Source organism: Bacillus velezensis (assembly GCF_001461825.1).
Taxonomy (GTDB): Bacteria; Bacillota; Bacilli; order Bacillales; family Bacillaceae; genus Bacillus; species Bacillus velezensis.
On record NZ_LLZC01000008.1, the window covers coordinates 1 to 57,671 of the forward strand.

Consider the following 57,671-nt stretch of genomic DNA (forward strand, 5'->3'; position numbering starts at 1 on the left):
ACAGGAGCAACAGGAGCAACGGGAGTAACAGGAGCAACAGGAGTAACCGGATCAACAGGAGTAACCGGCGCCACTGGAGATCCCGGCGCGACTGGAGCAACCGGCGCCACGGGAGTAACGGGAGCAACCGGAATAACCGGAGAAACCGGGGAAACCGGAGTAACGGGAGTAACCGGGAATACTGGAGCGACGGGAGTAACAGGCTCGACCGGAGTAACAGGCGCAACTGGGATAACGGGAGCCACGGGAGAAATCGGAGCCACCGGGATAACGGGAGCCACTGGAGTAACCGGAGCGACCGGAGTAACCGGAGCAACCGGGGATACTGGAGCGACCGGAGTAACAGGTGCTACCGGTGTAACCGGGGATACTGGAGTAACGGGAGCCACCGGGCTCACCGGCCCAACCGGAGTAACGGGAGCCACCGGAGCTACTGGACTAACCGGAGCAACCGGCGCCACGGGAGTAACGGGAGCCACTGGACTAATCGGAGAAACCGGAGTAACGGGAGTAACCGGGGATACTGGAGCGACCGGAGTAACAGGCGCAACCGGAGTAACAGGCTCGACCGGAGTAACGGGAGTAACCGGAGATACTGGAGCAACCGGGATAACGGGAGCCACGGGAGTAACCGGAGTAACCGGAGCGACCGGAATAACGGGATCAACTGGAGCAACCGGGGTAACGGGATCAACTGGAGCAACCGGGGTAACGGGAGTAACCGGAGATACTGGAGCGACTGGGGCAACGGGAGCCACTGGAGTAACCGGAGTAACAGGTGCTACCGGTGTAACCGGGGATACTGGAGTAACAGGAGCCACCGGAGTAACGGGATCAACTGGAGTAACCGGGGTAACCGGAGTAACAGGGGCCACCGGAGTAACAGGGATAACGGGAGCCACTGGAGTAACCGGAGCGACCGGAGTAACCGGAGCAACCGGAGCCACGGGGATAACCGGAGCAACTGGATTAACCGGCGTCACCGGGGTAATGGGGGCAACTGGGGCAACAGGAGCAACCGGAGTAACGGGCTCGACCGGTGTAACCGGAGCAACCGGGGTAACGGGAGTAACCGGAGATACTGGAGCCCCCGGAGTAACAGGCGCCACCGGAGTAACCGGAGCGACCGGAGTAACAGGTGCTACCGGAGTAACCGGAGTAACCGGCGCCACGGGGATAACCGGAGCAACCGGAGCAGGCGCGATCATTCCTTATGCTTCAGGTCTTCCCACTGCCGTGACGACCATTGCCGGCGGATTAATCGGAACGGTGAGCCTTGTCGGGTTCGGCAATTCTGTGACGGGCGTCAATGTCGGAGGGGGAGGTGCAATTGATCTTACCGGGGCCGGAGGGACTCTGCTGAACTTTGCTTTTTCTGCTCCGAGAAGCGGAACCATTACATCAATTGCCGCCTATTTCAGTACAACCGCAGCATTGTCGCTTGTCGGCTCGACTGTTACGATAACCGCACAATTATACAGTTCCACAGTGCCGAACAATACGTTCACGCCGATCCCCGGAGCATCCGTCACTTTAGCTCCTCCCCTCACCGGCATATTGTCAATCGGCAGCATCAGCAACGGAATCACGACAGGGCTGAACATTGCGGTAACTCCTCAAACCCGGCTGTTAATGGTATTCTCCGCCACTGCGACCGGCCTTTCGCTTATTAATACAGTGGCGGGATATGCAAGCGCGGGAGTTACGATTTCTTAAGTGAAAACGGCCAGACTGGTGCGGATCATCTAAGCTTGGAGAAGATATCACTTTTTCTTCAAGCTTTTTTGTTTTTACTTTTTGGGTAAATAAAGGCTGACGGGAATTTCCCGACAGCCGGCAGAAGTATTTACAAGCCTTCTGAAGTTAATCAGTATCTTAATGAAGACGTTTTTAGTGAGTTCGAATCATCCGTTGTGCCGGGAGTGTGGATCATCATCGAAACAGCGGTGCCCTCATCCGGGGTGCTGGTGATCGTCAATTCACTTCCGCAAAAATGCTTCAGCCGCCGATTGATATTTTTCAAGCCGACACGGCGATTAACATCAGAAGACAAAATATCTTCCTGTATGTCCGGCATGATGCCGGTTCCATTATCCTCCACTTTGATTAAATACGTGTTTTCGCCTTGTTTTTTCGCTGTCAGCTTTATCCGTCCGCCGCCTCTTTTCTTACTGATCCCGTGATGAACGGCGTTTTCCACCAATGGCTGTATCATTAAAGGCGGAAGGGGGAAGTCAATGTCCTGTTCAATATCAAAAGAGATATCAAGCCGTTTGCCGAAGCGTGTTTTTTCTATAGAAAGATATGACGTAATGATAGAAAGTTCGTTTCTGAATGAGCTGATGTCCGAAGTGTTTTGAAAATCAAAACTCATCCTTAAATAGTTTGTAAATGCAGCAGTCGTTTCCCGGGCTTTTTCAATATCCAAATGGCTGAGCGCGATGATCGTATTTAATACATTGTAAAGAAAATGAGGCTTAATTTGCGACTGAAGAAAAGCCATTTCCAAATTTGTGGCTTGGTGAGCCGTATGCTTCATCAAAATTAAATTTTTAATACGCGCGGTGAATTCAGAGTAATGATAAGGCTTTTGTAAAATGTCGTTTGCTCCGGCATGAAACGCCTTGTATTTGTCATGGCTGATAATGGCTGCCGTAACGATAAGAACCGGCAGATCGACCATGCTGAATCTTTCGCGGATGATTGTGCAGACTTCAAAACCCGTCATGTCGGGCATCATCAAGTCTAATATGACCAAGTCAAGCTTCGAGGAAGAGACAGCTTGAAGCGCCTCTTTTCCGCTTTTTACTGCGATTACGTTATAAGGAACACCTTCCAGCATATCCGTTAAAATTTTCAAACTCTCGATGTTATCGTCGACGATCAGAATCGTCGGAGCATCGATTTTTTCTGAGTGATAAGGCGTGACCAGCGAAATATCCGACATTCTCTGTCCGGGCTGTGATTTAGGAAGTTCGGTCTTTGCTTCCGGTAAAGAATCAATTTGAGCGGCGGGTAACGTAAAATGAAAGGCTGATCCTTGCGCCGCCGCTGACTCCGCCCAGATGTCCCCGTTTTGGAGCTTGACGAGCTGTTTCACAATACTTAAACCTAAACCCGTTCCATCTTCTTCCGTCCCTTCCGCTTGCTGAAAAGAATCAAAAATGGTTTCAAGATCAGCCTCAGGAATGCCGCTGCCGGTATCGGCCACCGTGATTTGAATCATTTTGTCATTCAGGCTTTCAGCAGAAAGAATAATGTTCCCCTCGGATGTGTACTTGATTGCGTTTTCAACAAGATTGGTTAAGATTTGCCGGAAACGGTTTTCATCTGCAAGCACCAAAGGGAGATCGTCCGGCACATGATTAAGAATGGCAAGTTTTTTATGTTTGGATAAAAGCCGGTAGAAGTTCATCTCACTGCATATGACGGCATGCACATCGACGGGAACCGGACGAATCTGCAGCATACCCTGCTTCATTTTTTCCAAATCAAGAATATCATTTACGAGATCAGAAAGTCTGTAGCCCATACGGATGATCAGCTGCATATTTTCTTTCTCTTCCTCTATCGTCTTCTTTTTTCTGCCGGCTACAAGGGTTTGGCATATATTAATAATGCTGTTCAGCGGCGTCTTGAATTCGTGTGAAGTTTTGGCGATAAATTCATCTTTCAGTTGGTCGATTTTGACTAATTTCCGTGAGAGGACTTCATTGTCCCGGAAAGCTCCGGCGAATTGCTGCGCCATCAGAAGAACCACCGCCAATAAAGCAATAACTGTCGGCAATGAATAGATCGAATTAAAAGAAAAAGCCGTTTTGCCGCTGTAAGCTGAAATGGTCGTAAGAATCACAAAAGCGCTCATCGAAACGGATGCGAGTGTAAGGTACGTGCTTCCTTTTATTTTTCTTATGGCGGCAATCGTAAAAATATATGTAATATAAAACAGGGTCGTAACGGCAAGCACAGAATGTAAAATGTATGAGAGGTGGTCAATGAAACTTCCGGACATAAAATCAGTGATCAAGATGACCCCGGATAAAGCGGTTAAAATGGTGATCGTCGTTTTTGAAACAATTTCTCTGTATGCGTAAAAGAGATAAAGAAAAACCGCCATGCTGACAAGCACGGTTGAGATGATACGCAAAGAATTCAGCAATGAAAATGAAATAGACGGAAAGAGGAGAAAGATAATTCGTTCTTTCCCGATCATAAGAATAATGGCTGAAAAAAGCAGACACATCACGGAAAAGAACAATAAATGTTTATCCTTTGTCCGTTGCAGAAAAAAGCCGAGAAAATATAAACCGGTAATGAAAAAAGCCGTAATCATAATGGAATCATTGAAAAAGGAAATTTGATTCTCGCGTATAATTTGTTCTTGAGTCCCAAACGTTATCGGTTTTGCGATCCCCCAGCCGGGAACTTTTCCGAAATTCGAAAAATGCAGGACAAGTTCATTGTCACCCTTGCGAAGCGTGAAAAAGCTGCTGTACGGTTTGTTCTGCGCCTTAAAATCAACTTTTTCTGAAGGAATGCCGCTCTGTCCGATTACTTTTCCATTAAGATAAAGGCGGTTTGAACTGTAGATAAAAGATGTGCTGATCCCCAAAACCTGATTGTCTTCATTTGATCGGATTGTCAGTTTGTACGTCCCGTAATCCACATCGGCCGTTTTTCCGAACAGCTTCACATTGACAGGGACATCAACGAGTACGGGATTTTTTCCTTTTGCTGAATGAAGCGCCTGCGGTGACAGCATCTGATTTGGATATAGAATCCATTTCCCGTTCAGCTGGACATTTCCATCCTTTTGAAAATCCCACTTTTCCAGATTGATCACTCCCTGTTCCGCTTGAGGGAGGGATGATCCTGAAAAATGATCCATGGCCATAAAAATCATAAAGAAGGCAGCATAGCCGCAAATAATCGAAATCGAAATGAATTTTTCTTTCACATCATTACTCCTTTATCCCATTCAGGGGCATTCTATTATCCTATTTAATGTACAAATATTGTAATCACAAACTTTATAATACAACAAGAGAAAGAAAAAGAATCCAACTATATAGGGCGTTGGACATGGTATAATTGAAATTATTTTCAGATATCTATATTGACGGGTGGGATGCGGTTTGAAAGCGTTAATTGTGGATGATGAGGAACTGGCATTGCTTCATTTTAATCGTATGCTTGAGCGGACAAACGCCTTTCAATCTATTATAACGTTTCAAGATCCGGCGGAAGTTCTGGAGCATTCGGAGCTTTCAGCAGCTGATGCGGTGTTTCTTGACATTGAAATGCCCGGGATAAACGGTATTGAGCTAGCTGAATCGATTCAGGAGCTCAATGAACATATTCAAGTTATTTTTATCACCGCTTATAATGAATTCGCGATCAAAGCGTTCGAATTAAATGCTGTCGATTATCTTTTAAAACCGGTTGACCATGCCCGGCTGCTGACAACTGTTGAGCGAATACGAATGAATAAAAAACTCAGGTCGGCAGACGAGAATACCGGGACGGATTATGTTATACAATGTTTTGGGAACCTGGACTTTTATCAATCGGTAAATGGTGTCAAAACATACATAACAGTCAAGTGGAGAACATCCAAAGCCCGTGAACTGTATGCATTTTTACTTCTTAATCAAGGGCGCACGGTCAGTAAAGACATGCTGATGGAAATGTTTTGGCCTGCTTATGATGTATCAAAAGCAAGCACCCAGCTCTACTCGACAATATATCAGATACGGAAATTAATCGTTCAGCTGCCCTTCAGCCAATCAATAGAAAATACCGATATAGGATACATTCTCCGGCTTTCCGGGGTAAAGGTTGATACAGTTGAATGGGAAAAAACATTAAAAGAGGCTCCTCCGCTCAGCGCAGCTGCACTAACCCGGCATATGGACATTGTCATGTCATATGAGAACCATTATCTCATGGAGAATGGCTATCTGTGGGCAGAGCCGGAAAAAGCGCGTCTTGCCCATCTGTGGCTCAGCAAAGCGTACGAACTGATTGGTTTTCTCATCCAAGAGAAGAACGATCATCAAGCGATGGACATTTGCCTGCAGGTCGAGAAAATAGAGCCCGGTGACGATAAAATTATACAATACAAACTGCAGTTATTTAATAAACTGGGAAAGGTAGAAGAGGCGATAAAGGAATACGAACGCTATAAACAATTGAAGGATAAAATCAATTGACGATTGAATGACCGGACCGGCTGATGCCGGTCTTTTTTTGTGCGTTATTTCTGAAATGATCCCATGTACAGAATTTGTATAGGCCGATTTCATACAATGTAGTTTGGTTCGGATAAGGAGAATCCCATGCTTACCGGCTTGTTCGAACGTAAGTCTATATAAAAGGGGAGGAATAAGACTTGGGAGTGAGGAAATTTTCGTTCAGCCCGAAAAAAAGCAAAAGGCTGAGGGCGGCATTGATTTCATGCTTCACGCTGTTTTTCATCTTCAGCCAGGTTGTCAGCTTTACTCCGATTGCAGCCGCTTCCGGATCAGAACAAAGCGAGAACGGGTTTTTTGATTCAGTTGCAGTCAAAGACGACAGACAGCAGACCGTTGACGGGTCAAAAGGGAGTGAGCCCGCTTTAGCATCGGGAGATAAAGTGACACTGACATACGAATGGTCACTAAAACACAAGGAAGATGCAAGTGACCGGAATATCACCATAAAGATTCCGGAAAGTTTTACATTAGATAACGATGCCGAAGGTGAGCTGACATCAGCTGATCGGGTGATCGGTATATATAAAGCTGAAGCAAAAAGCAGCACGCTGGAAGTGAAAGTGAACGATGCTGAAGCGGATGCCGGGAATGCCAAAGGCGTCATTACACTGTCGGCGAAGTTTACTCCCGACATAACAGATGAGACGAAAATGGCAAAAGCTCTTTTTCAACTGGATGCCGGCAAGACCCAGCAGGTGTTAATCCCTGTGAAGAAAGACGAAACAACGGTTTCTGATACGGAAAAAAACACTTCTTCAACACCTGCTGAACCTCAGGAAAAGACAGAGAAAAAGTCAGCATCTGCGGACGGCGGTGATAAAGCAGAACAGACAACGAAATCAAAACCTTCTGCTAAACGCAGTCAATCAAAAATGGTGATTACAAGCAAATCTGCCGCTAAAAGCCTTCAATCAGGCGGAAGCCGGATTACGCAAAATATTTTAACTGATGTGAAATTGACGGATGAAAAAGGAAAACCATATGACAAAAACAACCGTGCGAATACGAACTCTCCGGCAAATATCACCATTCAATGGGCGATTCCGAATGAGCTGGGGAAAACAATAAACGACGGTGATCGATATGAATTTGATCTGCCTAAAGAATTTATCATGCATAATGACATTACGAACCAGCCATTGACCAACGGCGATAGTACGTACGGAACTTTTTCCATTAATACGAGCGGCCATGTCATCATGACGTTTAACGGCGAGGTAAAAGAAGACACTAACGTCAAGGGGTCATTGTATGTAAACACCCAATTCAATCAGAAAGAAATAAAAGGATCAACCACACAAAAGATTAAGTTTCCGGTTAACTCTGATACGCCGGATGTAACGGTTTATTTTAAACCGAATGTCAATAAAACCATTGAGAAATCAGGGTCATTGGATAAAGGTATTAATCCCGGAAAGGTAACGTGGACGGTTGATCTTAATAAAAAAGAAGAAGAAGTTAAACATGCGAAATTGACTGAAAGCCTTCCGGACGAATTGACTTTCCGCTCTGTGAAAGTGTATGAACTCGATGTGAATATTGACGGTTCGGTGAGTCAGGGAAATGAGATAACTTCAGGTTATACCGTTGGCGAAAACGGTAATGTCACCTTCGCCGGGACGATCGATTCAGCCTGCCGGCTCATATATGACACGGAAATTAAAGATGAGGCAAAGCCGGGTAAAGGCGGAAAGATCACGCTGACAAACAAGGCGGCATTCAGCGGAGACAATGCGGAGCCGATTTCTGCGGAAGCTTCCGTAACAGCGGGTTACGGAAAAATGATAGAAAAATCTTCGACAGGTTATAAAGGAGAATCCCAAACGTTCAGCTGGGCTGTTATGTACAACTACGGTGAGAAAAAGATTGATCAATCCAAAGCCGGCATCAAGGATACGTTCGGATCAGACGATCTGCATCTTGTTCCCGGTTCATTGAAAGTCCTTCCGATTACATTCAGCCAGAACGGCAGCGAACAAGAGGGCGCCCCATTAAAAGAGGGTGAGGATTATACGCTGACTGATAACGGGAACGGCTTTGACATAAAATTCAAGCAAACTGTCACAGGAGCATATAAGATCATTTATCAATCTCAAGTCAACGATGGGGTCATTATTGACAGTCCTGTCAAATACACCAACACAGCAATGACAGATACAGGGGAATCAAAGGAAACTCCGGGAACCGCCATTCAGCAGAATCTGATCAAACATTATTCAAATGCAGACTATGAGAAGAAGACGGTTGATTGGACAATCACAGTTAACAAAAACGGTTACACAATGAAAGACTGGACGCTGGATGATCAATTCACCAGCGGAGGCCTGGCGCTCATTGACGATTCATTTCACATGCAAGACACGACTGATAACAAAACGCTGAAAGAAGGAACAGACTATACATTAACAAAAAAACCCGGAAATCAAGGCTTTACAATAGCATTGATCGGGGATTATGCAGAAACAAACAGTCAGTTTAAGATCACGTATACGACAAAATTCAACGCTGACTTTTCAAATGAAACGATTAAGAATACGGCGGAGTCGACATGGACGGATAAAAACGGCGGCAAACGCACAAATAAGGAATCGAGCGGCTTCACACCGAACAATCAGACGTCCCATAACGGATTCAAAAACGGCTCATACAACGCCGTTTCAAAAGAAATCACATGGAAAGTCGGCATCAATTACAATGGCGAACCTTCAAAAAATCCTTATATAAAAGATACGATCACAGATGGTCAGCAATTTTTGCATGGGTCGGTTGCTGTTAAAACGTATACCATCAGCAAAAACGGCTCCATCACTGAAGGAGAGTCGCTGGATTCTTCAAAATATGAAATAGAAGAGCCGTCAGACGGCAACAAAAATACGTTAATCGTACGTCTCAAAACTGATGACGCTTTACCATACCTGATTGAATTTAAAACGTCATTAAAAGGCCAGGTCATCAAACAGAATCAATACACAAACAAAGCAGAGTACTTTAATAATGACCATGCAGACCGAACGCTGACGGGTTCAGTTTCCATCGCAAACGGAGGAAACCTGATTTCGAAAGGCGGCAAGCAGAACGGAAACAATATCGATTGGAACATTAATGTCAATGCCAGCCAATCGACACTGGATGACGTAAAAGTCAAAGACACCCCGGATGAGAATCAAATAATAGATGAGGATTCTTTTAAAGTATATCAAGCAAAATATAATGAGAACGGCGTTATGAAAGACAGCAGCGGAAATCTTATTCCGGGTGATGTGAAGCTTGAAAAAGATAAGGACTATAAACTAGATATAAAAACTGACAATGCCACCGGTGAACAATCATTTGTCCTCACCTTTACCGGCAGCTATAAACAAATCGACCGCGCGTATGTCATACAATATCGTTCTCTCATTAATATTTCCGGCAGCAGCGGTCAGGTCAGCAACAAAGTGTCGATATCAGGGACAAATGTTGAGGAGCAGACCCAAGAGAACAACAGCTCAGTGTTTGTCGCCATTTCAAGCGGCGGCGGCTCAGGATCAGGAGAGAAGGGAAGCCTGACGATATCTAAAACAGGATCAGACGGAACATCTCTTTCAGGAGCCGGCTTTCAATTATGGTCTAAAGACGGCAAGCAGCTGCTGCGTACGGGCACAACAGACGATGCCGGTAAACTTGTGTTTGGGAATATCCGTTACGGAACCTATGTACTGAAAGAAATAAAAGCTCCGGACGGCTACACCATCAGCGACGCTTATGTAAACGGGGTCTCCGTTACGATTGACGGCAAATCCTCCGCAGCAGGAGCACTCTATAAAGTCATAAATCAAAAAAATAAGGTGACGCTTATCAAAAAAGACGAAAACAATAATCCTTTGGCCGGTGCTGTATTTAAGCTTGAGAAAAAATCAAGCGACGGCACCTATACTCTGATAAAAAATAATATTGAAAGCGATAAAAATGGGAAAGTTGAGATCAACGGTTTGCCCGCCGGATACTATCGGCTGATGGAGACGAAAGCCCCGTCAGGGTTTATCGTAAACACAAAAGCCATTCACTTCTCAATCGCAAAGAACGAAAAGAATCAAGTACCTGATGTTGAATTGGGATCAATGGTGAATTATAAAGGAAAAGCCGCTTTAACGAAGAAAGATGCAGACGGCCGGAATCTTGAAGGCGCAGTTTTCAAAATCATCGACAGTGATGGTAAAACGGTTCAGGAAGATCTGGTTTCAGAAAAGGACGGAAAAATAGAAACATCCGGCCTTGCACCCGGTCATTACGCCTTCATCGAAACGAAAGCGCCTGACGGTTATGTGTTAAATACGGAGAAAGTGGAGTTTACCATCTCAGAAACAGCGGAAGGAAAGCCGGAGTCAACTGACGCAGGAACGGCCGTCAACTATAAAGGCTCTGTCCAGCTGACGAAGGAAGATGCAGACGGCCGGAACCTAGAAGGCGCAGTTTTCAAAATCGTCGACAGTGATGGAAACACGGTTCAGGAAGATCTGGTTTCCAATAAAGACGGAAAAGTAGAAACATCCGGCCTTGCACCGGGTCATTACGCCTTCATCGAAACAAAAGCGCCCGACGGTTATGTGTTAAATACGGAGAAAAAAGAGTTTACCATCTCAGAATCGGCGGAAGGAAAGCCGAAGCCGTCTGACGCCGGCACCTTTGTCAACTATCAAGGCTCTGTCCAGCTGATCAAGAAGGATCAAGACGGAAACGTTTTAGACGGTGCAGTATTTAAAATCATTGACAGTGATGGAAAAACCGTAAGAGACGATCTGATGACAAAAGAAGGCGGCAAAATTGACGCCGGCGGTTTGGCGCCCGGAAACTATCAATTTGTTGAAACAAAAGCGCCGGATGGTTATCTGCTGTCAACAACCCCTGTGCCGTTTACGATTAAGGCTGAGAACAGCGGAAAACCGAATCAGGCTGCCCTGACTGCAGTTAACATCAAGAACAGCGTTGTTCTCACAAAATTGGATCAAGGTGACAAACGGAAAGTCCTGCAAGGTGCGAAGTTTAATCTGACAGATGCAAACGGCAAAGTACTGACAGAGGGTCTGACGACAGATGAGCACGGACAAATTATTGTACGGGGACTGAAAGCGGGCGAATATCAATTTATCGAAACAAAAGCGCCTGAACTTTACAGTTTGGATCAAACGCCAATATCATTCAAGATCACAAATACCGACATAAAACCAGTCGAAATCAGTGCGGAGAATACACTGACGCCTGGTGATGTCACACTGACAAAAGTGGATCATGACGATAAAAATAAGGTGCTGGAAGGTGCTGAATTCAAGATCACGGATTCTTCCGGACATCCGGTAAACACCGGCGGCAGCAAAGAACGGCCGGCGGTATGGAAGACGGATCAAAAGGGCCGGTTTACGGTGAAAGGATTAGCGCCCGGGCAGTATCAATTTATCGAAACAAAAGCGCCTGACGGTTATCAGCTGAACGAAAAACCAATTGAATTCACAATTGAAAAAGGACAGTCAAAAGCCGTTGAGGTCGTCGTTTCTAATAAGAAATTAAAAAATCCCGCACCTGGGAAAGACACACCGAATCATCAAACGAATCAAGGCGGGCATCACCCTGATACCAATGGTAAAACCAATCACTCGGATACAGGAAAAAACCTGCCGAAAACCGGTGATACGGACGGTATGATGCCGGTCACGGCCGGTATTCTGCTGCTATTAGCCGGCGGAGCCGCGGCTGTCGTATCAAGAAAGAAGAAAGCAAGGAATAGATAGACGTTATCGCACCTGATCATGTAAGAATCGATCAGGTGCTTTTTTAAAAAGAGAATCATTTCTCACCAAATACTCACCGCATGGCGTACAAGAAAGGAATTTTCTTCATGGTTAAAAAAATGATCATTGCCGTTCTTATTTTGTCCGGGCTGCTTCTCATTTCCTCTCCTCTCATGAAAGGCTGTTTGATCGCGTACCTCAGTAAAAGCCAAATTGAATCGGAATTGACCGCAGAACAAGCGCGGAAAAATAACATGAAAAAAGCGGACTATGATTTTGAATCCATTCATCCGCCCGGTTTCAGGGAAACAGTTCAGTCAAGTTTTAATCGCAAACCAAAACCGATAATCGGACGGATAACCATCAGCAGCATCGATTTAGACCTTCCGATTTTAAAAGGCACAACCAATGAAAACCTGCTGATCGGCGCGGCAACTATGCGTCCGGATCAGAAAATGGGCGAGGGAAACTACCCGTTGGCAGGCCACCATCTGAAGCAGGAGAACCTATTGTTCGGCCCTCTTTTACACATAAAAAAAGGCGCGAAAATCGTGATGACCGACTTTAGAAAAGACTATATTTATTCTGTAACATCAAAAACCATGATTTCAGAAATAGAAGCAAACGCAATTCAGGAGACAAAAGATAAAGAGATTACATTAATCACATGCGACAAAGCGGTAAGAACCGAAGGGCGCCTGGCCGTCAAAGGAAAATTGATTGATATTTCCGGTCATTCAAATGTATCTCGGCCATCATAGAGAAACACTTTGTCAACTGAATATACGTCCGTTGTTAAACATCCCGAGACTGGCTTCTGTCAGTCTTTTTTGCGCAGCGATTATAAAAAGTTCATCCTTCTTATCTCTCTTAAGGGAAATTATACCAGACTGCACTTTTTGAAAGAAATGACAAGAGAAAAAGATCACGAAAATTCTCAAAAATGAGAAACAAAGATTTAAAAAGTGGTATGATTTTAGGAGGAAAGGACGGCTGGTGCTGTGTTGGAAGCGAAGCGGTTTTATGTCTCTCTGCAAATGAAAATCGCCGGATTAATCACGGCATTATTAATACTTGTCATCGGAACGCTCACTGTTATATTTGCCTTTCAGCAATTAAAGGAAGGCCAGAAGCAGGCTGAACAGCTGGCGGTGCAAACGGCAAAAACCATTTCATACATGCCTCCTGTAAAAGAGGCATTCCGGCTTGCGGATCAAGAAGCTTTTACAAAGTTAGACGTCATTGAACAAATGAAAGAACAGGCAGGCGCGCACGCCGTCTACATTACTGATCAAAAAGGGCATGTTGCATTTCATTCGGCCCGCAGCAGCATTCCGAAAGAAAATCAAAATCTGCAAAACAAAACCGTCATGTTCGGCGGGTCTCCGGTTTCCGACGGAATGACGGCGGTCCGTGGAAGCGCCCCGGTTATTCTGGAGGAAAAAAATCATAACGAAGTTGTCGGAACGGTGACAGTCGAGTTTTTACAAGATGAGATAGAAAAAGATATGAAAGCGCATCTGCGGCATTTAGGCTATTTTGCATGTTTAGTGTTTCTTATCGGCATCGGGGGAGCGGCGGCGCTCGCAAAAAGCATCCGTAAAGATACACTCGGCCTTGAACCGCATGAAATTGCAGCGCTGTACCGGGAGCGCAATGCGATGCTCCTTGCGATGAAAGAAGGGATTATCGCCGTAAACAAAGAAGGCGCGGTAACCATGATGAATTTATCTGCGGCTGATATGCTGAATCTTCCGGCACCGATGATCGGAAGGCATATAAAAGAAATCATGCCGGGCGCAAATCTTATGCCGGTGTTGGCAGGGGGAGAATTACCGCCGAACGTGGAGGTCCGTGCCGGAGATAAAGTATTTATCTTAAACGTGAAAGAAATGAAGCAGACCGGACAAGTATACGGAGCGGTGATCAGCTTCCGCGAAAAAACGGAGCTCAAGAAACTCATTAACAAGCTGACTGAAATGAAAAAATACTCGGAGGATCTCCGGGCGCAAACGCATGAATTCTCGAATAAGCTTTACGCGATCCTCGGTCTGTTAGAGCTGGGAGAATATAATGAAGCCATTGAACTGATAAAAGAAGAGTACGCCATCCAGAATGAACAGCACGAAATCCTCTTTCAAAACATTCATTCACAGCGGGTTCAGGCCATACTATTAGGAAAAATGGGAAAGGCGTCTGAGAAGAAAGTGAAGCTTTCAATAGATGAAAACAGCTTTTTAGAATCGCTGCCGGAGCATGTGGGTTCATCCCAGCTCATTACGATCATCGGAAATCTTATTGATAACGCTTTCGAAGCCGTCGCCGAAAAAGAGAAAAAAGAGGTCGCCTTTTTTATGACCGATATCGGCAGGGATATCGTCATCGAAGTGGCGGATTCAGGAGACGGCGTGCCTCAGGAAAAAACAGAAACGATATTTGAAAAGGGCTACTCTTCAAAGGGGACGAGGAGAGGATACGGCTTAGCCAATCTGAAAGAAGCCGTCAGTGAATTGCAGGGATCGATAGAGATTTCGCAGCAAAAGAGCGGCGGTGCCGTATTTACGGTGTTTATACCGAAAGAAAGGTCAAAGGGGGAATCGGTGTGATTAACATCGCGATTGCAGAGGACGACTTTCGAATAGCGCAAATTCACGAAAAATTTATCGAACATCTTGATGGATTCAATGTCATCGGCAAAGCAATCAATGCCAAAGACACCATATCGCTGCTTGAGAAACGGCAGCCTGATCTGCTGCTTTTGGATATTTATATGCCTGATGAGCTGGGGACAGATCTGCTTCCCCTCATCCGCGGCCGTTTTCCTTCCGTTGATATCATCATTATTACGGCTTCTGCCGAAACAAGACTGCTGCAGGAAGCGCTTAGGTCAGGCGTTTCCCACTATGTCATAAAGCCGGTGTCGGCACATAAATTTACAGAAGTGCTTTTGCAGTACCGTGAAAAAAGAGAATGGCTGCACTCACAGCCGGAGCTGAGCCAGTCCGTTATCGACATGTTTTTCGGAAGCGGTCAGAAAGAACAAAAACAGCTCAATGATCTGCCGACCGGGATTAATTCAATTACACTTCAAAAAATCAAAAACGCGCTCAGAGCAGCCCAAAAAGGGATGACGGCTGAAGAACTGGGCGAAAAAATGGGCGCCTCCAGAACAACGGCGCGGCGCTACGCCGAGTTTCTCGTTTCTCAGGAAGAAGCGCTCGCTGAATTAGAGTACGGCATTATCGGCAGGCCGGAACGGAAATATTATTTAGCACATGAATAAGGGATGGGAGAAATGAAGCGGTTGGGAGTGCTTCTTGTCATGCTGGCGGCGCTGGTTTCTTTTGACGGACGGCAGATGGCGGGCATCCGTTCAGCTGAAGGGCCGGTTGAAATTGTCGTCCCGGCGGCGCCTCAAGGGGGCTGGGACGTAACGGCAAAAGCGTTGCAATCGGTAATAGAGCGGAAGCAAATATTAGGCCGGCCCGTAAAGATCGTCTATAAACCCGGCGGAGGCGGAGACAGCGGCTGGAAATATGTAAACGAACGAAAAACGGATGTCATCAGTATGAATTCAAGCCTGCTGTTAAGCAATGAAATTTTGGGACAAAGCCGGCTGAAGGCAGCTGATTTTACGCCTTTGGCCATTATCGCAAAAGAGTGGCAGACCGTCGCTCTTCCGAAGGATTCAAAGATAAAAAGCGGAAAGCGGCTGCTCGGCGATATTAAAGCACATCCGGGCGGCATAAAAATCGGATTTGCGCCCGGCCTCGGAAATGATGACCAGCTCTCCTTTGCGAGAGCGGCGGAAATGGCCGGAATTTCTCCGTTTGATATCCGCTTTTTTCAATACGGGAGCAGCAATGAAGTCATTGAAGCTCTTATCAGCCACGAGATAGACGCCGCCTCAATGACCATTTCAGAAGCGAGAGACGCCTATCGGAAAGGGAAAATCACATTGGCGGCCGTTACGTCGGACAAAAGGCTCTCCGGCTTCAGCGATGTGCCGACATGGAAAGAGCAGGGGGTGCCGTTTGTCTTTGCGCACTGGAGAGGCATCATGGGGCCGAAAGACATGACCGAAGGCGAGATCGCCTATTGGGATCAGGCTTTGAAACAGATTACCTCATCCGCGGAGTGGAAGCAAATGCTGAAAAAACGGGATTGGGAGAGCTTTTATAAAAACAGCAGCGGCGCAAAACGCTTTTTAGAAGAGCAGACCGAGTTTTATAAAGAGATGATGAGCAGCGAAAAATAAGCCTTCCGCATATTTGCGGGAGGCTTTTTATTTATAAATGAACAAAATGAACGAAAAGGTTATAAAAAATTAAAAATCTTTAAAATCCAAAATATTTACTTCAATATCCAATTCTCATAAGATAGCAAAAAGGCGGATAAAGGGGATCGGGCCTTTAAAATGTAAGCGTATTCATGATAAGGGGGACATACTGTGTTAGCAATCTTAGGCTTTCTTATGATGCTTGTTTTTATGGTGCTGATTATGACAAAACGGCTTTCAGTGTTAACGGCGCTCGTATTAACGCCGATCGTGTTTGCGCTGTTTGCCGGGTTTTCTTTTAACCGGGTCGGCGAGATGATGATCTCCGGTATTGAACAGGTGGCGCCGATCGCAGTCATGATTATGTTTGCGATTCTTTATTTCGGCATTATGATTGATACCGGTTTATTTGATCCGATGGTGTCGCGTATTTTAAAGCTGGTTAAAGGCGATCCGCTCAAAATTGTAGTCGGAACAGCCGTTTTGACCATGCTTGTCGCACTGGACGGAGACGGCTCGACGACGTATATGATTACGACAAGCGCAATGCTGCCTTTGTATATCATGCTCGGAATCCGTCCGATTATTTTAGCGGGAATCGCCGGTGTCGGCATGGGTATCATGAACACGATACCATGGGGCGGCGCGACGCCGCGTGCGGCGAGTGCGCTCGGCGTTGACCCGGCAGAGCTGACGGGGCCGATGCTGCCTGTCATTGCGAGCGGAATGGTGTGTATGATTGTGGTCGCTTATGTACTCGGAAGGATGGAAAGGAAACGGCTCGGGGTGATCGAATTAAAGCAGCCGTCCCATACAAATGAAACGGCTGCGGCTGCGGAAGATGAATGGAAGCGGCCGAAACTGTGGTGGTTCAATTTAATGTTAACGCTTTCTTTAGTGGGATTTTTAGTGTCAGGAAAAGTGAATTTAACCGTGCTGTTCATCATTGCGTTTTGTATTGCGCTGATTGTCAACTATCCGAAGCTTAACGATCAAAGGGAGCGTATTTCAGCCCATTCGAGCAATGTGCTTGCGATCGGTTCGATGATTTTTGCCGCAGGCGTGTTTACCGGAATTTTAACGGGGACGAAGATGGTTGATGAGATGGCCATTTCCCTCGTATCGCTTATTCCGGAACAGATGGGGGGGTTTATTCCGGCGATTGTTGCCTTAACGAGCGGTATCTTTACGTTTCTGATGCCTAATGACGCCTATTTTTACGGCGTGCTGCCCATTTTATCCGAGACCGCCGTGGCGTACGGTGTAGATAAGGTGGAAATCGCCCGCGCTTCGATTATCGGCCAGCCGATTCATATGTTAAGCCCGCTCGTGCCGTCGACGCATTTATTAGTCGGGCTTGCCGGGGTCACCATTGATGAACACCAGAAATTTGCGATGAAATGGGCGGTTCTAGCCGTTATCGTCATGACGGCCTTTGCGCTCATCATCGGCGCAATCACGATTTTTTAACATAAAACACCCGGTTCGTCGCACACTAAAGGCATTAGAGGAGGTGCCATGATGAGTGATCCGTTTATGCCGCTTTTTTCAGTGAGAAGCGGTGCCGGTTTTAAAGCGGCGGACGGCGTTTACGGACTGACCGTGCAGATTGCGAATGTTTATTTTATCGAAAATCCCTCAGCTCCGCGGGAAATCATTCTGGTTGACGCGGGAATGCCGCAATCGGCGGAGATGATAACAGAAGAAATGAAACGCCGGTTCAAAGAGGGGTATCAGCTGAAGGCGGTCATTTTGACACACGGTCATTTTGATCATGTCGGTGCGATTGAAGAGCTGCTTGAGCTTTGGAATGTGCCGGTTTACATTCATGAAAAGGAGCTCCCGTACGTCACGGGGAAAGCGGATTATCCGCCTGCCAGGCCCGATGCGAAAAAAGGGCTTGTCGCAAAGCTGTCACCGCTGTTTCCGCGCCATACGATCCGTATTCCGTCCGTTCAGGCACTGCCTTCAGACGGTACCGTTCCGTTTCTTGAAGAATGGAAATGGGTGCATACGCCCGGCCACACACCCGGCCATATTTCATTATTCCGGGATAAAGACCGTGTTCTGCTTGCCGGTGATGCCGTGATCACTGTTGAACAGGAATCGCTTGCGGACGTTGTCATTCAAAAGCAAGAGCTTCACGGGCCGCCCGCCTATTTTACAGCGGATACACAGACGGCGGCCGCATCCGTTCAGAAACTGGCCGAACTGGAGCCGGAAGCGCTTTTGACGGGTCACGGAATTCCGATGACGGGAAAAAACTACCGTGAGGATTTGCTTACACTGGCTGAAAAATTGCATTCCGTTTTGTAAAACACCTGCGAAAATCACAGGTGTTTTTTTTGCAGTTTCCAGTATGATACAAAAAAACCATTGTGTTCACTCCTAAAAACGATACAATGGGAAACAGATGTAAATTGAAGGAGAGAGTTTTTTGAAACATACGGAAATACTTTGGGATGAGGCGAAGGATTTTATTGATGTCTGCTATCAGGAACTCGGAATGGAATCGCAAATCAACGCGCGTCTACACGCGATAAAAGATGAGATAGAGCGGACGGGAAGTTACGTCCATACGGCGGAAGAACTTGAACACGGGGCGAAAATGGCGTGGCGCAACAGCAACCGCTGTATCGGGCGTCTGTTCTGGCAATCGCTGAACGTCATTGACCGGCGCGGTGTGAACACGAAAGAAGAGGTGCGCGACGCATTATTTGAACATATTGAAATCGCCACGAACGGCGGAAAAATTAAACCGACAATTACGATTTTCCCTCCTGAGAAGAATGGGGAGAAACAAGTGGAGATCTGGAATCACCAGCTCATCCGCTATGCGGGATATGAGACTGAAAAAGGAAGAGTCGGTGATCCGGCATCATATGAGCTGACGGCTGTCTGCGAAAAACTCGGCTGGCGCGGGAAGCGGACCGATTTTGATATTCTGCCGCTGCTTTTCCGGATGAAAGGGGACGGGCAGCCGGTCTGGTATGACCTGCCTCAGACGCTCGTGAAAGAAGTGCCGATCACCCATCCGGATATTGAAGAGTTTGCCGATTTAAATCTCAGATGGTACGGGGTTCCGATTATCGCCGATATGAGGCTTGAAATCGGCGGACTGTCGTACAACGCGGCGCCTTTTAACGGATGGTATATGGGAACCGAAATCGGCGCAAGGAACCTTGCTGACGAAAAACGGTATGATATGCTCAAAAAAGCCGCTGCGGTCATGGGGATTTCCGCCAGCCTGAATACCGACCTGTGGAAAGATCAGGTGCTGGTGGAACTGAATAAGGCAGTGCTCTATTCATACAAAAAACACGGTGTCAGCATAGTCGATCACCATACGGCGGCGAATCAATTTAAACGCTTTGAAGAACAGGAACAAGACGCGGGCAGAAAGCTGACGGGCGACTGGACCTGGCTGATTCCGCCGATCTCGCCGGCTTCCACCCACATTTTCCATAAATCATATGACAATACGATTGTGAAGCCGAATTATTATTATCAGGACAAGCCTTATCAGTAACTGATGGTAAAAGTGCGGTACCCTTTCAGCCGGTGTGATTCTTCGATGGTTACGCCTGTGACATTTGAGAAGGGGCTGCCTTTTCTGACCGCTTCGGCAAATTGTTTTAACGACTCTTCAGGACCTTCGGCAAGGATCTCCACCCGGCCGTCATCACGGTTTTTTACCCAGCCGGCTATCTTATGTCTGTCGGCTTCAATCTGGACGAAGTAGCGAAAACCTACGCCCTGAACCCGGCCGTCTGCAATCATATGATATTGAAGCATGGAAAAACCACCTTTTTCTTACTATGATAAAGGAAAGATATGAGATTTCGCAAAGGATGTGAACGAGGTGACGCAAGACTATTCTGTCTTATCTATCAATCTCGGAAAGCCCGCAATTCATGAATTTGCCGGCCGACAAATCAATTCCGGCATCATAAAGCGGCCCGCTGATTCTCCCGTCATGCTGTATAAAACCCATTTTGACGGGGACGGGCAGGCTGATCTGAAGAATCACGGAGGCCCCGATAAAGCGGTGTGCGTGTATCCCGCCGAGCATTATTCATATTGGGAAACAACGCTCGCAAGAAAACCTCCCGCCGCTGCGTTCGGAGAGAATGTAACGGTCAAAGGACTGGCCGAACAAGACGTGTGGATCGGAGACGTCTTTCAGCTGGGGGAAGCCGTCGTTCAAGTAAGCCAGCCGCGCCAGCCCTGCGTCAAACTCGCGCTCAAATATGGCATCAAAGATATGGTGCTCCGTGTACAGCAGACGGGATTTACCGGCTTTTATTTCAGGGTGCTTGAAGAAGGATATGTCGATCCGCGTCCCGTCCTCAAGCGTCTGTCGAGAGGCAAAGAAAGCATTTCCGTCTGGTATGCGAATGAAGTGAAATATCGTGATTCCGGCAATCTGTCAGCGATTGAAGAAATACTGCGGGAAGAAGCGCTGTCAGAAAGCTGGAGGGAGTCCTTCCTTAAAAAAAGGGACAGGCTCAGGAATGTATAGAAAAAAAGCCGTGCTGCACTGACAGCACGGCTGATTTACGTTATGCTTGTTTTTTTGTTTCCAGCAGATTGGCAAGGAAGTACTTTTTGAAGCTTTGAAGCTTTCTTCCTTCATAGTGGGTAATTCCTTTTTTCTTTAACTCTTCTACATACCAGCCTTTACTGCCATAATGCATGTCAGAAAACTCCTTTCTCCGTTCTCCCGCTGGGGAGGTTTCTTCAGTTTTTGCCAAACTTTTGGCATTGTAACATCTATAAAAAGACGCTGAAAAGGGATAAAGCAAAAACTGAGACTTTCGATTCAGAGATGTAAAGCTTTCTTACATATATATGTAAAGGGCGGTCTTTTCATGCTTAATGGCCGGTTAATTTTAACAGCACCGTTCCGAGTGTCATGATTCCGAAAACGACGCCGAAATAAATCAGCATCCCCTTCTTTTTCTTCACCCCGTAAACGGTGAGAATGATGCTTTCAATAAAGAAAATAAACCCGAAGATAATAAACCACATGTTGAAAAATGGCTCCTTTCACAGACATATGTCCAGTGTAGCACAACTCTTATAACGGGGCATAAAAAAGCCGGGCACTGTATCAGTGTCCGGCAAGTTTGACGAGAAGCTGGGCCAAATGCTGTTTTTCATTGTCATCCGCAATGTCCCACAGTTCTTGTAAGAGTTTTTCTTCCGCATTGCGGGGCTCCTCGTGTTTGGCGAGATAGTCCCCGAGGATGGCGGCGCTTTTAATGATTTTGCTGTCATCCAGACCCAGTTTTTTTCCGGCGGAAATTTTCTGATGAAGGTACGCCTTAAATTCCTCGAAATCCTCTAAAATCTGCTGTTTCGTTACGCCGTGCATGGCGTGTATTTCGTTTTCGATTTTGATTTTTTCTTTATCTTTTTTCATGCGTCTCCCTCCTTCGGGTTAGTTGTTGTATACCTGTTTGGAAGGGAGATGAAACATTACAATGCAGTTAAAATAATCGGTTTGTCTTTTGTGATCACGATGGTGTGTTCCACTTGGGCGACAAGGCTTTTATCCGGCGTTTTATACGTCCAGCCGTCTCCCGTTTCAACAATCGTTTCCGCTTTCGTGGAAATAAACGGCTCAAGCGCGATCACGGTTCCGTTTTTAAGAAGCGCGTTATCAAACGGATCGTAGTAATTCATGATGTGGTTCGGCGCTTCATGGAGGTTTCTGCCGATTCCGTGGCCCGTCAGCGTTTTAATGACGGTAAATCCGTTGGAGCGGGCTTCATGGTAGACGGCTCTGCCGATCTGATTTTGGCGTTTGCCGGCTTTTGCCTGATCCAATCCTTTCTGAAATGCGGATGCTGCGCAGTTACAAAGCTTTTGCAGACGTTCATCGCCTTCTCCGAGCACAAATGAAATGCCCGTATCTGAATAAAAACCGCCGAACTCCGCCGAAATATCGATATTTACAAGATCTCCGGCTTTTAAGATTTTAGAGGCGCTCGGAATGCCGTGAGCGACTTCGTCATTTACGCTGATGCATGTCACGCCCGGGAAATCGTATTCCTTCTCCGGAGCGGAAGCGGCTCCGTGCTCGTCAAGCACCGCCTTTCCGATCAGGTCAAGATCTTTCGTGCTCATGCCGGGCTCGGCTTTTTTCTTCATTTCTTCACGCGCCAGCGCGACGATTCTGCCGATTTTTTTCAGGCCTTCTAATTCTTGATCGTTCGTTACAATCATTGTCATTCCCGCTTTCTATTTTTAATCATCTGATTCAAGCTTACCACAACTGGTTTATAAATAGAAAACCAACAAGCCTTATGTGAATAAATGAAGGAAAATTGGTATAGATCACTAGATAACTTATGTGGTATATTTAAGAAAAAAGAAGGGGGATGGGTAAAATGCTTCAATTTTTGCAAAAACTCGGAAAATCATTTATGCTTCCGATTGCCGTTCTGCCCGCCGTTGGTATTATTTTGGCCATCGGCAGAGAGGACTTATTAAATATTCCGTTCATTTACGCGGCGGGGACCGCGGTATTTGATCATCTGCCGCTCATTTTCGCGATCGGAATCGCGATCGGGATTTCCAAAGACAGCAACGGGGCCGCCGCTCTGTCGGGAGCAATTTCTTATATCATGCTGGACGCGGCTGTAAAATCAATCAATTCGACAAATAATATGGCCGTTTTCGGAGGGATTATCGCGGGGTTAATTGCGGGATACACGTATAATCGCTTTAAGGATACGAAGCTGCCCGAATATCTCGGGTTTTTCAGCGGGCGCAGGCTCGTTCCGATTGTAACGGCGCTGATTACCATTATTTTGGCGGGGATCTTCGGATTTGTGTGGCCGCCGATTCAGTCGGTGATTACGTCCTTCGGGGAATGGATGATCGGGCTTGGCGGGATCGGCGCCGGGATTTACGGGATTTTTAACCGGCTTTTGATTCCATTCGGTCTTCATCATGTGCTGAATAATATTTTTTGGTTCCAGTTTGGCGATTTTCACGGAAAAACGGGAGATCTGGCCCGCTTCTTTGCGAAGGATCCGACGGCGGGAACTTATATGACGGGATTCTTCCCGATTATGATGTTCGGGCTTCCGGCCGCATGTCTGGCAATGATTGCCGCGGCTAAGCCAAGTAAGCGCAAAGCGACGGCCGGAATGATGATCGGTCTCGCGCTGACGGCATTTATTACCGGAATTACAGAGCCGATTGAATTTGCATTTATGTTTTTATCACCGCTTTTGTACGGGGTTCATGCTATATTAACCGGGTTCTCTTTATTTATCGTAAATGTTCTCGGAATCAGGTCAGGTTTTTCATTCTCGGCGGGGGCGATCGATTATCTCCTCAGCTACGGCATTGCCGAAAAACCGCTTTTGCTGCTCGTTGTCGGGCTTTGTTATGCGGTGATCTATTTTGTCGTATTCTATATGCTCATCAAAACGTTAAACTTGAAAACGCCGGGACGGGAAGATGATGAGGAAGAGGAAGAAGTGCTTAGTGAAGATACGACCGGTTCCGTCGAAGAACATGCCATGCTCAAGGGGCTCGGCGGCAGGCAAAACCTCGAAACGATTGATCACTGTGCGACCCGCCTCAGGCTGACCGTGCAGGATACGTCTCTCATTAATGAGGCGGCGCTTAAAAAAGCGGGAGCAAAAGGGGTTATCAAAACGGGGAATAAAACGGCGCAGGTCATTATCGGGCCGAACGTCGAATTTGTCGCGGAAGAGCTGAGAGAGGCCGTCAGCCGTGATGACCAGAAGCAGACTTGAAAAATCCGGATCACCTATGTGATCCGGATTTTTTTTGAACATATATCAAGTTTCACATAATGTACAAAAAACAATGTTTTCTTCTATGTTAAGATTCATGTAGAACAAGTATGGAGATGATGTAAGGTGACATGGATTGCAGTTGTTTCAATTGTTGTCATAAGCCTGATTAAGATTTTGCTGACATGCCTTCCTACCGGAGCGGTGGAATGGATTCTCCGCAAGTTTGAAACCCATTCAAAGCTCAGTGACGCGTCCGCTGCCGTTTCCCTCGGCGGAAAACGTCTGGAAGGCGAAGACAAACGCCGGGTGATTGATGATTTTAACGATGCCGTGTTTATCGAACGGCATTATATATACCCAGGGGATGAAGAGCGTTATCTTCATCCGCAAAACGGAGCCGATCCGCTTGTCATTAAGACGAGAAAAGGAAAAAAAGATGTGACGGTGTTTGTATACAGCTACGAAGATCATGTAGATGTCGTCAAACAGCAGAAAAAGAAAGTCGTCGCTTATTCAGTTCTTTCCGACAGCCTGCAAAAGCGCTCTATGGCCGCTGCCGGGAGCTGAACATAAAAAAGCCAGATCATTGATATGATCTGGCTTTTGTTTATTCTTTTTGATCATCTGCTGAGGAATCTTCACGCTTCGTATAATCGAATTGTGAAGGGTCCACTTTCTTAAAGCCTTTCGGCTGATAGAAACGAAGCAGATCGCCGTTGATGATCTTATCAGACATTTCAAGCTCAGTCTTGACGAGAGAGTCTTCTTTTTTGTCGACTTCTGAATCATCTAAAAGTCTTCCGGTTTTCGTATCGTAATACTTGCCGGACACTTTCGTATAGTTCGGTGAGATGAAGTCTCCGTTACGGAACGGAATGACTTCTCTGTGCTCTTTCGATAAGATATCTGAACCTGACATGAGATAATCTTTCGTATCGACGCCGAGCAGGTGAAGAACGGTCGGCGCAACATCGACTTCACCGGCAAATTTATGATTGCGGCCGCCTTTCACGCCGGGAGCGTGGATAAAGAGCGGCACCCGCTGAAGCTGGGCATTGTCGTATTCAGTGATCTCATCTTTGCCGAGCACTTTCGCCATCGCTTTATTATGGTTTTCGGAGATGCCGTAGTGGTCTCCGTACATCACGATAATCGACTTATCGTACAGGCCGTCTTTTTTCAGGTCATTAAAGAACTGTTCGATTGATTCATCCAGATAGTTCGCGGACTGGAAGTAGTTATTGACGACTGAATCGCCAAAGTCTCCCGCCGGGAAGTCCGTGTCTTCTTTATCCATTCCGAACGGGAAGTGGTTGGACAGCGTAATGAACTTCGTATAGAACGGCTGCGGCAGGCTCTTTAAGAGCGGCATGGATTCTTTGAAATACGGTTTATCTTTCATGCCGTAGTTTTTCGTGTTTTCTTCGCTCATGTCATAATAAGCGGAATCGAAAAACTTATCGATGCCTTCCGCTTTGTACATTTCGTTACGGTTCCAGAAAGTCTGCGTATTTCCGTGGAAAGCGGCAGATGTGTACTTTTTGCCTTTTAGGATCGCAGGAACGGACTGCAGCGTGTTTTGCGCTTTATTGACGAAAACCGAACCTTGCGAAAGCGGGTACAGAGAGTTCTCCATCATAAATTCCGCATCAGATGTTTTACCTTGTCCCGTTTGGTGGAAAAAGTTATCAAAGTAGAATGTTTGATTATCGTGCGCCAGTTTGTTTAAAAACGGCGTCACTTCCTTGCCGTTAATTTTATAGTCAATGATAAAGGATTGCAGAGACTCTAATGAGACGTAGATGACGTTTTTTCCTTCGGCTTTTCCGAAGTAGACGTTGTTCGGCACGTCATAGTTGGCCTTCATATAGTTTTCCACATCCGTTACATCGCTTGAATCGGCAAGCGCGCGCTGGCTGTTTGATTTCACATTCTGCACGGCATCGTAAATCGTAAAGTTGTACGTGCCCAAGTATTTCACCAGATAGTTTCGGTCAAATGAGCGTGTCAAAAGCTCAGGACGATCGGATTCCGCGACGGCGAGGTTGATCAGGAACACAAGCACGGCGGAAGCCAAAACGATTCTGAATGATTTCTTCGCCGGTTTTTCAGCCGGTTTTTTCATCTTAAGGGCCAAAATAATCAAAATGACGGTATCCAGGAAGTAGAAGGCGTCTGTCCATCTCATTAACGAGAACGCGCTGTCTCCGAGCTGGCCGCCGTTTGTCTTTGCCTGCATCATGACCGGGATGGTAATGAAATCATTAAAGAATCTATAATAGACGATGTTTGCAAAAAGCAAAAAAGACAATAAAAAATGAATCACAATAATGGCTGTCTGCTGTAATTTTTTCTTGAAAAGAAGCCCAAATCCAAGAAAGAACAAGCTGGAGCTCAGCGGATTCACAAAAAGCAATATTTTCTGGATCGTGTTGTCTATGCCGAGGTTAAAGTTTAAAATATAAGCGACATATGTTTTCACCCACAATAACACGACCGCTATCAAGAAGAAGGCAAGTCCTCTTTCTTTTATAAATGTTTTCATTGTTACACTCCTTTTTTCCGATCACGGTTTACACGGAACGATAGAAAAAACGAACGTAATCAATATACCATGAAACCAGCAAATAGAAAAGGTGGAAAAGGCTCATCGGAAAAAGGGCGAAAAACGCTGTCGCAACGGGGGTTGATCTGTTGAATGACAGCTTTAAAAAACACAAATGGCACAAACTGGGATTTGTGTTTCCGCATGATCACACCCGGTTCTATTGAAAAAAGAGGTGAACAGTGATGGATATTGCCCATATCGTGGCTGAAGATAAAATCAAGCGCGCCATTAAGGATGGAGAGTTCGCCGGCATCAAAGGAATGGGAAAGCCCCTGCCCAAAGACGATGCCGCACATCTTCCGGAATCGCTCAGAATGGGCTACCGCATATTAAAAAACGCCGGGATCGCCGAGGATGAGGGCGCGCTGAAGAAAGAGCTGATGACGCTCGATTATTTGATCTCCAAGTGCCGCAATGAACAGGAGCGGGATCACCTGCGGAACAAACGGACGGAAAAACAAGTCAGACTCGATAAACTGACAGAGGAGAAAGCCATGTTCTCAAAACCCGCATCTTCTCATTATAAGGAGAAAGTGTACAGACGGCTGGGCCGCCCGTAAGCCGGCTCTTTAGATTTTTTTCTGAAAAGGAATGTGCTCCATAAGGCGCGGGTAGGAAATGTGGAGCAGGCCGTTTACGCACTGCGCCTGTAACAGGTGGGGCTCAGCCGGTTCAGGAAGCTCAATCGTCTCATCGATTTCCCCGTAATACCGGTTTTGGCAGACGCCCATGTTCTTTGGAAAAAGGGGTGTGATGTTTCCTCTTATATGCAGCCGTGTTCTTGACAGCAGCCTCAATGTCAATTCTTCTTCGTAAACGCCGGGCATTTCCACAATGACAAATGTGTGCTGTTCATCCTGATAAATATCATAAGTCAGGGTGTTTTTTTGTAAGGAGAAAAAATCTTCGGGAGATTTCCGTTTCAGGACATTGGTCCAAAAGTCGCTGGGCTTGTGCTCGTTCGTAATCTCAAGCCACTTTCTCATTTTTTCGATATCCACTTCGGCAGAACCTCCCTATATTTGATTTGCGATCGGCATTGACGGGTTGGCGATCTGATCTTGGTCGCTCACGTCAGGGTCAAGATGGCCCGAATTCAAACATCCGGCGGCCGGAGAAAAATCCCCTAAAGAAAAGTTCGCGCCGACAAATTTGCTGTTGGCGGTGTGGCTGTTTTGTACGGTCTGACCGATATCGACGTTTCCGTTTTGCGTTGCTCCGTTTACTTTTATATTGACGACGTTAATTTGGTAAGGCATTCATAAAAACCCCTTTAATCTATAGTGGGCGGCACCGGCATAACATTTGCGGTATCTGCGGTTCCGATTTCTGTCTGGTCGTTGACATCAGGATCATTTAACAAGTTCTCCATCATCGATTCTATAGGTGACGTATCGCCGAATGAAGAGTTCAGTCCTTGTGATTTGTTATTTGTGGTGGGACTGTTGTATGCCGCTTCCCCAATCGTAATAGATCCGTTGCCAGAAATACTGTTAATCTTCAAATAGTACAGGTTGATAACAGTGGATGGCATCTCTTCACACCTCTTTAACTTAGTTGTACAGTACTGTATGCTTTTTGTGCTCCTGTTGTGAATTCCGCCCGGACATGTTCCCGATAAAACAAGAAGTCAAGGCCCGGTTCCGGCGGGGCTTTTTTTGTTTCAGGGTCTTTCGCAGTATATTTGTGATGAAAGCGCTATAAAAATAGATTGACGACATGTATATACATCATTACAATAGAGTCATAAACATGTATATACAAGTTTGTGAGACGAAATGAAAACGGTTACGGAGGGGTTGGCATGGGTGAGTTTAACCGGGCTGCGCGGCAGATCGCTGAAGCTGTCGGCGGAATCGAAAATATTGAGGCGGCGACTCATTGTGTGACGCGTTTGCGGTTTGCGTTAATAGATGAAACCAAAGTAAACCAAAAAATGCTTGATGCAATAGACATTGTCAAAGGATCTTTTGCAGTAAACGGGCAGTTTCAAGTCGTGATCGGGCAGGGGACGGTCAACAAAGTATATGCGGAATTAGTGAAGGAAACGGGGATGGGTGAAGCGTCCAAGGATGACGTGAAGAAGGCGGCAGCGCAAAAAATGAATCCTTTACAGCGTGCTGTGAAAACGCTTGCGGACATCTTTATTCCGATCTTGCCGGCGATCGTCACGGCCGGGCTGTTAATGGGTCTGAACAACATTTTAACGGCGGAAGGCATTTTCTACAGCGCCAAATCGATTGTCCAAGTATATCCGCAATGGGCGGATCTCGCCAATATGATTAATCTGATCGCGGGGACGGCTTTCGCTTTTCTGCCGGCTTTAATCGGCTGGTCGGCAGTGAAGCGGTTCGGAGGAAGCCCCCTTTTGGGCATCGTGCTCGGGCTGATGCTGGTGCATCCTGATCTGTTAAACGCATGGGGCTACGGGGCTGCCGAGCAGAGCGGCGATATTCCGGTGTGGAACCTGTTCGGCCTTGAGGTGCAGAAAGTCGGGTATCAAGGTCAGGTGCTCCCGATTCTGCTGGCGTCTTATTTACTTGCCAGGCTTGAGATCTTTTTGACGAAACGGACGCCGGAGGGCATTCAGCTGTTGGTCGTCGCGCCGGTGACGCTTTTGGTCATCGGTTTTCTATCCTTTGTCATCATCGGTCCGATTACCTTTGCGATCGGTAACGCGCTGACGGCGGGATTGATTGCCGTTTTCGGCCAATTCTCCGCCATCGGAGGCCTGCTGTACGGAGGGCTGTATTCGGCGCTTGTGATTACGGGGATGCACCATACGTTTCTCGCGGTCGATCTTCAATTAATCGGCTCAAAGCTCGGCGGCACATTTTTATGGCCGATGCTCGCATTGTCAAATATCGCTCAAGGATCGGCGGCTTTGGCCATGATGCTGATTACAAAAGATAAAAAACAGCGGGGGCTTTCACTGACGGCCGGCATTTCCGCATATTTGGGCATTACCGAACCGGCGATTTTCGGCGTGAATCTGCGTTACAAATTTCCGTTTGTGATCGCCATGATCAGTTCGGGAATCGCGGGGATGTTCATCTCCGTCAAAGGCGTTCTCGCAAGCTCGGTCGGAGTCGGCGGCGTGCCGGGGATCTTCTCCATTATGAGTCAGTACTGGGGTCCGTTTGCGATCGGAATGCTGATCGTGCTGATTCTCCCGTTTGCGGGAACATACGGGTATGCGCGGCTGAAACGGCAAAAATAGAAAACCTGCGGGGCGCCTTTTTATCAGGCTGTCCCTTTTCCCTTTCAATTCAAAACATTACAGGCGGTGAAGAAAAATGAAAACAGACAGCACACCATGGTGGAAAAAGGCAGCGGTATATCAAATTTATCCGAAGAGCTTTAATGATACGACGGGAAACGGGGTCGGTGATCTGAACGGTATTATCGAGAAGCTTGATTATTTGCAGAAGCTTTTGATTGATGTCATTTGGCTTACGCCGATTTACGATTCGCCGCAGAATGACAACGGTTATGACATTCGCGATTATTGCACCATTTATGAAGAATACGGAACGATGGAGGATTTTGAACGCCTTCTCGATGAAGCGCACAAAAGAGGAATCAAGGTCGTCATGGATCTTGTCGTAAACCATACATCAGTCGAGCATCGGTGGTTCAAAGAAGCGGTCTCGTCACCCGACAGTCCGTATCGGGATTTTTACATTTGGAAAGACGGAAAGGAAGACGGCCGGGCGCCGAACAACTGGGAATCAAAATTCGGCGGTTCCGCTTGGGAGCTCGACCCGGTGTCAGGCCAGCACTATCTGCATTTATTTGATGTGTCGCAGGCCGATTTGAACTGGGAAAATGAAGAGATGAGAAAACAGGTTTACGACATGATGCATTTTTGGTTCCGAAAAGGGATCGACGGCTTCCGGCTGGATGTGATCAACCTCATTTCTAAAGACCAATCGTTTCCTGATGCCGAGGAGGGGCGTGACGGGCGCCCTTATTATACGGACGGGCCGCGCGTGCACGAATTTCTCCATGAGATGAACCGGGAAGTGTTTTCGAAATATGACAGCATGACGGTCGGGGAAATGTCCTCGACAACGGCGGATCACTGCATCCGGTACACAAACCCTGAGAATAAAGAACTCGATATGACCTTTAACTTTCATCATTTAAAAGTGGATTATCCGAATGGTGAAAAATGGGCGCTCGCTCCGTTTGATTTTCTGAAGCTGAAACGGATTTTAGCGTTTTGGCAGACGGAGATGCAAAAAGGCGGAGGCTGGAATGCATTATTCTGGTGCAACCATGACCAGCCGCGGGCCGTATCCAGATACGGAGACGACGGCGTATACCGGACGAAATCAGCCAAAATGCTGGCGTCGGCCATTCATATGATGCAGGGCACGCCTTACATTTATCAAGGTGAGGAGATCGGCATGGGCAATCCGAAATTCGATGACATCGGCTCATACCGCGATGTCGAATCATTGAACATTTACAAAAAGATGAAGGAAGAAGGCGTGCCCGAAAATGACATTATCGCCATTTTAAAAGAGAAATCAAGAGACAATGCAAGAACCCCCATTCAGTGGAACAACGGGCCGCACGGCGGTTTCACGACGGGAACGCCTTGGATTCCGGCGGCGGATGATTATCGGGACATTAACGCGGAAGCGGCTTTGCGGGACCAAGATTCAATTTTCTACCATTATCAGAAGCTCATCAAGCTCAGAAAGGAATATGACATCGTGACTGAAGGAACGTTTGAGCTGCTTGCTGAAGACGATCCGGCGGTTCTGGCGTACGTCAGACACGGCAAAGATGAAAAACTGCTGTGCATCAACAACTTCTACGGGAAAGAAGCGGACTTTACGGTTCCGCTTAAAGACACGGACGGCTGGCGGTTTACGGTGCTGCTGACGAATGATGAACCGAGGGAAGGGCGGCCGGAACGATTGACGCTCCGTCCGTATGAATCGATCGTTTATCATCTGACAAAAGCGTGATACACTAATCTGGGTGGTCAAATGAAAGTGAATAAATACATCACAATCTATAAAGATATGGTGCGGCAGATCGAAAGCGGCCAGCGGAAGGCTGAAGACGTTCTTCCGTCTGAAAATGATTTGTGCGATCAATACGGCACATCACGAGAAACCGTCCGCAAAGCGCTCAATATGCTGGCGCAAAACGGCTACATCCAGAAAATCAAAGGCAAAGGTTCCGTCATATTAGACAGAGAAAAAATGCGTTTTCCCGTCTCAGGCCTGATCAGCTTCAAAGAGCTTTCGGAAACGCTCGGAAAAGAGACGAGAACGACGGTTCACCGTCTCGGGCTGATCCCGCCTCCCTCAGAAGCCGCAAAAGAGCTTGGTGCAGAAGCGGATGAAAAGGTGTGGGAAGTCGTCAGATCAAGACGGATTGACGGAGAACATATTATTTTGGACAAGGATTACTTTGTGAAAAAACACGTGCCTCTATTGACGAAGGCGATTTGCGAAGATTCGATCTATGAGTATCTCGAAGGAGAGCTCGGCTTGTCCATCAGCTACGCGCAAAAGGAAATTGTCGTGGAGCCGGCGGGGGAAGAGGACCGGAAGTATTTGGATCTCGGCGGATTCAGCCATATGGCGGTCGTGAAAAACCGCGTCTTTTTGGAGGATACCAGCCTCTTTCAGTACACGGAAAGCCGGCACAGGCTCGATAAATTCCGTTTCGTCGACTTTGCGAGAAGAGAAAAATAAAAACGGACTGCCGCGGCAGCCGTTTTTTTTGTCAGTATCAAAATGAATACTATCCAACAAAAATGTGCGTACTGGTACTTTCAAAAATAATGGCTACAATAGTACATAACGATTGAAAAGGAGAGATCATGAATGTCAGATAAAAAACAGCAGATCATCGAAGCGTATCAATTCAGACACGCCACAAAGGAATTTGATCCTGAGAAAAAAATTTCAGAAAGCGATTTTGAATTCATTTTAGAAACGGGAAGATTATCCCCAAGCTCACTCGGTTTGGAGCCTTGGAAATTTGTCGTCGTTCAAAATCCGGAGCTTCGTGAAAAACTCCGCGAGTTCACATGGGGCGCGCAAAAGCAGCTGCCGACCGCAAGTCATTTCGTACTTCTGCTTGCCCGGACGGCAAAGGATATCCGTTTTGACGCCGACTATGTCAAAAATCACTTGCGGGAAGTCAAAAAAATGCCGGAAGATATGTATGAAGGCTATATCAGCAAAACGGAAGACTTCCAGAAAAATGATTTCAATCTGCTTGAATCAGATCGCGCGCTGTTTGACTGGGCATCCAAACAGACTTACATCGCCCTCGGCAATATGATGACAGCCGCTGCGCAGATCGGAATCGACTCCTGCCCTGTAGAAGGCTTCAACTACAAAGAAATTCACCGGATTCTTGAAGAAGAAGGGCTTCTGGAAAACGGAAGTTTCGACATCTCTGTTATGGCCGCATTCGGCTACCGTGTCAGAGAACCGCGCCCGAAAACAAGATCTGCCTCAAAAGACGTTGTAAAGTGGGTATAAGATAAAAAAAGCTGCCGGGCGTGTCCCGGCAGCTTTTAACGTTTATTTGGTTTTGCTAAAAAACAGGCGGTGATCCAGGATGTAACGGGAATGATGATGCCGATCCCGATTCCGGCACAAAGAATGGTGACGGCTTCCGCACTGAATACTTTTGAGTTCACAATTTTTTCAGCTGAGTATGATAAGTCTTTAAACCAGATAATTAAAGCCAAATAGCTGCCGAAAAAAGCAAAGAATAACGTATTCGTATTCGTTCCTAAAATATCTCTCCCGATGCTTAATCCGAATGTGTACAGATCTTTTCTGCTCATGGACGGATTATGACTGTAAATTTCCCGCATGGGTGAAGTAATGGAAATCGCGACATCGGTAATCGCCCCTATCGTGCCCATGATGATCATGGCTGCGGTAACCTTCACAAAATCCACCCCGACAAACAGTGTGAATATGCCGATATCACCCAATTCTTCTTCACCGAATCCCTGAATCGAAGTATGTTTTGTTACAGACATAATAAAAAACAGCAGCAATGCAATCGTCAGCATTGCAGAAATAAAGGCGGTTACGGTTTTGACGTTTCCTCCATTAATATAAAAAAGAGTAATGCTGCAAATCACGGCGGAAGAGAGCAATGTTAAAATAATCGGATTGATATGCGGGTCTGTCATGAAAATAATGGTGAGAAAGAGAACACCGAAATTTAAGAATAACGCAATAAAAGACCTCGCTCCTTTTTTTCCGCCGATGATGACCATTAATAGAAATAAAATCGCCGCGAGAATTACGATGACATTCATGAGCTTGCCTTCTTTCGTTTAATAAAAAAGATAGAAGCATACAGACTGGCGGGTATGGCTAATACGATTCCGATCCCTCCGGCCAATGCTCTGGCTATTTCCAAGGAAATGTTCATAGAAAGAGTGAATCCTATCGGGGAATCATTTTTCAAATACAACAGCATCATCGGAATAGAGCCGCTTATATAAGCAAAAAACAGAATGTTGGTCATCGCCCCCATGATGTCTTTTCCGATCTCCATCCCGGAACGTCTGAGAGCTTGTAATGAGATATCCTTGTTTTCTTCATATAAACCGAAGACAGATGACGTCATGGTAATGGCTACATCCATGACCGCTCCCAGTGATCCGATAAATACCCCGGCCATGAACACCGTGTGATAAGGGCGGGTTAAATACTGCATTTCCTCATATCTGAGACCTTTCTCTCCGGTTGCCAGCATTACCAGATACGTAATCAGCAGGGAAACGAAAGTGCCTGCGAGTGTCGCGGCAATGGCGGCGTATGTTTTCGCGTGAAAACCGCTGACAAGCAGCAATGAGATGACAGTAAAGATGAGAATACAGATACCGCAGATGAAAATTAACCCTATATTAGGATGCTTCCTGTACAAATCTAATGCAAACGACAGTAAAACGGCGTTAAACATCAGGCTGACGATCGAAAAGAAGCCTTGTTTTTTGCCGACGATAAGCAAGGTGAAGATGAAAACCCAAGCGATCAGCAAAAGCTGTTTATCCCGTTTTTTATCTATAATGCTTCCCGATATATCTTTGTTTGATGGTTTCCCTTTATCAATAGAAACGAATACTTCATCGCCAATCGAATATTTCTGATCGTTCGCTCCGGATGATGAATACTGATTGGACAAATGAATGAGCTGTCCTTTCTGACTGCCGTTTTCAAGTCTGGCAGTGATCGTCTGATTGAAAATCTTATCTTTGTTTTTATGCATGTCTTGTACGTCAGACTGATGTTCCAATGTTGTTTTCGTCACTTTGGCAATCGGGCGCTCATAAAAAGAAGCGTTGTGAGTGACGAAAATGAGCGAGCTGATAAAACAGAGCGCTGTTATCACGTAAAACAGCTTTTTCTTGTAAGACATGCGGTTTCGGTTGTTTCCTGTTATCTTCAAAAAAAGTCCTCCAAACAGGCGGCGCCGTGTGAAAGAGAGGCCCTGCCGTGAAGTGTTAAACGATGCGGATGCAGTCTTTCGCGAATAACGTTCATATTTTATCACTCGGCCGTACGGCTGTCGACTCAGAGGGGGACCGAGAGAAAAAGCTCCCCTGAAATCAGATCAGGAGAGCTCTTGGGATGAACCGCCCGATAAAAGCGGTCTTTTTATGCTTCGTTCACTTTTTTTGCTTTTCTTCTTTGATACAGATACAGTGCGGTTCCGAGCGCGCTGATGAGAAAGCCGGCAAGAAGGATGGAATACATCGTTGTGGCCGTATCAGGAAGCAGGCCGCCCGGCGATACCCCGTCCTGCGCAGGGCCGGATGACGGTTTTTGTCCGCTTGGCTGCTTTCCGGAGCCGTGATCTCCGCTTGTCGGCGGCGCGCTCTTCGTGTTTGCGTTTAATATGGTGTATTCACTGAAATGATTTGTATAGCCCGTGACGAGATCGTGTGAAACCGAACCGTTGTCTGTTTTTGTATAGACGTTCTTTTTCCGGTCTACATGGTAAATGCCCGGCTGTTTCGCCTTTTTCGTATTATCAATGCGCAGGATGAGCTTTACCGGCGCTTTGAATGTTTTGATGTCTTTGTTTTTCTGCTTCATTGTAAAGTCGTATACATTTGAAAGCGCCCCGCTTACTTTTCCTTTCGGCGTCACGCCGAATCGTGTATCAGCTGAAGCAGCGTTTGCCATCGGCATTTTCATGCTGAACTTGTCATGCAGGATCGTAAGGGAAGAATCCGATGTTCTGTCCTTTAACAGGCCGATTTGTTTTTTTGTCACGCTGAGATCAATCGGCTTTTTGGCGCCGTCATTCTTATCGTAATACACGATCGGCGTGTTGGCGTTTTTGGCATAGACGGCAAATGCGCTGTCATCTTCAAGCGTCCACGAGCCGTTTTTTTGTTTCGTCGGCAGGTACACCTCCTGCGCGCGGCCGTCAACTTTCGGTTCCACCGCTTTTCCCGCTTTTTCAAGCTGCTCGGTGAAGACCTCATAGTCGACAAAGCCAAGGTCTTCTTTATGGGACGCTTCGTTAAAGACGGAATATCCGTCTCCGCCTTCACCGACAAAGTTACTGGTGGCGACTCTGTATGTCTTCTTATCAGAAATCGGCTTTACGCTGCCGTCATCCTGTACGGCCGCAGCTTGAAGAACGCGGTGTCCCGGCTTTTTATTCAGTGTAAACGTGTATGTTAAACCGGCAACTTGAGGGAAGGCGCCGCCTTGAGCCTCAATTCCGCTTAATCCTTGTTCCAAGGCTTGTTTGATCTGTTTTCCGGTTAAATCCGCGACGTAAAGCGTGTTGCCGAACGGCATCACATTCAGCACATCGCCGAGTGTGATGTCTCCTTTATCAATGCCCGCTCGGATGCCGCCCCCGTTTGTGATCGCGATTTGGGCGCCGGCCGCTTCCTTCGCTTTTTGCAGCATGCCGTCTGCGATGAAGTTTCCGAGATTGGTTTCTTTGGAGCGGACATGCTCGCGCTGGCCGTCAAGTGCGACCTTCGTTGAGCCGACTTTTTCATTTTTGACTGAGACGAGCTCTTTTTTAAACGGATCAAGCTCTTTTTTCAGATCCGGGTCTTCTTTCGTCTGCTCGTTCACCGGCAGCGCCTGAAGAGAGGATTGTTCCGGCAGAACGACGCCGTTTTTGTCAAATGCGACATCGACACGGCCTAAATATTCGCCGTATTCCTTTGCCTGGGCGACGATGGTCGGCTCTTCGTTTTTGACAACTTCCATTTTATCTACAAGCGTATGCGTATGTCCGCCGACGATCAAGTCGATGCCTTTTACCTTTTTGGCGAGATCGAGATCACGCTGATGCCCGATATGGGTCAGGGCGATAATTTTATTGACATGTTCCTTATTCTGTATTTCTTTTACCGTATCTTGTGCGGATTGGAAGGCATCATGAAAGACAATGCTTTTTCCCGGGCTTGATGTGACGGACGTATCTTCTGTCGTTAAGCCGAATACGGCGACTTTTTCTCCGTTTACATCAAGCAGAATGTATGGATAGATGCCTGCTTTTTTCTTTTTCCCTGCCGTAAATGTGTCTGCTTTTTTCATGAATGGTCTGAGTTTTGACTCTTTGGACACATCGACATTTGAGCTGACGAGCGGAAAGTCAGGCGCTTGAAAATTGTATTTTCCGGACGGATCAGCCGCGCTCCCGTTACCGCTCAGGAAGCTGGCGAGAGCACCCGGACCTTTATCAAACTCATGATTTCCGAAGGTCATTGCGTCGTAGCCCATGCTGTTCATCAATTTTAAATCAGCCAGCCCCTGCCACTTTGTGAAATAGAGATCGCCTGAGAAAACGTCTCCCGCATCCAGTAAAATGCTGCGGTCGGTTTCGCTTCTGATTTCTTTGATTTTCGTCATCCGCCTCGCCGCGTTATCAAGGTGGGCGTGCGTGTCGTTTGTATGCATAACGGTGAGTTTCCATGCATCATCTTTCGGCGGCTTTGTGCCCGGTTCATCATCTTTGAATTGGAGCTTGTACTGTCCGTAGCCCGCGTTTTGTGATTCACCGATATAGGCGACGTCATCTGCGCGGTCGGCAAACGGCTTTGCAGCCAAGGAAGATTCAAATGTCAGGTTTGTCCCTTTGACCGGAAGGATGGACCAGTTATGATCAGCCTGCGGATTAATCGTTTTCTGCTGGATGATGTAATCCATTAAGACCTGCCTGTTCTCATCGGCAGAAGAGTATACGATTTTATCATTGCTTAAGTGAGGGAATCCTCCGCCGCCTGAAGCGCGGTAATTATTTGTGACGATCAGAAATTCCTGCTTGGCGCTGACGGGCTTTCCTTGATAAGAAAGGTTGACGATCCGGCTTGCATCGGGATGAATGACTGTTCCGTTTTCGTTGTATTTCGCCGGTTTTGTGACATCGACCTGATAGGTGACACCGTCAATGACATCAAAATTGTATGAGCGGTAGGCGTCATTTAAAAGCGCTTGGCTGCCGCCTTTTGCCTGATCGATCTGATTAAATTGCCCCGCGGACATTTCGAGCCAGTCTTTCACTTCGCTTCCGTTCAGCTTGACGATCTGAACCGTGTTGTCATACAGGTACAAATCGCCGATGTTTTTGATGGCGAGGTCGCCAGCGGAAATGTTTGTATAGTAATTTGAGCCGTTCCGCCCGCCGGCTTTAAACGGAGCGCCCGCCGAGAGGATTGGCAGATCTTTGTATTCCGTATCCTTCATCTTATTTTCGGCGTACCATTTTTGCGCATCCGTTACGATTTGAATGGACGGATCATCTTTGACTTGGGCGAAGAAACTGTTGATATCGGCTTTTGTCTGGCCGACGGGTTCTCTGATGTATTTCAAAGTGCCTTCGTGCGCTTTTTTGACGGTATTGACGACGGTTTCGTTTTCCGACGTCACATTGCCGGCAATCGGCTCGATGCTGCCTTTTGCATCTTCCACATGCCACACGCTGTCTGTTTTTTCAAGCCGGAGGTCGATGACGCCGGCATATTTGCCCCAGCTGCTTGACATGACAACGGGGATGCCGTTAATCGTGCCTTTATCGACGTCGAATTGATCAGCGCCTTTGTATTCGGCATCAGGGAAAAGCCCGTGCTGATGGCCGGATACGATCGCGTCAATTCCGCCGACTTTCGTTGCCAGGTCAAAAACGGCGTTTTCCGCTCCGGAAGACTGCGCTTTTTTTTCGATGCCGCTGTGGGCGAGGGCGATGACGATATCGGCTCCTTCAGCTTTCATTTTCGGAACGGTTTTCTTTGCGGATTCCACAATGTCTTCGACCTGAACGCGGCCTTCGAGATTTTTCTTATCCCACGTCATGATTTGGGGAGGAACAAAGCCGATGTAGCCGACTTTTATCTGATGCTTGCCGCCGTTTTCATCCGTGACGGTTTTGTCTTTTATGACATAAGGCGTATAACGGTTTTCGCCGCTTAATGTTTTCACATTGGCGTTAACGATCGGATAATCAGCGCCTTTGATTGTCCCGTCGAGAAATTCAAGCCCGTAATTAAATTCATGATTGCCGAGTGTTCCTGCGTCATAATGCAGACTGTTCATCACTTCAATGATCGGATGGGTCTTTGCGCCTGAAATGATATCATTTTTCTCATATTTTACGGCGTATTCTCCGAGGGGATTCCCCTGAATCAGGTCTCCGTTATCGACAAGCAGCGTATTCGGGTTTTCGCGCCTGTGCTTCTCAATAAGCTGAGCCGTTCTGGCCAGCCCGAATTCCGTTGTCGGTTTGTCGCTGTAGTAATCGTAGTCCATCATGTTAGCGTGAACGTCAGTTGTGGCTAAAATGCTGAGATTCACACTGGAGGATTTGTTTTCTTCTGCTTTAATGGGTGATGTTGGGAGGATTAGACTAAGTATCATAACTAGGGGCAGCAGAATACGGAGTGTCATATTGACGCTGCATCGTCTTTTCTGTATTCTCACCTGTTCTCCACCTTTCAACAAATTTTGTCATGCAGTACCATTGTAAGAATATTTTGTGAAAGTTCATATAGATTTCATGATGATTCTTGTAAAAAGATGAAAAATGAGGATAATGACCTATGTAAAACGGATGAGCGGCAAACGCGTTACCTATGTTTGATGTTAGTGTGGCTGGGGTACATGGATTTATGTAGACTTCATCAAGCAGGAGGTAGTAACTATGGGTAAAAAAATTGCAGTTGTATTAACGGATTATTTTGAGGATGTCGAGTATACTGAACCTGCGAAAGCTTTTAAAGATGCGGGTCATGAATTAACCGTAATTGAACAGGAAAAAGGAAAAACAGTCAAAGGCAAACAAGGGGAAGCGGAAGTGAAAGTGGACGCGTCCATCGATGATGTGAATTCTAAAGACTTTGACGCATTGCTGATCCCGGGCGGATTCTCTCCTGACATGCTGCGTGCGGATGACCGTTTCGTCCAATTTGCCAAAGCGTTCATGGATGATAAAAAACCGGTGTTCGCCATCTGCCACGGACCTCAGCTTCTCATCAACGCGAAAGCATTGGACGGGCGCAAAGCGACAGGGTTTACTTCAATCCGAATCGACATGGAAAACGCGGGCGCGAATGTTGTGGATGAAGAAGTCGTCGTCTGCCAGAACCAGCTGGTCACAAGCCGCACACCGGATGACATTCCGGCATTCAACCGCGAATCATTAAAACTGCTTGCGTAATATAAAAGCGGAGCGCCGTATCAGGCGTTCCGCTTTTTTTGTGAAGATTCCCGGATGACCAGCTCAGGCGCCAGAATAATGCGTTGTTTTTTGTGCTGGGAACTGGTAATTTTATGATGCAGCAATTGAGCCGCTTCTTTTCCCGACTGCCGCGGAAAGGAAGAAACGGTTGTAAGCGGGGGATAAGAAATTTCAGCTTCCGGCACGTTATCAAAGCCGATAATGTCAATATCTTCGCCCGGAACGAGCCCGGCTTTTCTGATCCCTTGCATGACGCCGAACGCGACCAAATCACTGAAGCAGAAAATCGCGGTCGGGCGCTCAGACCGGCGGAGGAGCTCCGTCACGGCTTCACAGCCTGCTTCGCGGGTCGGCGCGCTGTCAATGACATAGTCATTTTTTACTTCCAGATCCGCTTCACGGAGCGCTTTTTTAAACCCTTTCATACGCTTCGTCCATGTTGATGAGTGCTTCACGCCGCCCAGAAACGCAATCTCCTGATGGCCTTTCTCAATGAAATGACGCACTGCCTTATAGGTGCCTTCCTCATAATCGGCTCCGACAAAATCACAATCTGCATCGGCAATCTCCCTGACGGCGAGCACGACCGGAATGTCAAGCTGCTCGAGGCGGGAAAGGGTTTCCTCAGCCGTACCTGAAACCGGACACAAAATCAATCCGCCGACCCTGTGCTCCAGCATGGTCGAGATCAGCTGCTCCTGCTTGGCGACGGAATCAAATGTCGTGCCTAACAGCACCGTTAATCCGACTTCCTCAAGCGTATTCTGAACGCCGATCAGAAACTCTGAGAAAAACGTATTGGAAATGTCAGTAATAATCAATCCTACCGTTGTGGACGTCTGTGATCGTAAATTCGCGGCGACCCGATCATATACGTACCCCAGCTCCCGCATGGATTGCAGCACTTTCTCACGGGTCGCTTCGGAAATTCGCGGATTGTTGCGGACGATTAATGAAGCGGTGGATGTTGAGACGCCGGCATGTTCAGCGACCTGCTGCAATGTCACCCGGCGTTTTTTTTGCTGTTTCATACGTCGCATTCCTCACTTGGTTTTTATTCGTTACATCCATTATAAGCGTTTTGGCGCATGAGAAGAAAGAGAGAGGGGAGAAAATGACAAAGCGCCGGAAGACGGAGTGTCCTTCGGCGCTTCTATTACAATAGGTTATTCAAACATTTGCTCTTTAATATACTGAACCGGCATTTCACGGCCTGTCCAATATTCAAACGCCATGGCGCCCTGCCAAAGCATCATGCCGAGGCCGTTAATGGTGTTGCAGCCGGCCGCTTGAGCTTGTTCAAGCAATTTCGACGTAACGGGGTTGTAAACGACGTCTGTCACAATCAAATCAGGACGGAGCATGGATGTATCTTCAATGACGCTCAAGCCTTCAAGCGGTTTCATGCCGACACCCGTTCCGTTTGTGAAAATATCGCTTGAAGCGATTTCAGCACGCAGCGCATCTTGATCTTCGAGCGGGAAGACTTTCGCTTTACAAGAAGATCCCTTCATTTCTTCATTGATAATGCGGACGTTTTCTTCCGCTTTTTCGAAAAACGCGTCATTACGGGCGAAAATAGAGATTTCTCCGAGGCCTTCCAATGCGGATTGAATCGCTATCGGAGTGGCGGCCCCGCCGGAACCGACCAGCGTCATTTTTTTGCCTGTGATATCGATGCCGTGTTCTTTTAAGTTGCGGACGTATCCCATACCGTCAGTCGAGTGTCCGATCAGTCTGCCGTTTTCATTAACGACTGTATTCACCGCGCCGGTGAATTTCGCTGAATCCGCGAGTTCATCGAGGTAAGGGAGAATGTTCATCTTGTTCGGCATCGAGACATTGAATCCTCTGACGTTTAAGGCGCGCATTCCCGTTACCACATCTTCCAGCTGTTCATTGCCGACTTCAAACGCGAGGTAAGCGTAGTTCAAACCTAATTTTTTAAACGCCAGGTTGTGCATCGCCGGAGATAAAGAGTGTCCGATCGGTGTCGCGAATAATCCGATAAGCTGAGTTTTTCCGTTAATCCGTCCTAAATCTTTCTTCATGATGTATTCCTCCGTTAGTCCATTCATTTGTTTTTCATCCCGCTTTGAGGGCAGAAAAACGCTGATTACATATGTTTATTTAAAATGCTGAGTACGCTGCGCAATTCTTCAACGGGAATCTGTCCGGGCGCTGATGCTTCTTTGCCCGCTCCGAACGTGCACGCTGACCCGAAGACTTCGCCGGCCAGGCGGCTGATCAGGCCTGTCCCCGCCATTGACATCGTGATGATCGGCCGGTCTGCGTATTGTGTTTTCATCGTGTGAGTGGCATCCAATAAGACGAAAACATCTTCAGTGCTTTGCGGCATCACCGCAATTTTCGGAATGTGCGCGCCGTACGCCTGCATGTTCCGCAGCCGGGAAATGATTTCTTCTTTTTTCGGTGTCTGATGAAAATCATGATTGGACATGACGACATATACGCCGTTATCTTCAGCGGTTTTCACAATTGATTTGACTTCCGCTTCTCCCGTAAACAACTCAACGTCTGCAAGGTCAATATGTTTTGTTTCGATGGCGGTTTTAAGCAATTCAATGTAAAAGCGGTCATCAATAACTTTATTTCCGCCTTCTTTATGGGTTCTGAATGTGAAAAGCAGCGGTGTTGCGCCTGCGGCTTTCCGCAGCTTTTCAAGCATGCCTTTTACGGCATCCAGGCTGTCAACATGCTCGTACACATCCGCCCGCCACTCAATGATATCCGGGCGAAGCCTGTTGACGGCTTCCGTTTCTTCGAGCAGTTCTTTCTCTCCGGCCGCCATCAGCGGCACAATGATCTTCGGAAGCCCTTCGCCGATGACCGTGTTTCTGATCGTGATAGATTGCATGATAAATCCTCTCCCTTAAAAAATAGTCAGGCTTTCATCACTTGCTTAAAGCGGATTCCGATAAACAATGCGAGAAGGGCGCTGACGGCCGCAATTCCGATATCAAGCAGAAAAACAGGCGTCAGGCCGGCCGCTTTGGATATCGCTCCCGTTACAAGCGGAATGACAATAAAAGATAAGCTTGATGCTATATTAACAAAAGATGTGATCGTACCTTTATTTTTAGGGAATAAAACAGCCATAACCGTCATCGCCAATTGCAGAATGCCCGCAGTTGAAAGTCCGATGACAAAGGAGCTGATGACTGATACGGCCGGCTGATGAATGAAAATCAGAGCAAGCAGCGCGATTGCCGCGATCACAGGGTACAGCACCATTACCGTAATCGGCTGAATCACTCTGTTTAACAGCACAGCCAGCAATAATACGGATACAAGCGCCCCGATGCTGTAATAGCTCAACAATTTGACGGCCTGCACCTCAGGCATGCCCAAAACGGTTTGCCCGAACTTAGGAAGCCATACTTGAACGAGCATAAACAGCGCCGTAGATGAAAAGCCTAACAGAATGATCGCAAGGCCTTCACGCCATATCGACGGCTGTGATGTGAACGCGCCATCAGACGGAGAGGCTTCCGTCCGGCCGCCGTCTTCTTTTTGCTTATGATTCGGAAACGGAACTTTTAACAGGAAAAAGCCGTTCAGGAAGAAAATAATGCCCGGTACGAAAAACGTCCAGCCGTAAAACAAATGCCTGTCCGCAATAAACGCGATAAAAAACGGAAGCACCGTCGCGCCGATGGATACAAACGCTTTGATTAACACGGTTGCAGAGCTTGCGTTTTTCGGAAATCCTTCAATAAGCGCCGGATATGTCCCGGAATCCAAAAAGGAATTGGCGATCCCGGCGAAAATGGCGAAGATAAACGCGGCTGTATAGTTTGTCGAAAGCGGAATTCCGATTAGGAAAATCAGATACAGAAAGGCGCCCGATACGATAAACGGCCGTCTCCCGAATGTATCCGAAAGCTTCCCGGCAAACAGAAGCGAAATCAGCTTCCCGATTCCGATGGCGGAGACCAAATAGCTGACCCCGGCTGCGGATGTATGAAGCTGTTTTGATAATGCCTCCATATTGGATGCGATAATAATATTGATCATGCCCAGCAGGAAATAGTTAATATAAAGACCCGCTGCCATTTTGGTGTATATGTTTTTCATGATGACATCCCCTAATGCGGTTAATAAAGAATTAAATTATTTTTTAAATTGATAAAAGAACAGCACGATTCCCCTTTATTGAACCACTGCCTTTCTTTGAAAACTGTTTGATAAAACGGTTGCAAAACAAACTTGAATAACGCTGAGATCACAATGAGTATATCGTTCTACTAAATAAAAAAAGATAAGCGGCCCGCTCATTTAGTATATCGTTCTACCAAGTTCACAGTTACTATACTCCTTCTTTTTATATGTGTCAAACCGATGAACTTTTTTTACTTTTTAAAATCAAAAAAAGACCTGCCGTTTTTCGGCAGGTCTGACATGGGTTTATTTTCTGAGAGAGGCGAGCTCCTCGGCAATGGCCTGCATTTCACTCGGGCTGAATGATGTTTTTTTCATGACCATTTGATGAAGGTATGTAAGATCTTCTATTTTTTCATCACTGAAATCTTCCGCTCTGATGACGCCGACATTGAGCATGTTGAGCTTTTGCGAAATGTCTTCAATCATTTTGTTTAACGTTTCTGTTTGTTGGCTCGGCAAATTCATGCATCCTTTCATGACCGTTTTCGTATCCTTTATTCTAACAGAATTCATTTAGAATAAAAGCTTATTTCCACAGCCGCAGAAAAGTTGCTAAGATGATGATAAGGTTTTTGATCCTCAAAATGCGGGGAAAGAATAGGGAGGTTATCGATATGATACATGTTCTGTTTGTCTGTCTGGGAAATATTTGCCGGTCGCCTATGGCAGAGGCGGTATTTTCTGATATGGTGAAGAAAAACGGGCTGAACGGGCAGATTAACATTGATTCAGCGGGAATCGGCGCCTGGCATGCGGGAAATCCGCCGCATGAAGGGACAAAGGAGATCCTGAAGAAGAAAGGGATCAGCGCAAGCGGCATCACGGCGAGGCAGGTGCGTGAGTCTGATCTGACCGATTTTGATTACGTCATTGCGATGGATGCAGAAAATATCGGACATCTGCGCAGCATGGCAGGTTATAAAAAAGCGGCGCCGCGTATTGCAAGGCTGCTTGATTATGTACCGGAGTCGGACCTTGCGGACGTGCCCGATCCGTATTATACCGGGAATTTCAGCGAGGTGTACGCTTTGGTCGAATCCGGGTGCCGTCATTTGCTGGAGACAATAAAGAAAGACCATCATTTATAAGGGGGATTGACCGATGAAGCAGGCACGCATCATGGCAAAAGCGATTCTGATCGGCGCTGCCGCCGGCGGAGCACTGTCCTTATTACATAAGCCGACGAGAGAGGCATGTTTCCGCAACATGGACGCGTGCAGGCGCCGTGCGGCATTTTACCGGAAACATCCTGAAGCCCTGAAACAGCAGGCTTCTGCAAAACTGGATCAAGTGAAAATCATCGCCAATACCGTATCGGAAGATCTGGTTTTTTTAAACGGGCAGATCACCAAGCTGAAGCAGACGACGCCGCAGGTCATTGACCTGTTAAAAGAAACGAAGGAGCATTTTTCGAAAAACGATCATTGAGGTGGGATGTCATGAGTTTTATAAAGGAGCTGTTTGCAAGGTTTTCTCTGCATGAAGGACAAAGTAAATCGGCGGAGCTGGCGTATTTTTTCCTGCTGTCATTGTTTCCGTTGATGATTTTCATGCTGACGCTCACCGCCTATCTTCCCATATCTGCAGAAGACGTGCTCGGGGCGGTCGATCAATACGCGCCCGACAGCGCCATGTCCATGGTGAAATCCATTACGGAGCAAACGCTGAACAAGCGCAGCGGCGGACTTTTGTCATTCGGGATTATCGCCGTCATCTGGTCGGCTTCGAATGGTATGAACGCGATTGTCAGAGCATTTAACCATGCCTACGAAGTCGAGGAAAACCGCTCATTTATCATCATTCGCCTGACCTCAATTTTTTTAACCATCGCGATGGTGGTTACGATTTTAATCGCATTGCTTCTGCCGGTGTTCGGCAGAGAAATCGGAATGCTGGCCGCAGATTTCATCGGCGCCTCCGGCCTGTTTTTGCAGGTATGGTCGGTTGTCCGCTGGGGTATCAGTCCGCTTATCCTTTTAATCGTGTTTACCGCGCTTTACATTTTCGCGCCGAATAAAAGGCTTTCTCTCCGTTTTGTGCTGCCGGGAGCCGTATTCGCGGCAGCCGGCTGGATTATCGTCAGTATGCTGTTCTCATTTTACGTCGGCACCTTTGCCAACTACAGCGCCACATACGGGAGCATCGGGGGAATTATCGTCCTTATGATCTGGTTTTATCTTACGGGAACACTGCTGATTTTAGGAGGAGAAATCAACGCGCTTTTACATAAACGTAAAAAGCTTCCTGATGAAAATCCGTACCGCGGGAGCAAGCTATAGAGGAACGGATGACGTTCAAGCTGAAAAACGGAGGGGAATCGATTATGACCAAGCATACGAAAAAAGGCGGAAGCCATAATAAACAAAACTCAAAAAACGGCCCGAAGAATAAAACAAGCGGAAGCGCTAACGGGCAGAACGGATACCACTAGAAAGAAGCCGCCTGACTCAGATCAGGCGGCTTTTTTATGAGGCCGGAAAAGAATGGGATTCGGATGCGGGACTGTGCTTTGTTTTCCCGAAGACGAGCGCAAGCCAAATACAGACCAGAATCACCGTAATAAAGTAAAACAAGTTGGCGCTTTCAAACCGCTGCATATACCAGCCGCCCGCCACCGGGCCGATCATGCTGCCGAGGCTGAAGGAAATGCCGCAGAGCAGATTGCCCGCCGGCAGCAGATGGGACGGCAGCAGGTCGCTCATATAGCTGATGCCGAGGGAAAACATACTGCCGACCGCCATTCCCGCCGTGAAAAAGCAGCAGCCGATGACAGAAGGCGACGAAAACAGTCCGGCCGTCAAAAAGCAAAGGGCACCCGTTAATAAGATGACGAGCAGGACACGTTTTCTCCCGAATCGATCGCTTAATAAACCGAGAGGGAACTGGAATACAATACTTCCGATAGCAAAAGCGGGCAATATCAGCGCGACGGCATCAACGGATATGCCTAAACGCAGGGCGTACACGGGAAAGCTTCCGTTCAGCGCCGTTTCTAAAAAACCGTACCCGAAAGCCGGGAGAAAAGCGACCCAGCCGAAAAGAAGAGCGCGGTAAAACCGTTTTGCGCTGTTATCCCCGGATGTTTCATCCGGACCTTGCGCCGGGTACTCGTTACGTAAGACAAACACAAACAGCCAGGCGGCAAGACTGATACAGCCGGATACGATAAACGGAAGGGACGGACTTGTTTTCACAAGAGGGACCATGAACGGGCCGACAGCGAATCCAAGCCCGAAGGACAGTCCGTACAGCGAAATGTTTCTTCCTCTGTTTCGGGGCGTTGACTTTGACGTCACCCACGTTTGGGTTGAAAAATGCAGCATATGATCCCCGATTCCGATAAGCAGCCGCAGAAAAAACCATAACCATATGGATTGAAGCCAAATAAAACTGAATAAGCTGATGATAACAAGAAATCCGCCCATGACCATCAGAGGTTTGAATCCGAGCTTGCGCAGCGGGGCCTCCATAAACGGCGACGCCAGAAGCACACCGATATAAAGGCCGGTTGCGTGAAGTCCGTTTATGGCTGCGGATTCTCCGTTCGTTTCAAAAATGACGGAGATCACCGGCAGAAGCATGCCTTGGGAAAATCCGGAGATGGAAACAAGCAGAACCAAAATAAAGAAGTACAGTCGTGACATCGCGTATTTCTCCTTCTTCAGTATCTTTCTTGATCGTACACGGATTTGTCGCGTCCGGCAACCTGAAAATGCCAATTCGGGCTGCCGCGGAAGTGTAATTGAGGGAGTTTTTGAGAAGGATATAAAAAGACTCATTCGAAAAAAGGAGCCAGGCAGATATGAATCGGATTTTTTTCTTTACGGCTGCGGCGGGAGTGCCGCTTTCAGTCATCGGCGGCCTGATGCACTGGCCGTCAGCGGTTTTGTTTATTATTTATTGCTTGACGATTATTGCGCTTGCAAGTTATATGGGGAGAGCGACCGAATCTCTTGCCATTATCGCGGGACCGCGGATCGGCGGTCTGCTGAATGCCACGTTCGGCAATGCGGTAGAGCTGATTATATCGCTTTTTGCCTTAAAAGAAGGGCTGACGGGCATCGTGCTTGCTTCACTGACCGGTTCGGTGCTCGGCAATCTTCTGCTCGTCGCGGGACTGTCGTTTTTTATCGGCGGTTTGAAATACAAGCGGCAGGAATTCAATATTCATGATGCCCGTCATAATTCTGGCCTGCTGATTTTTGCCATTATCGTAGCTTTTGTCATTCCCGAAGTGTTTTCCATGGATATGGGGGAAAAAAACAAGCTTGATTTGAGTGTCGGCATCAGCATCATCATGATCCTTTTGTACGTGGCAGCTCTTTATTTCAAGCTCGTCACCCACCGCGGTGTTTATCAGCCGAATCAGCCGGAGGCAAAGGAAGAAGAGGAGCAGCCTGAGTGGTCGGGGAAAAGAGCGACAGCCGTCTTATTTATTTCAACCATTATCGTCGCCTACATATCTGAAAACCTTGTCCATACGTTTCATGCGGTGGCTGAACAGTTCGGCTGGAGCGAGCTGTTTATCGGAGTGATTATCGTCGCAATCGTCGGAAATGCCGCAGAGCATGCGTCGGCGATTATTATGGCGTACAAAGACAAAATGGATGTCGCCGTTGAAATCGCGGTAGGCTCGACTTTGCAGATCGCCATGTTTGTGGCCCCGGTTCTTGTGATCTGTTCTATCTTTTTTCCGGTCAATATGCCGCTTGTATTCACATTGCCCGAGCTTGTCGCGATGATATCATCCGTCCTTTTGATGACGATGATTTCAAATGACGGTGATTCGAACTGGTTTGAGGGGGCTACGCTCCTTGCCGCTTATGTCATTATGGCGATCGGATTTTTCCTGCTTTAACCTGTAAAAAATGCGGATAACAACGATTGCGGAGGAAAAGACTAAAGGAAAATGCTATAGAAAGAGTGATATGATGAGAAAGCTGTTTCATGCCACACTGATTCTGCTGTTATCCTTTAGTTTTTTCGCAACGCCGTCTGCCGGTGCAAAGAAACCGTTTAAAGTTCCCAACTCTGTCGTAAGCATTTCAAAGGAAAATACGTATCCGAATGCCTCACAGGACCAGCCGATGCTTCAGCCGAGCAAACTGGCAAAGGAATTGTTAGATACATCAGAGATCAATATCGAAAATCCGCATCTGATAAAGATGCTGAATGAATCCTCGGTTTCCGGTTCACCGCTTGCCATCGGATACCGGGCGACAATATTTCTCGGGAAATGGGCGCTCGGCTATCAATCGAACGAAACGGTCGCCAACTGGGAATATAAAAAAATCAACACGAACAGAGCGGATAACCGGGGCGGACAGCAAACCGCGGTTATCTCATACGCCCAAGAACAGCAATACAAAATCAAAGGCGGGCTCACAGCGAAGGTGCCGAACGCAGAAGACGTAAAAAGCATGATGATGCAAAAAGCGATGAAGAAAACAAAACTGCCGCTCGCGTTTGAAACGGTTATCGGCGCAGGCACAAAACGCGATCAAACCTACAAAATTTCTCCGCAGCGGCTCGGCTACCTGCACGCCTACGCTCCGGCCGTTAATGAAAAAGGAAAAGTAACATACGGTGAAGTGTATTTGGTGCTGAAAGGCAGCAAGCGGAAACTTGTCGTCAAAAATGTGACTTCGCAAGGAATCGGGGCTTGGATTCCGGTGCAGGATCATGTCACATTCGGTTTTCAAACGACAGCGCAGCCGAGATAAATAAAAAAAGCTGATTCCGGTTCGGGAATCAGCTTTTTTGTGTGTGATACATTTCCTCAAGCAATTGCACATTGTTGTTGTACAGCTCCCGGGCAAGAACGCGTCTCACCGCAAGGCTCGCCGAGAAGTATTCTGTGTCTTGAACCATGCCTTTGACGGTAAATTCTATGCCTCTGGTTAATTTGTTCAGACTCATAATTCCATGCACTTGAAACGGTTCCGTCGCATTGAGAAATTCATCCCGTTTCAATGAATCGCGAAGCTCATCATTGAGCATGTCACACGCTTTTTCTAAGATGGCATATACCCGTTCAGGATCTTCCTTGTAACTGATCACGACGGACTCGGTAATCCGCATATAATCAATGTTATAGTTTTGAAGCTGTCTGACCTCACCGTTAGATATGGTAAGCAGCTTGCCGGTCCACTCACGGATCTGGAGGGAACGGAGTCCGATTTCTTCCACTGTGCCGTTGAACAGATTGTTAATCGTCACGTAATCGCCTTTATGCAGCTGGCGTTCATATATTAAAAAGATACCGGCCAAAATGTCCTTGATTAACGACTGGGCGCCGAAACCGATGACGATACCGGCAACGCCCGCCCCGGCTAAAATTCGGCCGAAATCATGAACAAATAAAGAAATGACGTAAAAGATAAAACCGATCGTCGCCGTATACTGGGTGATGGACCGGACGAGGCTCTCAATCGTCTTCCCTTTCCGTTCCTCTAAGAAATCCGTGCGTTTAAATAACACCTGGACAAAGCGGTTGATCAGAAAAACACCGGCGTAAAGCACGAGAGCGACGATGATGATCTCAACCACTTTGCTTTTCAAAATGTCCGTAATTGTCGTTTCCATCTTCTGTTAACCTCTGGCTTTTCGTAATGAAAAATCCGTGTCCTGATAATAACTGTTTTTGACAAGGACGTTCGGACCGAGGCACCGGACGTTTGTGCAGCGGCAGTTCAGCTCTTTGCTCAGCTTCGTCTGTCTCCACTTGTCATATGCTTCAGGAAGGCTGTCTGTTTTAATATTGCCGAGCGGCGGTGTATCGCCGAAATCCGTGACAATGATATTTCCGTCAAAAATGTTGACATTCAGGCGGGAGCGGCCGTCAGGGTCGTTTCGCACCGTAACGTTTTTCGCTTCCCGCAGGCGGCGGAGAAGCTTCTGGTCTTCTTCATCAGGACTGCATGCGTAAAACGGGAGCGTACCGAACAGCATCCATGTCTCTTCATCTCGAATGTCGAGCAGATGATGGATGGCCTGTCTCATGTCTTTCAGGCTGAGTGATTCAAGCGCGCTGGCGAAATCACTCGGATACATCGGATGGACTTCGTGCCGCTGGCATTTCATTTCTTCGGTAATTTGCCGGTGAATATGTTCGATATGCGGCAGTGTCCGTTTGTTGAGCATCGTTTCCGCTGAAACCATTACACCTGCTTCGACCAGCGTGCGGCTGTTTTCAATCATTTTGTCAAAATAGCGCGCCCGCTGTTCAAATGTCGGTTTCTTCTCCATCATCGCAAATCCGATGTCGGCAAAGTCCTCGACCGTTCCCCAGTTGTGAGAAATGTGAAGAACGTCCAAATAGGGAATAATCCGTTCGTAGCGCCCGATATCAAGCGTCAGGTTTGAATTGATCTGTGTGCGCACGCCGCGTTCATGCGCATATTTTAAAAGCGGGACGACGTATTCCTTTACCGATTTCAGCGAAAGCATCGGTTCGCCGCCCGTAATGCTGATAGAGCGTAACAGAGGAATTTCATCAAGCCGCTTTAATAAAAGGTCGATCGGCAGCGCATTCGGGTCTTTCGGCTGGAGCGTGTACCCGACGGCGCAGTGCTCGCATCGCATATTGCACAAAGTCGTCGTTGTGAATTCAACGTTCGTCAGTTTCATATCTCCATACTGGTCGACATCCATGTACGCTTCCCAAGGATCGTACTCCGGTGTGATCGGACGCAGTGTTGTGTTTTGTGTCATGACTATCTAACTCCTTTATAAATGGGGCATACTAACGTCTGCCAACTGTTAATTTTAGACCTGATCTGCCAAGATCGCAAGTAGCGGAACCATTGAAAAACGGCAAAAAATACGCTACCATTATAAAAAATGAATGGAGTGGAAGTATGGGGAATGCAGTAAACAGCAAAGATCAGCAGCTCGATTACTTAAAGAACAGACTCGATATGTTTATGAATGTCATTGATTCATTAGACCCTGAATCAACGGACGTTGAAGATATAGACCGGCTCATCGGCATGCTTGATGATCTGGAAGCAAAATACGAACGCTTTAAAAAGGATTGGGAATAAACCCCGGCGGATGCCGGGGTTTTTCTTTTTCCATAATGCGGCTGTATAAAAGGGCAGGGCCTACTGCAAAATAAGGAAAAATGCAGAAGGAGTGCTGGTCATGAAATGGTTTTGTTCAATTTGCTGCATGGCCGTTTTACTTGCGGGAGGCATCAACAGCGCAGAAGCCGTGCCGAATGAACGGATAAACTGGGGCTTTAAACGCAGCGTCAATCATCAGCCGCCAGATGCCGGCAGACAGCTGGACAATCTGGTCAAAAAATATGATGCCTTTTATTTAGGCAATACGAAAGAAAAGACCATCTATTTAACGTTTGATAACGGATATGAAAATGGGTACACCCCGAAAGTGCTTGATGTGTTAAAAAAACATCACGTCACGGGCACTTTTTTTGTCACGGGTCATTTTGTGAAAGAGCAGCCTGATTTGATTAAACGGATGTCAAAGGAAGGCCATATCATCGGCAATCATTCTTTTCATCATCCTGATCTGACGACAAAAACGGGCGATCAGATTCAAGACGAACTCGATTCCGTCACGGAAGCTGTGTACAACATTACCGGAAAGCGGGACAACCTGTATCTCCGTCCGCCGCGCGGCGTATTCAGCGAATATGTCCTAAAAGAAACGAAGCGCCTCGGCTACCAAACCGTTTTCTGGTCCGTCGCATTTGTCGACTGGAAGGTTAACGAGCAAAAAGGGAAACAATACGCCTATGATCACATGATAAAGCAGGCGCATCCCGGCGCGATCTACCTTCTTCACACCGTTTCAAAGGACAATTCAGAAGCTCTGGACGATGCCATTACCGATTTGAAAAAAGAAGGCTACACGTTTAAAAGCATTGATGACCTGATGTTTGAGAAAGAAATGAAGCTGCCGCGCCTGTAGAAAACACCTCTCCTGGTAATGGAGAGGTGTTATTTTGTTATTTTAAGCTTTTAATCAGTGCAGCCCAATCCAGATCCCCGAAGCCTTGTTCGATCCCGCTTTCAAAATGGCTCTTGGCCAGCTCGGCAAGAGGGAGTTTTGCGGAAACCTGTTCAGCGGCGGCGAGCGCCAGATTGGTATCCTTCAGCCCTAAAGACATTTTGAAACCGGCCGGCTCAAATTTCTCCTCAGCCATCATGGTTCCGTAATTTTGATAGACTGGAGAACCAAAGAGCGTGCCGGCGATTTCTAAAAATTGTTTCCGTTCTAACCCGTATTTCTCCATCATTAAAATGATTCAGATAACGCCTCCAGCATGGACACGAGCAAGAAATTGACGCTGATTTTCGCGGCATTGGCCGTTTTTGTTTCTTCACCAGTGTCCAATACTTGCTGACTCAGGATGTTAAGCAGCGGTTCGGCCTTTTTCTTCGCTTCTGCCGGTCCGGCTGTGATGATGCGGAGTTCGGCCTTCTCGGCGGCATCGGGGCGGCCGAGGACGGGAGCGGCGATAAAGGACTGCCCTCTGCCCGAATGTGCGGCGGAAAGCTGTTCTGACAGCGTTGTACTGATCGTGCTCATCGAAATATGAATGCCGTTTTCAGATAACCCGGCAATAATGCCGCAAGCTCCGAAAGTCACGTCTGTTACGGCTTCATCGTCTGACAGCATGGACAGCACGATATCCGCATGTTCAGCTGCCTGGCGGGGCGTTTCGGCATATTCGGCCCCTTTTTCCAGCAGGTCAGCCGCTTTTTCTTTCGTCCGGTTATATACAGTCAGGCTGTATCCGGCTTTCATGATATTTTCGGCGATGGGGCGGCCCATATTGCCGAGTCCGACGATGGCGATCTTCATTTGACAGTCCCTCCAATGAAAAGTTTTCCACCATTATACATGCAAAATGGTTAATCCGCTGTGTACAGGATTGCCACTTTCAGTTCAGGTTCGGAAGACCATCCGGAGTCTGAGGCGGCTTTCCCCTTATAAAATCCGGTAAACCGCGTTTTAATGATTGTTTTTGAATGGGGTTTTACAGTGAATGTTTTTGATTTGAATGTGACGTCCTTTATGTTTTCTGATAAATCCGGGGTGACAGAAATGGTTTGTTCCCCTTTTCCGTAATGATTGATATAAAGCGTGCAGCTCATGCCCGCTCTTTTTCGCTCAACCAGATGACTGCATTCGCTGCGGTGCTTCAAATATTCGACAGCCTCTTTTTCGGGCGCGAACTGTTTTAAGGAAAAAGCAGCATATTCAGTGGCGGGACTGATACCGGAAGCGGCCCCCATACTGAGAAAGATCAGAAACAGCCCCGCTGCGGGAAGCGTCCGCCTGAACGCGGCGGCACACCAGATTAACGCCGCAAAGTAAAGCAGGACCCCGGGGATGACGGAGATATGGGCTCCATCTTCCGGCCAAGAGGAATAGCCGAGCGACTCAAAGATGTAATCAGACACCGTACGGCCGTTATACAGCGGGGCAATGGACATGACACTGAAAGCCAGGAGGACAGAAGAAATGATTTTGTGAGAAAAGATGGTAACGGCGCACACCTCTTTACGTTTTTTTCCAGACTATCATGTTTTCTTAAAAAAAAGAACAGCCCGCAGCCGTTCTTACTTGAAAATATTAAACCAGCCTTTGCGGGCGAACCAAAACAGCATGGCGGCCACAAGGACGGCCATTACGCCCAAAACGATAAAATACCCGTATTTCCAATGAAGCTCAGGCATGTTATCGAAATTCATGCCGTAAACCCCTGCGATGAACGTCAGCGGGATAAAAATGGTCGAGACGATGGTTAATGTCATCATAATGGCGTTCATCCGGTTTGAATTCAGCGTCACATAGCTGTCCCGCAAATCTGACGTCATATCACGGTTTGACTCGATCAGCTCGGCCAGTTTTAACAGGTGGTCATAAATATCGCTGAAATACGCCTTCGTTTCACGGCTTTCTTTTACATGGTCAAGGCTCAAAATCCGGTACATTAAATCGCGCATCGGAATGATCGTCCGTCTCAGGTTCAAAAGATCAGTCCGCAATTCAAACACTTCATTCATTAAAGTGCCGTAAGATTTATGGGTTCTGCTGTCTTCAATTTCATTCAGCCGGTCTTCAATTTTGTACAGCACGGGGAAATATTCATCGACAAGCTGGTCCATAATCATATAAGTGATGTGCCCGGGCCCTTTTTTGGCTAATCCCGGAGAAGCGAAAAACCGTTCTCTCACCTTTGAGACGCCGGGCGATTCGTGCAAATGGAAGCTGACGATAAAACGGTCGGACTGAAAAATGTCCACCTCTTCCATTTCCAGTGTGTCCGGGTTCAAGGCGTGGAGCACATAAAAACGGTAGCCGTCATAATGGTCGATTTTCGGCCGCTGCATATGCTGAAAGCAATCCTCGATCGCAAGCGGATGAAAGTGAAAATAATCCCGCAGCAGCTCGGTTTCATGCATCTCGGCGCCGAAAAAATCAATCCAGTACCATGCGATGTCCGGTTGTTCTGTACGTGATAGGGGGATATTATCTAATATCTCATTATGTGTTGTGATTGCGGTTATATGTATCATAAACAACCCTCCGCCTGCCATTATATCATGCGGCGTTATGAAGAAAAGTATACGAATTGCCGCCCGGCCGCTTCATGATATACTTGGACAAAAAGGGGTGGAGCATATGTGGAAGGAAACGGTTTCGGTCACGCCGCCGTATCATTTTGATAAAGTCCTTGAAAGGCTGTCGCTCGATCCGCTGAATGCGGTCGATCTTAAAGCAAGGTCAATCAAAGTGCCGCTCAGAACACGGGACGGCAAACTGTCCGTCATCACGGTTCAAGGGGAAGGCACCGCCGCAGACCCGGTTTTTCTCGTCAGCGGAGAAACGGACCGCAAAGAGATGATTGAACGGATCAAACACATTTTTCAGTGGGAACAGCCGCTTCAGCCTGTGCTTGATCATTTCTCAAAAACAAATCTGTCGGCGCTTTTTGAGGAACATGCGGGAACCCCGCTCGTCTTGGAATATGACGTCTACAACTGTCTCATGAAATGCATCATCCACCAGCAGCTCAACCTGTCTTTCGCATTTACCTTAACGGAACGGTTCGTCCATGCCTTCGGTGAACAAAAAGACGGCGTCTGGAGCTATCCCGAGCCGAAAACGATCGCGGCGCTTGAGTATCAGGACTTGCGGGAGCTCCAGTTCAGCATGAGAAAAGCGGAATATGCGATTGACATTTCACGGATGATTGCAGAAGGAGCGCTCAATCTGGCGGAACTTACCCATTTGTCGGATGAAGACATTATGAAAAAGCTGATCGCCATCAGAGGCATCGGCCCGTGGACCGTCCAAAACGTCCTCATGTTCGGTCTCGGCCGCCCGAATCTGTTTCCTTTGGCGGACATCGGCCTGCAAAACGCCGTCAAACGCCGCTTCGCCCTAGAGGATAAACCGTCAAAAGACGTAATGCTCCAGGTAAGCAGCGAATGGGCGCCGTATTTAAGCTATGCGTCCTTGTACTTGTGGAGAAGTATTGAATGATGAGGATTTTGGAAACTTCCAGTGAAAAACATGAAGGAACCGCCGGCTGCATGTTATACTGAAAAGATGTGATATTTCAAATCAGCCGTTTTCCCATGAGGAAGGCTTTATATAGAAACGGAGAGAAAAAAACGTGAATCAACATCAAAAAAAGGCGCCTGCCGAATTGAAAATCGGACAGACATTTCCGCTGACCATCAAACGTCTCGGCATTAACGGAGAGGGCGTCGGCTATTTTAAGAAAAAAGTTGTCTTCGTTCCCGGCGCTCTGCCCGGTGAAGAAGTCGTTGCCGAAGCGACAAATGTGCAGCCGAAATTTTCAGAAGCACGCGTCAAAAAAATCCGCAAGCCGTCTGAACACCGTGTCACGCCGCCATGTCCGGTCTACGACCAGTGCGGCGGCTGTCAGCTTCAGCATCTGGCATACACCCAGCAGCTTCGCGAAAAACGCGACATCGTCATTCAGTCTCTGGAACGTCATACGAGATTCAATGTCGAAGAAATGAACATTAAAGATACGATCGGAATGGACAACCCTTGGAATTACCGGAACAAAAGCCAGTT

General features: G+C 47.1%; 52 protein-coding genes and 2 pseudogenes (1 of these 54 running past the window's edge). 29 read left to right on the forward strand and 25 right to left on the reverse strand.

Annotated features, from left to right (window positions below; translation table 11 throughout):
- Positions 1–1,716: exosporium glycoprotein BclB-related protein (locus tag AR442_RS03420; protein WP_275575599.1), on the forward strand; the 1,716-nt coding region annotated here is incomplete at its 5' end.
- Positions 1,717–1,867: 151 nt separating this feature from the next.
- On the opposite strand, the gene AR442_RS20830 is transcribed toward AR442_RS03420, so the two are convergent.
- Positions 1,868–2,947: a sensor histidine kinase gene (locus tag AR442_RS20830; RefSeq protein ID WP_254912363.1), complete on the reverse strand. Its 1,080-nt coding sequence runs from the start codon at positions 2,945–2,947 to the stop codon at positions 1,868–1,870.
- Between the two features lie 72 nt (positions 2,948–3,019).
- Positions 3,020–4,903: pseudogene (locus AR442_RS20835) on the reverse strand (sensor histidine kinase); the annotation flags it as partial.
- Positions 4,904–5,135: 232 nt separating this feature from the next.
- Between AR442_RS20835 and AR442_RS03430 the strand changes: the two are divergent.
- From AR442_RS03430 to nosA, 9 genes are all read left to right on the forward strand, one after another.
- Positions 5,136–6,212 (forward strand): response regulator, encoded by a 1,077-nt coding sequence (locus tag AR442_RS03430; protein ID WP_022552745.1) that lies wholly within the window; start codon positions 5,136–5,138, stop codon positions 6,210–6,212.
- 179 nt (positions 6,213–6,391) lie between these two features.
- Entirely contained in the window at positions 6,392–12,019 is a 5,628-nt protein-coding gene (locus tag AR442_RS03435) for a SpaA isopeptide-forming pilin-related protein (protein WP_053285229.1), read from the forward strand.
- Positions 12,020–12,126: 107 nt separating this feature from the next.
- Positions 12,127–12,780: a class A sortase gene (locus AR442_RS20600; RefSeq protein ID WP_021493886.1), complete on the forward strand. Its 654-nt coding sequence runs from the start codon at positions 12,127–12,129 to the stop codon at positions 12,778–12,780.
- Positions 12,781–13,020: 240 nt separating this feature from the next.
- Entirely contained in the window at positions 13,021–14,625 is a 1,605-nt protein-coding gene (locus AR442_RS03445) for a sensor histidine kinase (RefSeq protein WP_014417172.1), read from the forward strand.
- Positions 14,622–15,302 carry a response regulator gene (locus tag AR442_RS03450; protein ID WP_007408483.1) on the forward strand — a complete coding sequence of 227 codons (681 nt, stop codon included), beginning with the start codon at positions 14,622–14,624 and terminating at the stop codon, positions 15,300–15,302. Before AR442_RS03445 ends, AR442_RS03450 begins: the two co-directional genes overlap by 4 nt.
- Before the next feature lie 12 nt (positions 15,303–15,314).
- Positions 15,315–16,277 carry a tripartite tricarboxylate transporter substrate binding protein gene (locus tag AR442_RS03455; protein WP_012117061.1) on the forward strand — a complete coding sequence of 321 codons (963 nt, stop codon included), beginning with the start codon at positions 15,315–15,317 and terminating at the stop codon, positions 16,275–16,277.
- Positions 16,278–16,469: 192 nt separating this feature from the next.
- Entirely contained in the window at positions 16,470–17,768 is a 1,299-nt protein-coding gene (citM, locus tag AR442_RS03460) for an Mg(2+)/citrate complex secondary transporter CitM (protein ID WP_014417175.1), read from the forward strand.
- A gap of 51 nt (positions 17,769–17,819) precedes the next feature.
- Entirely contained in the window at positions 17,820–18,614 is a 795-nt protein-coding gene (locus tag AR442_RS03465) for an MBL fold metallo-hydrolase (RefSeq protein ID WP_014417176.1), read from the forward strand.
- Positions 18,615–18,735: 121 nt separating this feature from the next.
- Positions 18,736–19,827, forward strand: a complete 1,092-nt coding sequence (nosA, locus tag AR442_RS03470; RefSeq protein ID WP_029974070.1) for a nitric oxide synthase — start codon at positions 18,736–18,738, stop codon at positions 19,825–19,827.
- Here nosA and AR442_RS03475 read toward each other — a convergent pair.
- The gene (locus AR442_RS03475) at positions 19,821–20,093 is read right to left on the reverse strand and encodes an acylphosphatase (RefSeq protein WP_053285228.1); all 273 of its coding nucleotides are present in this window, start codon (positions 20,091–20,093) and stop codon (positions 19,821–19,823) included. The genes nosA and AR442_RS03475 overlap by 7 nt on opposite strands.
- Positions 20,094–20,160: 67 nt before the next feature.
- Between AR442_RS03475 and AR442_RS03480 the strand changes: the two genes are divergently transcribed.
- A complete protein-coding gene (locus AR442_RS03480) occupies positions 20,161–20,820 on the forward strand; it encodes an MOSC domain-containing protein (RefSeq protein WP_053285227.1) in 660 nt (219 codons plus the stop codon).
- Between the two features lie 40 nt (positions 20,821–20,860).
- On the opposite strand, the gene AR442_RS19760 is transcribed toward AR442_RS03480, so the two are convergent.
- From AR442_RS19760 to map, 4 genes are all read right to left on the reverse strand, one after another.
- Positions 20,861–20,995: a YflJ family protein gene (locus AR442_RS19760; protein WP_003155609.1), complete on the reverse strand. Its 135-nt coding sequence runs from the start codon at positions 20,993–20,995 to the stop codon at positions 20,861–20,863.
- A 178-nt stretch (positions 20,996–21,173) separates the two neighbouring features.
- Positions 21,174–21,329, reverse strand: coding sequence for a hypothetical protein (locus AR442_RS20260; RefSeq protein ID WP_003155608.1), 156 nt, complete (start codon positions 21,327–21,329; stop codon positions 21,174–21,176).
- An 82-nt stretch (positions 21,330–21,411) separates the two neighbouring features.
- Positions 21,412–21,723, reverse strand: a complete 312-nt coding sequence (locus AR442_RS03485; protein ID WP_003155607.1) for a DUF3243 domain-containing protein — start codon at positions 21,721–21,723, stop codon at positions 21,412–21,414.
- 56 nt (positions 21,724–21,779) lie between these two features.
- Complete coding sequence (gene map / locus AR442_RS03490; protein WP_014417181.1) at positions 21,780–22,529, reverse strand: type I methionyl aminopeptidase; 750 nt, start codon at positions 22,527–22,529, stop codon at positions 21,780–21,782.
- A gap of 164 nt (positions 22,530–22,693) precedes the next feature.
- Here map and nagE point away from each other — a divergent pair, with 164 nt between their 5' ends.
- A complete protein-coding gene (gene nagE / locus AR442_RS03495) occupies positions 22,694–24,076 on the forward strand; it encodes an N-acetylglucosamine-specific PTS transporter subunit IIBC (protein WP_053285226.1) in 1,383 nt (460 codons plus the stop codon).
- A 126-nt stretch (positions 24,077–24,202) separates the two neighbouring features.
- The gene (locus tag AR442_RS03500; protein ID WP_017419101.1) at positions 24,203–24,646 is read left to right on the forward strand and encodes a YfmQ family protein; all 444 of its coding nucleotides are present in this window, start codon (positions 24,203–24,205) and stop codon (positions 24,644–24,646) included.
- A gap of 40 nt (positions 24,647–24,686) precedes the next feature.
- Here AR442_RS03500 and ltaS read toward each other — a convergent pair whose 3' ends face one another.
- Positions 24,687–26,624, reverse strand: a complete 1,938-nt coding sequence (ltaS, locus tag AR442_RS03505) for a lipoteichoic acid synthase (RefSeq protein ID WP_017419102.1) — start codon at positions 26,622–26,624, stop codon at positions 24,687–24,689.
- Between the two features lie 245 nt (positions 26,625–26,869).
- On the opposite strand from ltaS, the gene AR442_RS03510 reads away from it, so the two are divergent.
- Positions 26,870–27,247 (forward strand): DnaJ family domain-containing protein, encoded by a 378-nt coding sequence (locus AR442_RS03510; protein WP_014417184.1) that lies wholly within the window; start codon positions 26,870–26,872, stop codon positions 27,245–27,247.
- 9 nt (positions 27,248–27,256) lie between these two features.
- Here the strand turns inward: AR442_RS03510 and AR442_RS03515 are convergent, their stop codons facing one another.
- From AR442_RS03515 to AR442_RS03525, 3 genes are read right to left on the reverse strand one after another with little or no spacing between them, the layout of a single operon-like run.
- A complete protein-coding gene (locus AR442_RS03515) occupies positions 27,257–27,688 on the reverse strand; it encodes an Hsp20/alpha crystallin family protein (RefSeq protein WP_003155596.1) in 432 nt (143 codons plus the stop codon).
- Positions 27,689–27,703: 15 nt separating this feature from the next.
- Complete coding sequence (locus tag AR442_RS03520; RefSeq protein ID WP_003155595.1) at positions 27,704–27,946, reverse strand: spore germination protein; 243 nt, start codon at positions 27,944–27,946, stop codon at positions 27,704–27,706.
- A 14-nt stretch (positions 27,947–27,960) separates the two neighbouring features.
- On the reverse strand, positions 27,961–28,221 hold the full coding sequence (locus AR442_RS03525) for a spore germination protein (RefSeq protein WP_014417185.1): 261 nt from the start codon (positions 28,219–28,221) through the stop codon (positions 27,961–27,963).
- Between the two features lie 270 nt (positions 28,222–28,491).
- Between AR442_RS03525 and treP the strand changes: the two genes are divergently transcribed.
- From treP to AR442_RS03545, 4 genes are all read left to right on the forward strand, one after another.
- Positions 28,492–29,907, forward strand: a complete 1,416-nt coding sequence (gene treP, locus AR442_RS03530; RefSeq protein WP_014417186.1) for a PTS system trehalose-specific EIIBC component — start codon at positions 28,492–28,494, stop codon at positions 29,905–29,907.
- A gap of 76 nt (positions 29,908–29,983) precedes the next feature.
- On the forward strand, positions 29,984–31,669 hold the full coding sequence (gene treC, locus AR442_RS03535) for an alpha,alpha-phosphotrehalase (RefSeq protein ID WP_053285225.1): 1,686 nt from the start codon (positions 29,984–29,986) through the stop codon (positions 31,667–31,669).
- Positions 31,670–31,690: 21 nt separating this feature from the next.
- On the forward strand, positions 31,691–32,407 hold the full coding sequence (gene treR, locus AR442_RS03540) for a trehalose operon repressor (RefSeq protein ID WP_022552749.1): 717 nt from the start codon (positions 31,691–31,693) through the stop codon (positions 32,405–32,407).
- 132 nt (positions 32,408–32,539) lie between these two features.
- A complete protein-coding gene (locus AR442_RS03545) occupies positions 32,540–33,205 on the forward strand; it encodes an NAD(P)H-dependent oxidoreductase (protein ID WP_003155588.1) in 666 nt (221 codons plus the stop codon).
- A 35-nt stretch (positions 33,206–33,240) separates the two neighbouring features.
- Here AR442_RS03545 and AR442_RS03550 read toward each other — a convergent pair whose 3' ends face one another.
- The 3 genes from AR442_RS03550 to AR442_RS03560 form a co-directional block, all read right to left on the reverse strand.
- Positions 33,241–34,002: a YibE/F family protein gene (locus AR442_RS03550; RefSeq protein ID WP_022552750.1), complete on the reverse strand. Its 762-nt coding sequence runs from the start codon at positions 34,000–34,002 to the stop codon at positions 33,241–33,243.
- A complete protein-coding gene (locus AR442_RS03555) occupies positions 33,999–35,138 on the reverse strand; it encodes a YibE/F family protein (protein WP_053285224.1) in 1,140 nt (379 codons plus the stop codon). The genes AR442_RS03550 and AR442_RS03555 overlap by 4 nt, the downstream gene beginning before the upstream one ends.
- A gap of 209 nt (positions 35,139–35,347) precedes the next feature.
- Positions 35,348–39,640: a multifunctional 2',3'-cyclic-nucleotide 2'-phosphodiesterase/3'-nucleotidase/5'-nucleotidase gene (locus AR442_RS03560; RefSeq protein ID WP_101560368.1), complete on the reverse strand. Its 4,293-nt coding sequence runs from the start codon at positions 39,638–39,640 to the stop codon at positions 35,348–35,350.
- 220 nt (positions 39,641–39,860) lie between these two features.
- Between AR442_RS03560 and AR442_RS03565 the strand changes: the two genes are divergently transcribed.
- Positions 39,861–40,376, forward strand: a complete 516-nt coding sequence (locus AR442_RS03565) for a type 1 glutamine amidotransferase domain-containing protein (RefSeq protein WP_029974046.1) — start codon at positions 39,861–39,863, stop codon at positions 40,374–40,376.
- Positions 40,377–40,396: 20 nt separating this feature from the next.
- Here the strand turns inward: AR442_RS03565 and AR442_RS03570 are convergent, their stop codons facing one another.
- From AR442_RS03570 to AR442_RS03590, 5 genes are all read right to left on the reverse strand, one after another.
- Positions 40,397–41,428, reverse strand: coding sequence for a LacI family DNA-binding transcriptional regulator (locus AR442_RS03570; RefSeq protein ID WP_029974043.1), 1,032 nt, complete (start codon positions 41,426–41,428; stop codon positions 40,397–40,399).
- A 135-nt stretch (positions 41,429–41,563) separates the two neighbouring features.
- Positions 41,564–42,448: a shikimate dehydrogenase gene (locus AR442_RS03575; RefSeq protein ID WP_007408504.1), complete on the reverse strand. Its 885-nt coding sequence runs from the start codon at positions 42,446–42,448 to the stop codon at positions 41,564–41,566.
- Between the two features lie 65 nt (positions 42,449–42,513).
- Positions 42,514–43,275, reverse strand: coding sequence for a type I 3-dehydroquinate dehydratase (gene aroD, locus AR442_RS03580; RefSeq protein WP_053285223.1), 762 nt, complete (start codon positions 43,273–43,275; stop codon positions 42,514–42,516).
- A gap of 26 nt (positions 43,276–43,301) precedes the next feature.
- Positions 43,302–44,495, reverse strand: coding sequence for an MFS transporter (locus AR442_RS03585; RefSeq protein ID WP_021493871.1), 1,194 nt, complete (start codon positions 44,493–44,495; stop codon positions 43,302–43,304).
- A gap of 330 nt (positions 44,496–44,825) precedes the next feature.
- Positions 44,826–45,041, reverse strand: coding sequence for a DUF1128 domain-containing protein (locus AR442_RS03590; RefSeq protein WP_012117077.1), 216 nt, complete (start codon positions 45,039–45,041; stop codon positions 44,826–44,828).
- A 155-nt stretch (positions 45,042–45,196) separates the two neighbouring features.
- Between AR442_RS03590 and AR442_RS03595 the strand changes: the two genes are divergently transcribed.
- The 4 genes from AR442_RS03595 to AR442_RS20425 are packed head-to-tail and all read left to right on the forward strand — an operon-like array spanning position 45,197 to position 47,013.
- Positions 45,197–45,670 carry a low molecular weight protein-tyrosine-phosphatase gene (locus AR442_RS03595; RefSeq protein WP_012117078.1) on the forward strand — a complete coding sequence of 158 codons (474 nt, stop codon included), beginning with the start codon at positions 45,197–45,199 and terminating at the stop codon, positions 45,668–45,670.
- Between the two features lie 13 nt (positions 45,671–45,683).
- Positions 45,684–46,010: a hypothetical protein gene (locus tag AR442_RS03600; protein WP_053285222.1), complete on the forward strand. Its 327-nt coding sequence runs from the start codon at positions 45,684–45,686 to the stop codon at positions 46,008–46,010.
- A gap of 11 nt (positions 46,011–46,021) precedes the next feature.
- Positions 46,022–46,861, forward strand: coding sequence for a YihY family inner membrane protein (locus AR442_RS03605; protein WP_007408509.1), 840 nt, complete (start codon positions 46,022–46,024; stop codon positions 46,859–46,861).
- A gap of 8 nt (positions 46,862–46,869) precedes the next feature.
- Complete coding sequence (locus tag AR442_RS20425) at positions 46,870–47,013, forward strand: hypothetical protein (RefSeq protein ID WP_017419116.1); 144 nt, start codon at positions 46,870–46,872, stop codon at positions 47,011–47,013.
- A 34-nt stretch (positions 47,014–47,047) separates the two neighbouring features.
- On the opposite strand, the gene AR442_RS03610 is transcribed toward AR442_RS20425, so the two are convergent.
- Positions 47,048–48,226: an MFS transporter gene (locus AR442_RS03610; RefSeq protein ID WP_038461290.1), complete on the reverse strand. Its 1,179-nt coding sequence runs from the start codon at positions 48,224–48,226 to the stop codon at positions 47,048–47,050.
- Positions 48,227–48,384: 158 nt separating this feature from the next.
- On the opposite strand from AR442_RS03610, the gene cax reads away from it, so the two are divergent.
- Together cax and AR442_RS03620 are read left to right on the forward strand one after the other, a co-directional pair.
- Positions 48,385–49,440, forward strand: coding sequence for a calcium/proton exchanger (gene cax / locus AR442_RS03615; RefSeq protein ID WP_007408511.1), 1,056 nt, complete (start codon positions 48,385–48,387; stop codon positions 49,438–49,440).
- Positions 49,441–49,510: 70 nt separating this feature from the next.
- The gene (locus AR442_RS03620; RefSeq protein WP_088056277.1) at positions 49,511–50,305 is read left to right on the forward strand and encodes a YfkD famly protein; all 795 of its coding nucleotides are present in this window, start codon (positions 49,511–49,513) and stop codon (positions 50,303–50,305) included.
- A 28-nt stretch (positions 50,306–50,333) separates the two neighbouring features.
- On the opposite strand, the gene AR442_RS03625 is transcribed toward AR442_RS03620, so the two are convergent.
- Positions 50,334–51,167, reverse strand: a complete 834-nt coding sequence (locus tag AR442_RS03625) for a mechanosensitive ion channel family protein (RefSeq protein WP_014417200.1) — start codon at positions 51,165–51,167, stop codon at positions 50,334–50,336.
- Positions 51,168–51,173: 6 nt separating this feature from the next.
- Positions 51,174–52,295 (reverse strand): radical SAM/CxCxxxxC motif protein YfkAB, encoded by a 1,122-nt coding sequence (gene yfkAB / locus AR442_RS03630; RefSeq protein ID WP_014417201.1) that lies wholly within the window; start codon positions 52,293–52,295, stop codon positions 51,174–51,176.
- Between the two features lie 146 nt (positions 52,296–52,441).
- Here yfkAB and AR442_RS03635 point away from each other — a divergent pair, with 146 nt between their 5' ends.
- Together AR442_RS03635 and pdaA are read left to right on the forward strand one after the other, a co-directional pair.
- On the forward strand, positions 52,442–52,627 hold the full coding sequence (locus AR442_RS03635) for an SE1561 family protein (RefSeq protein ID WP_003155558.1): 186 nt from the start codon (positions 52,442–52,444) through the stop codon (positions 52,625–52,627).
- 100 nt (positions 52,628–52,727) lie between these two features.
- Positions 52,728–53,519, forward strand: coding sequence for a delta-lactam-biosynthetic de-N-acetylase (gene pdaA / locus AR442_RS03640; RefSeq protein WP_003155556.1), 792 nt, complete (start codon positions 52,728–52,730; stop codon positions 53,517–53,519).
- 37 nt (positions 53,520–53,556) lie between these two features.
- Here the strand turns inward: pdaA and AR442_RS03645 are convergent.
- The 3 genes and pseudogenes from AR442_RS03645 to corA form a co-directional block, all read right to left on the reverse strand.
- A pseudogene (locus AR442_RS03645) lies at positions 53,557–54,416 on the reverse strand (NAD(P)-dependent oxidoreductase).
- A gap of 50 nt (positions 54,417–54,466) precedes the next feature.
- Complete coding sequence (locus AR442_RS03650) at positions 54,467–55,114, reverse strand: hypothetical protein (RefSeq protein ID WP_053285221.1); 648 nt, start codon at positions 55,112–55,114, stop codon at positions 54,467–54,469.
- A 63-nt stretch (positions 55,115–55,177) separates the two neighbouring features.
- On the reverse strand, positions 55,178–56,137 hold the full coding sequence (corA, locus tag AR442_RS03655) for a magnesium/cobalt transporter CorA (protein ID WP_007408518.1): 960 nt from the start codon (positions 56,135–56,137) through the stop codon (positions 55,178–55,180).
- Between the two features lie 106 nt (positions 56,138–56,243).
- Between corA and AR442_RS03660 the strand changes: the two genes are divergently transcribed.
- Together AR442_RS03660 and rlmD are read left to right on the forward strand one after the other, a co-directional pair.
- On the forward strand, positions 56,244–57,107 hold the full coding sequence (locus tag AR442_RS03660; RefSeq protein WP_053285220.1) for a DNA-3-methyladenine glycosylase family protein: 864 nt from the start codon (positions 56,244–56,246) through the stop codon (positions 57,105–57,107).
- Positions 57,108–57,240: 133 nt separating this feature from the next.
- On the forward strand, positions 57,241–57,671 hold the 5' end (the start) of the coding sequence (gene rlmD, locus AR442_RS03665) for a 23S rRNA (uracil(1939)-C(5))-methyltransferase RlmD (RefSeq protein WP_014417212.1). The gene runs 970 nt beyond the window's last position; the window shows 431 of its 1,401 coding nt (coding positions 1–431); it begins with the start codon at positions 57,241–57,243; the stop codon falls past the right edge of the window.

Excerpts from the sequence above, each read along its gene's own strand:
- AR442_RS03575 (WP_007408504.1), bottom strand. The coding sequence starts at position 42,448 with ATGAAGAAAGATTTAGGACGGATTAACGGAAAAACTCAGCTTATCGGA.
- AR442_RS03465 (WP_014417176.1), top strand. The coding sequence starts at position 17,820 with ATGAGTGATCCGTTTATGCCGCTTTTTTCAGTGAGAAGCGGTGCCGGT.
- AR442_RS03600 (WP_053285222.1), top strand. The coding sequence starts at position 45,684 with ATGAAGCAGGCACGCATCATGGCAAAAGCGATTCTGATCGGCGCTGCC.
- AR442_RS03660 (WP_053285220.1), top strand. The coding sequence starts at position 56,244 with ATGTGGAAGGAAACGGTTTCGGTCACGCCGCCGTATCATTTTGATAAA.
- AR442_RS03550 (WP_022552750.1), bottom strand. The coding sequence starts at position 34,002 with ATGAATGTCATCGTAATTCTCGCGGCGATTTTATTTCTATTAATGGTC.
- treP (WP_014417186.1), top strand. The coding sequence starts at position 28,492 with ATGGGTGAGTTTAACCGGGCTGCGCGGCAGATCGCTGAAGCTGTCGGC.
- AR442_RS20600 (WP_021493886.1), top strand. The coding sequence starts at position 12,127 with ATGGTTAAAAAAATGATCATTGCCGTTCTTATTTTGTCCGGGCTGCTT.
- AR442_RS20260 (WP_003155608.1), bottom strand. The coding sequence starts at position 21,329 with ATGTGGTTTATTATCTTCGGGTTTATTTTCTTTATTGAAAGCATCATT.
- AR442_RS03570 (WP_029974043.1), bottom strand. The coding sequence starts at position 41,428 with ATGAAACAGCAAAAAAAACGCCGGGTGACATTGCAGCAGGTCGCTGAA.
- aroD (WP_053285223.1), bottom strand. The coding sequence starts at position 43,275 with ATGCAATCTATCACGATCAGAAACACGGTCATCGGCGAAGGGCTTCCG.
- cax (WP_007408511.1), top strand. The coding sequence starts at position 48,385 with ATGAATCGGATTTTTTTCTTTACGGCTGCGGCGGGAGTGCCGCTTTCA.
- AR442_RS03635 (WP_003155558.1), top strand. The coding sequence starts at position 52,442 with ATGGGGAATGCAGTAAACAGCAAAGATCAGCAGCTCGATTACTTAAAG.
- AR442_RS03475 (WP_053285228.1), bottom strand. The coding sequence starts at position 20,093 with ATGCTTCAATATCATATGATTGCAGACGGCCGGGTTCAGGGCGTAGGT.
- AR442_RS03605 (WP_007408509.1), top strand. The coding sequence starts at position 46,022 with ATGAGTTTTATAAAGGAGCTGTTTGCAAGGTTTTCTCTGCATGAAGGA.
- AR442_RS03510 (WP_014417184.1), top strand. The coding sequence starts at position 26,870 with ATGGATATTGCCCATATCGTGGCTGAAGATAAAATCAAGCGCGCCATT.
- map (WP_014417181.1), bottom strand. The coding sequence starts at position 22,529 with ATGATTGTAACGAACGATCAAGAATTAGAAGGCCTGAAAAAAATCGGC.
- AR442_RS20830 (WP_254912363.1), bottom strand. The coding sequence starts at position 2,947 with ATGTCGGATATTTCGCTGGTCACGCCTTATCACTCAGAAAAAATCGAT.
- pdaA (WP_003155556.1), top strand. The coding sequence starts at position 52,728 with ATGAAATGGTTTTGTTCAATTTGCTGCATGGCCGTTTTACTTGCGGGA.
- AR442_RS03525 (WP_014417185.1), bottom strand. The coding sequence starts at position 28,221 with ATGCCATCCACTGTTATCAACCTGTACTATTTGAAGATTAACAGTATT.
- AR442_RS19760 (WP_003155609.1), bottom strand. The coding sequence starts at position 20,995 with ATGCATTATGGCAGTAAAGGCTGGTATGTAGAAGAGTTAAAGAAAAAA.
- AR442_RS03455 (WP_012117061.1), top strand. The coding sequence starts at position 15,315 with ATGAAGCGGTTGGGAGTGCTTCTTGTCATGCTGGCGGCGCTGGTTTCT.
- treR (WP_022552749.1), top strand. The coding sequence starts at position 31,691 with ATGAAAGTGAATAAATACATCACAATCTATAAAGATATGGTGCGGCAG.
- AR442_RS03520 (WP_003155595.1), bottom strand. The coding sequence starts at position 27,946 with ATGCCTTACCAAATTAACGTCGTCAATATAAAAGTAAACGGAGCAACG.
- AR442_RS03625 (WP_014417200.1), bottom strand. The coding sequence starts at position 51,167 with ATGGAAACGACAATTACGGACATTTTGAAAAGCAAAGTGGTTGAGATC.
- treC (WP_053285225.1), top strand. The coding sequence starts at position 29,984 with ATGAAAACAGACAGCACACCATGGTGGAAAAAGGCAGCGGTATATCAA.
- corA (WP_007408518.1), bottom strand. The coding sequence starts at position 56,137 with ATGATACATATAACCGCAATCACAACACATAATGAGATATTAGATAAT.
- AR442_RS03545 (WP_003155588.1), top strand. The coding sequence starts at position 32,540 with ATGTCAGATAAAAAACAGCAGATCATCGAAGCGTATCAATTCAGACAC.
- AR442_RS03565 (WP_029974046.1), top strand. The coding sequence starts at position 39,861 with ATGGGTAAAAAAATTGCAGTTGTATTAACGGATTATTTTGAGGATGTC.
- AR442_RS03610 (WP_038461290.1), bottom strand. The coding sequence starts at position 48,226 with ATGTCACGACTGTACTTCTTTATTTTGGTTCTGCTTGTTTCCATCTCC.
- nagE (WP_053285226.1), top strand. The coding sequence starts at position 22,694 with ATGCTTCAATTTTTGCAAAAACTCGGAAAATCATTTATGCTTCCGATT.
- AR442_RS03485 (WP_003155607.1), bottom strand. The coding sequence starts at position 21,723 with ATGAAAAAAGATAAAGAAAAAATCAAAATCGAAAACGAAATACACGCC.
- AR442_RS20425 (WP_017419116.1), top strand. The coding sequence starts at position 46,870 with ATGACGTTCAAGCTGAAAAACGGAGGGGAATCGATTATGACCAAGCAT.
- ltaS (WP_017419102.1), bottom strand. The coding sequence starts at position 26,624 with ATGAAAACATTTATAAAAGAAAGAGGACTTGCCTTCTTCTTGATAGCG.
- yfkAB (WP_014417201.1), bottom strand. The coding sequence starts at position 52,295 with ATGACACAAAACACAACACTGCGTCCGATCACACCGGAGTACGATCCT.
- AR442_RS03585 (WP_021493871.1), bottom strand. The coding sequence starts at position 44,495 with ATGAAAAACATATACACCAAAATGGCAGCGGGTCTTTATATTAACTAT.
- AR442_RS03595 (WP_012117078.1), top strand. The coding sequence starts at position 45,197 with ATGATACATGTTCTGTTTGTCTGTCTGGGAAATATTTGCCGGTCGCCT.
- AR442_RS03620 (WP_088056277.1), top strand. The coding sequence starts at position 49,511 with ATGATGAGAAAGCTGTTTCATGCCACACTGATTCTGCTGTTATCCTTT.